Genomic DNA, 57,671 nt, shown 5'->3' with positions numbered 1-57,671 from the left:
GGGATGATTGCGAAAAGAGCGAATGTGTAAAGGTTTGTGATCGCCGGGTTGATCTTTGTTCCCATCGCGATGATATTCTCGATTCCGCCGAAAGCAACTTTTGCGTAGAACGGAAGAGTGATCGCACAGTTTACAAATACTGCACCGATAACTGCACAGAATACACCGACAACAAGAGCGATCATCGCTGTCTTTTTCGTCTTATGTCTGCGGTAGATCAGAGCTGCCGGCACGGAGAACATACAGCTTCCGATGATGTTTCCAAGCTCACCGACATAGTAAGTGCTTGTTCCGTTTAAGAGCAGTTTTAAAAGATTCTTCACGATCGCAATGAGTGCCGCCTGTGCCGGTCCCATGGCGAAACCACCGATCAGTACCGGGAGCTCTGCGAAATCCAGTTTATAAAACGGCGGTGCAAACGGAACTGCCACCTGGATCGTCTCCAATACGGCTGCGAGTGCGCTGAACATGGCGATCAGCACGATGTTTCTGACACTTAATACTTTGTTCTGGTTCATAATGATCCTCCTTGTACGTGTTGTTCTTCTGCAGAAATACCGGATAGGGACACGGTATCGTAACAAGGAATTGCTGTGCAGGAAAAAATTCATCGGAATGTGCCCCGGCACGTTCTCGTTGTTATACAAAAAAGATCCCGGACAATTAAAAAAGTCCGGGACCTGTATCTACTATTCCTGTCATACAATTTCTTCTCTCATCCAGACTATACTGTCGGTTTTGGAATTTCACCAAATCAGCTGCTCAGCGCAGGTCGCGGACTATACCGCCGGTGGGGAATTTCACCCCGCCCCGAAGAACGATATTTATTTGTTCGATAACAGAATATCACATTTTTATTTGCTATGCAATCATTTTTTATCCGTGCAAGTTCCCCCTTAGCGGAAATGTCCATAGGAATGTCCTGCTGCCATTCCGCCGCGAAGCTCCGCCATCTCGCTGACAGTCACAAGCTGGTAACCTCTCTTTGTAAGCTCCGGGATCAGCGTCTCCGCTGCGATCGCGCTCTGCTCATAGAGATCATGCATCAAAACGATATCCCCGTCTTTGACCTGGCTTAAAACGGTATCGATCGTCTTCTGGGCATTTCTCGTCTTCCAGTCCAGAGTATCTACCGACCATACGATCGACGGCATTCCTGCCTTCGCAAGAACTGCTTTGCTCGCATCATTGATCTTTCCTCCCGGCGGGCGAACTCCTTTCGGTGCATTTCCGCCTGCTGCAACGATCGCATCACGGGTCTGGTTTAAGCTCTGCAAGATCTGACCTTCGGACATATTTGTGAGATATGTATGCGCCCAGGTATGGCTGTTCGTCTCACATCCGAGATCCGCCATGCGCTTTACCGTGGATGCATAAGAAGCCACACGATTTCCAACCATAAAGAACGTTGCTCTTCCGCCATTCGCCTCCAGCGAATTCAGAATACGCTCTGTATATTTGGATGGTCCGTCATCGAAAGTCAGCGCCACCATCGGTCTTGTTGGATCAATTCCTCCATTCTTCGGTCCCTCCGGAGCTGCTGCATCTTTTTCTGTCACAGTAACCCAGATTCCATCCACGCGAAGTCCCTGTCCTTCTGTTCCGGCAGTCTCACCATTTTTTACCGGAGCTGTCCATGACCCATTCTGGAATACTGAGTAATAAACATCATAATGATCTTTTAACTGCCCTGTGAGCTCCATCCGGATCGCCTCGAGCGGCATCCCCGTCTCGATCGTTCCGGTCTCCGCCATATTTTCCTGCCAGGAAAGCCAGCCGGAACCGCTTAAATTTACCTGATAAGAAAGTGTTCCGCTCATTCCCTCCGGCTGTCCGGAAAGACTCGCCCGGATCGCCGTCACATAAGTCCCGTTTCCGGCACGTTCCGCCGTCTGGTCTCCGTGGTATGCGCTCCAGCCGACTCCATGCTCAAATATTCCGTACACAGCTCCCATATCTGCCGCATATACCGGTTTTGTGTTCATTCCTGCTGCCGTAAAGCATACAGCGACGGCCGCAGCTGCCCCACAGATTGCCCGTCTGATTTTTTTCCAATCCATTTGTTCCCCTCGTTTCTCTGGTGCTTTTCACCATATTTCCTATTTCCATATTCTAACATGAAAATACAAATAAAGGTATCTTTTCCGCGTTTTTTCTCAATCTTCATAAAATCGTCAGAATTTAACTATTCACACCGTCACAGTTACAGGAACGGGGCTATTTCGAATTGGTTTTTCGATATAGCGAACACGGCTGTCAGCTGCTGTAAAACGGTACCCGCCTGTTTCATCACTTGCGCACAGCATAGCGCAAACTTGCCTATACCGTATTTTCCCTGTATAATAAGATAGTATGACTTACAGGGGTTATTATCGAAAGGAGTAACAAAAACATGATTCAGAATCTGAACGAAGAATTATTTTCTTTTATCAAAAAGAGTCCGACTGGTTTCCATGCTGTTCATGAGCTGGCAAACTACCTGACTGAAGCAGGCTTTGAGTGCCTCGCTGAGGGAAATACCTGGAACCTTGCTGAGGGCGGCAAATATTTTGTAACCCGCAACCAGTCCGCGATCATCGCATTCAAGGTATCCCGCAAAGATTATTCAGGCTTCCATATCGCGGCAAGCCACAGCGACTCCCCGACTTTAAAGATCAAAGAGTCCTCCGAGATGAATGTTGAAAACCAGTATGTAAAATTAAATGTTGAAAAATACGGCGGAATGCTCTGCGCTCCGTGGTTTGACAGACCACTCTCCGTTGCAGGCCGTATCATCGTAAAAGATGGTAATCGTCTCACAACAAAGCTGATCAATGTTGACCGCGATCTTCTCATGATCCCGAACCTCGCGATCCACATGAACAGGGAAGTAAACGACGGTTATAAATACAACATCCAGAAGGACATGCTCCCGTTATACCGTATGAGCAATTCCGGCAAGGCATTTAAAGAAATGATCGCCGAGGAAGCCGGTGTTTCCGTTGATCAGATCAAGGGAATGGATCTTTTCCTCTACAACCGCATGGAAGGTACGATCTGGGGCTGCGACGGCGAGTTCATCTCCGCTCCGCGTCTTGACGACCTTCAGTGTGCATTCACATCCACGATGGCTCTGTTAAACAGTGAGAGCGACCGCTGCATTCCGGTCGTTGCCGTATTTGATAATGAGGAAGTTGGAAGCGGCACAAAACAGGGCGCCGGCTCCACATTCCTTTATGACATCCTTCGCCGCATTAACCGCAGCCTTGGAAGAACAGAAGAAGAGTATCTCACTTCCCTTGCTTCCAGCTTCATGGTATCTGCGGATAACGGACATGCTGTACATCCGAACTACGCGGATAAGACAGACCCGACAAACCGCACATACTTAAACGGCGGTCTTGTGATCAAACACAGTGCAAACCAGAAATACACAACAGACGCTGTTTCCGCTGCAGTTATGCGCTGCCTCTGCGAGCGCGCAGGTGTTCCGTATCAGGAGTTCTTAAATCGTTCCGATATTCTCGGCGGTTCCACTCTCGGAAACATCTCCAATGCACAGGTTTCCTTAAACACAGTGGATATCGGACTTCCGCAGTTAGCGATGCACTCTCCGTATGAGACTGCCGGTTCCAAGGATATGGCTTACATGGAAAAGGCATTTGAAGAGTTCTTCAAATCTGCGATCCGCGCCGAAGGTGACGGTACACTCGTACTCGAATAATTTTTGTAAAAATGCTCCGCCGGAAATTCTCGCATTTCCGGCGGTTTTTTATCCTTCCAATGCAGAGGCACGCCGGAAATGTTCCTTTTCATATTTTCGTCCTGATCAGTATTTCACTATTTGTGCAGTTTCCCATGATCATTTTCTGCCATTCAGATACTCCGCCACTCCCATATGGATCGTATATGCCAGCTTATCCTGATATTCCCCGCTGTTCAAAAGTCCTGCTTCCTTTCGGTTGCTCAGAAACCCGCACTCCACGATCACGATCGGACATTTCACATGCAGAAGAAGATAATAATTGCCATTTGCCTTCGGAAGTCTCCGGTTCTGTTCTCCAAGGACATAGCTGAACCTTTTCTGCAGGATTTCCGCCAGCGCTTTGCCTTTTGCTGAATCCCGGTAATAAAATACCTGGCCGCCGGACACGGATTCTTCATGATAACTGTTCTGATGGATGCTGACCACAAGATCCGCGCCGCTCTCTTCAATGATCTCGCACCTTTTTTTCATATCTGCCATTTTTTTCCGGCTATCCGTATCTGAATAAAGTCCTGTATCCGTTTCCCTTGTCATGATAACCCTGATATCATCCTGCTCTAAATATGTTTTTAACCGTTTTGCAACAGCCAGGTTGATGTCCTTCTCCAGGCTTCCGTCAACACCGACTTTCCCTGGATCTGTTCCTCCATGTCCGGCATCGATCACTACCACCGGCATCTCTTTTATGTAGGCATCGGTGCTCCCTGTCACATGAATGCTCCCATATTTTACTGCCAGGATCACTATTCCAAGCAGGCAGAAACCAAGAACCGGCTCTATCAGATTCCGCTTCATGCACTGTTCTCCCAAAGTTTTGTTTTTCATAACACTCTATTTTCTCCCTCATCGAATTATGTGTGATCCAGAGGTCCCTGTTTTCAGATTCTTTCCCTTACTTTCCTGCATTGACACATCAATATGTCATCTGTATAATAGAGTCAGACAACACGAAAGGTCAGGTTTATGACATGGCAAATGAAAAACTGAAATTTACCTGTGACTACATGGAGGGGGCTCATCCTTTGATCATGGATGCACTTCTCTCCACAAATATGATGCAGACCTCCGGATACGGTCTCGATGAGTTTTCCGCCTCCGCGAGAGATAAGATCCGCAAAGCCTGCGATGCGCCGGATGCAGGTGTCTACTTTCTCGTCGGCGGTACCCAGACAAATGCCACGGTAATCGATGCACTTCTACGTTCCTATCAGGGAGTCCTCTGCGCGGAGACCGGACATATTGCGGTCCATGAGGCCGGCGCTATCGAGTTTGGCGGACATAAGGTTCTCCCGCTGCCCCATACATACGGAAAGATCTCAGCCACACAGATCTCCTCTTATATGGATACCTTCTTATCCGATGAAAACCATGAGCACATGGTCATGCCCGGCATGGTCTATATCTCACAGCCGACTGAATACGGGACGCTGTATTCCCTGGAAGAACTGACTGCTCTCAGCGAGGCCTGCCGCAGATACCATCTTCCGCTTTATGTGGACGGTGCAAGACTGGCATATGCACTGGCTGCTCCGGAAAATACCGTTTCATTAAAAGATCTCGCAAGACTCTGCGATGTCTTCTACATCGGTGGGACAAAATGCGGTGCTCTCTTTGGCGAAGCTGTCGTGATCCCCGATCCGGCACTGATCCCGCATTTTTTTACGATCGTTAAACAGCACGGTGCCCTGTTCGCAAAAGGCCGTATCCTGGGGATCCAGTTTGATGTCCTGTTTACCGATGATCTCTATCTTCATATCGGTGAATCTGCTCTCAACTATGCAGACTCGATCAAAAACGTATTAAAAGAAAATGGTTATCAGTTTTTCCTTGAGACTCCGACAAACCAGATCTTTATCATTCTGGAGGACGAAATCCTCCACGACCTTGAAGGATCCGCAGAATTCAGTTTCTGGGAAAAATACGATGATACGCACACAGTGATCCGGATCGCCACAAGCTGGGCAACCACAAAGGAACACACCGATGCACTGATCACACTTTTAAAACAGACACGTGCTTAGCAGGAGGCATCTTCCGGCGTTCCAATACCCGGATATTTCCCACCGCGCACTATGACCGGGTTTTTCCGATATTTTACATTCAGGAACGGTTTCGCATCCCGATCTGTGACCGTTTTCCTTCAATATTACATACTCAGGAGGTATTTCCCATGACAGACAGACAACAACTGATCGTAAACAACGTAGACACTGTAAGACAGCTCATTCTCGACGCAGAGCGCTGGATCTGGGCACATCCGCAGACCGGTTACACCGAATGGCAGGCCCATGACTATCTTGTAGAAAAATATGAGGCACTTGGATACACACTTGTAAAAGCCGGGAATATTCCGGGATTCTACACCGATGTGGAGACCGGGAAACCTGGTCCGAAGGTTGCGATCTTTGGCGAACTTGATGCACTCGACATCGCCAATCATCCGGAGTCCGTAAACGGCATGACACACTGCTGCGGACACAATGCACAGTCTGCTGCCCTTTTAGGTATCGCTGCCGCATTAAGGCAGCCGCACGCGCTGGACGGTTTATGCGGATCGATCCGTCTCGTCGCTGTACCGGCCGAGGAAATGATCCAGCTGGCCTTCCGCGAGGAGCTCCGCCAGAAAGGGATCATAAAATACAACGGCGGCAAGACCGAGTTCATGTACCGCGGTCTCCTGGACGGTGTCGATATGGCAATGATGGTCCACGGAATGACAAAGGGAACCGGTGTCAATGAGGACGGAGACACGGATCTCGACTTCCACGCACAGCTCGGAATGAACGGCTGCATGGCGAAAAATATCCGTTACAAGGGAAAATCCGCTCATGCCGGCGGAGCTCCTCATATGGGAGTCAATGCAGAATATGCCGCTATGCTCGGTCTGCAGGCCTGCAATGACCTGCGCGAAACCTTCCAGGAAAAAGATACCATCCGTTTTCATCCGATCTTAATGGGTGCAAACTGTGCTGTAAACATCATCCCGGATGAGATGAAGATCGAAAGCTATGTTCGCGGAAAATCCCTGGAAGCGATCAAACGTGAAAATATCAAGATGAACCGTGCACTGACAGGTGCCGCATTAGCTATGGGCGCAGGCGTCGAGCTGAGTGACCGCCCGGGATATGCACCGGAGTATCATGATCCGGCATTTATGAAACTGGCTGAAGACTGCTGCGTGGCACTCTGCGGAAGAAAGAAGGTTGTCTTCGACTATGACGGCTGGAGCACAGGCTCCTCCGATTTCGGCGATATCACATGTGTAATGCCGGGTGTTCAGATTTCCGCAGGCGGAGGAACCGGTACTCTTCACGGCATCGATTTCCAGATCGCAGATCCGAACCGGATGTGCGTGAATGCCGCAAAAGTTGAACTCTTCCTCGCAGATGCCCTGCTCTCCGATGACGCAAAGGCAGCAAAGGAAATCATCGCAAACTATAAACCGCAGTATCCATCCATCAAGGCATACCTCGATGCGATCGACGCACTGACTCTTGATAAGGACGCAGTCAAATATGATGAAAAAGGGAACGTGACCATAGATTTCCAGAATTAGATCATTCCTGACCTCAGTGCCAGTGCACATTCCTGCACCGTGTACGATCACTTGCGATAATCTTCTTTCCGCAAATGAAACAAGAGAAAACACACTTCGCGGGTTTTCCCTTGTTATCGCGGCAGTCGCCAGGGTCTCGCACAAGCGCAGACTTTGGTTCGTTGTTCGCGTAAATAAAAATCCGTCGGAGGCATTTTTCGATGACTCCGGCGGATTTTTTCATTAACACTTTCCACTCCCTGCTCATTTTCTCTCTTATCCTTTTTTTCTCTGCAATACACAACTTTTCCCGCCAGCACACTATATAACAACTAAATCATTTTTCACAGAAAGGCATGGTAATATTATGAGAACGATCGCACTTCCCGTAAATCTTCTTTCAGAAGGATCCCGTCAGAAAATCTCCGATTTTGAGCCCTGGCTTCTTCGAAGCGGAAAAGCTTATCAGACGATCCGATCCTATCTCTATGCTGCTCGCCAGTTTCTCTCTTTGTATCCTGATGTTACCCACGATAATCTGCTTCTCTATAAGTGTTATCTGATCGAGCGTTACAAACCGCGCACCGTAAATCTGAGGATCCGGGCGATCAACTGTTTTATGGAATTTCTCGGGATCCCCGCTTCAAAACTCCTCATGGTACGGCTCCAACAGCGACCATTTCTCGAGAATGTGATCAGTCAGGCTGATTATGAATATCTGAAAAAATGCCTGATCCGCGACGGAAAGACCAATTATTACCTTGCAGTGCGGATCATGGCTGCCACCGGGGTCCGGATCAGTGAACTTGTTCAGATCCAGATAGAGGATATCCGGCGTGGTCAGCTCGACCTTTATTCAAAAGGCAACAAGATCCGACGTATTTATTTCCCCCACAGTGTACGGGAGACCTGTCTGATGTGGCTGCAAAACGAAAACAGGTCCAAAGGCAGTCTGTTCCTGAACCGCTTTGGCCGTCCTATCAGTACTAACGGGATCCGTGATCAGCTGAAAGTTTTCGCTCTGCGCTATCATCTTGATCCATCCGTTGTTCACCCGCATTCCTTCCGCCATCTGTTCGCAAAAAATTTTGTGGAACGATGCAATGATATTGCACTTCTCTCCGATATTCTGGGTCATGAAAGTATCGAGACCACCCGCATCTATCTTCACAAAAGCAGCATTGAACAGCAAAATCTCTTCAATCAGATCGTAACCTGGTAATCCACCATCAAATTCAAAGGATAAAAGCATGAAAAAACTTTCTAAAGACCAGGAAACCCTGGCAGAATCGTTCAGATCATATTTAAGAAAAAAGAACATGTCGGAAAATACCGAAAATGCGTATGGGCGGGCGATCCGTCAGTTTTTCTCTATCGAATCGTACATATCCGAAGACCAGCTCCGGAAATACCGGAGTTTTTTAATTTCCAATTATAGTCCCGCCACGATCAATCAAAGGATCTTTGCCATCAATCAGTTTCTTCTGTTTCTGGAAAAGGAGTGTCCTGCACTTGATCCGGCACTTGCCGGATTTCGTCTTCATTCAGTGAAAGCCCCCAGAGATACCTTTCAGGACTCTATCATCACAAACGAGGACTGTGAAGCTCTCCAGACGAAGCTGAAGGCAGAGCATCATGACTTCTGGTACTTTGTTGTCCGTTTTCTGGTAACCACCGGCGCCCGAGTCAGTGAACTGGTACAGATCAAAGTGGAGCATCTGGCCTGCGGGTATCTTGATCTTTATTCCAAGGGCGGAAAAATCCGCCGCATCTACATTCCAGATTTGCTCTGCCAGGAAGCAAAAACATGGTGCGAACGCCGCGGCATTGCCTCCGGCTTTCTTTTTGTTGGAAAAAATGGACGCCCCGTGACGACCAGAGGCATCCATTCCCAGTTAAAACATTATGCAATCCGGTACGGGATCGATCCCACTACCATGTACCCACATTCTTTCCGCCATCGCTTCGCGAAAAACTTTTTATCCAGAAGCGGCGATATTTCTCTGTTGGCAGATCTTCTCGGACATGAAAGCATTGAGACCACCCGTATCTACCTCACACGTTCCAGTAAAGAACAAAAACTTCTACTGGATGAGATGGTAACCTGGTAGGATCCGTGTGATCCTCCGAAAGTTTCTCAGTTCCACTGGATTGAATCCCATGCAGCGGAATCTTCAAAGCCAAGTTTCCAGCATGCGACTCCTGCCAGATCATTCTGTCGGATCACGTTCATCTTCTCTTTCAGAGACCGCTCCTCTTCCATCCAGAGGAACTGAGCTCCATCACTTGTCTGCACCTCGCCATAATACTGGGCAGTATCTGCCTGCCAGGTGAGCTCCACCTGATTATTATCCACCCATCTTTTTTCCTCTGCGATCCCCATCGCTTTGGACGTGATCGTTCCATCTCCGGCTTCCGTCCAAAGTCTCGTATAAAACGGAACTCCGCCTATCAGTTTTTCTCTCGGAACATTCTCCAGCATTCCGGCAATCCCGTTCTTCACATAATTGATAGAAGATACAGAACCTGCCTCACCTCCTGCAAAGTGCTCATCATATCCCATCATGATCACATAATCTGCCACGATCCCCTGTTCTTTCAGATCATAAAAACTGTTATATCCGGCCGGAACATAGTTATCCACCGACAGGATGATCCCTTTCTGTCTGCACGGGATCGACAATTCACGGATAAATTCAATATAATGGACACCTGCTTCTTTTTTCAGGCTTTCGAAGTCAAGATTCAGACCGTCCAGATCATATTTTTCTACATCCGCGATCAGGCTGTCGATCAGTTTTCGCCGTGTGGAAGTCGACGCCAGCAGCGTCTCTGTCTGAACATCTGCGCTGAAATTATCAATCAGTGCCCACACCTGAAGTCCTTTTGCATGGGCTTTCGCCACATAATCTTTGCTCGCAAGCGACTTGTAATTTCCATTATTATCCGTCAGGGAAAACCATGTCGGGGAGATCACGTTCATTCCTTTTGTCTTTGTCACAACGCTGTCAAAGCTATTATTTCCATCCTGGGTCGTCACCTGATGCCATCCGAGAACGATCTTCCCACTCATACTGGTACTCTTGTATACAGGTGCTTCAAAATTCCCGGAAAATTTCTGACTTTCCACATCAGACAGTCTCTTATTCTCTACATACCCGACATTTCCGTCCGTGGATGCGACCCGCGACCATTTTTCCATCGTATCGATGACCGTCACTGTATCATCCCTGCCAAGATCCGTTACGATCTTGCTCTTGACCCCGCCTTTTATCCTCAGACTGGTATTTTTCTTCACGCGGGCTACGTTTCTCGCCCCCCAGTCATTGATCAGGACTCGTTTTCCATCACCGGAATCAAAGGCCTGGATCTGCACATCCGTGTAGTTCGCGATCAGACCGAGAGTCAGGTAGACTTCTTCATCCTTCACAAGAAGCAGCGGCGCACCATTGGAGCCCTTTGTCTCCGCATCGGCATAGACAATCTGATCCGGCAATGCATATACAAGAAGATCTTCTATACTGTCCCAGTAAAAACGCTCATTGATATGGTCATTTACCCACGAGATAGGCAGGTAAGTCTGACCGTTTTCATAGATTCCTGTCTGCTCCTGCTGTTCATAATTATAAATGATCGCCGTCTCATCCCCGGATACATGATAAACTTCCGCAAGATCTGCCCGCTCTTTCGTCGGCATATACCGCTCCAGTACCCGGAATCCGACAAAGCCGGCTGCGATCAGGATGATCAGACTGACAGCGGTCAATACAGGAACTATTTTTTTCATTTGTCATCACTCTTTCCGCATGCTATTCTTCAAAGATCCGCATCTGTTTCTGCCTCTCTACGTATACATGCTGAATCGTTATTTTATTACGGATGATCCGGCAAAATACACACGGACGTATACTTTGCCGGATCTTAAGGATAGTTTTAGTATACCACAACGCGAAATGTCTGTCTGTTAACTTTTTGTAACGAATTACCGTCAGCAATCTTACGGACCATCCGGCAGAACGATCCCCTGTTTTTTGAATCTGTATTCCGTTATTCGCGTCTGTCCAGGATCCTCACCCGGAACCGGCAGTTTTTCCATCTGCGAGCGGCAACACTTTTTCTATCTTCTCGTTCTTCTTCTCCGTCCGGAATTTCTCGTCTCTGAAATATCTGCTTCGCTCAGATATACTTTATCAAACCGGATCTCCTTTAATCCACCTCCTTCTGCCTGCACATAATCCCCCATGTAGAACATTCCGTCCTCACGCACTTCAAACAGCTTTTCCCACTCTCTCTGACCGGAAAGCTTTCCATCCATGTAGATCGGGATCCCTTTTTCCGTGTACCTCTTAAGTCCGTTCAGGTAGCGAGTCATCTCCTCGGTCTTCTGCTCTTCTGATCCATACGTTCCATTTACTGTTTCCATACTCATATATACCTTTCCCTTTTTCATATCGCGCATTGATCCTGCGCATGGTCTTTCCGTCATCCCGCATCGATCTTCCCCCTGTTGTCGCTCTTCGTCTGTTCAATCCACTGTCAGTAAATTTCTGCCATTTTTGCTTTCAAGCCAATGTTTTCTTACGGTCAGCGCAGTAGATGCGCAGACCTACTAAATAATTACGTTAATCATTTAATAGATTTCTAATTATCTCTTTAGATGTTCTTATATGCCGGTATAGCCCGTTATTCCGGGCTTTTCCGGCACTTTTCATATCGGAAGAACCTCACAAATCTTTTTATTACCCCTTATGTTGTCGCTCTCAAAAGTAGTAAAAGCAGTAGTAAATTCTGCGTACTACTTATGCCGCCTTGGTTTCCTCGGCGCTTTCCGCCGCAGGCTCCGGCTTGGCCTCTGCGGTGGATTTTGCCTTGGCTTGCAGCCGTTCCATTTCCTCCTGTGCGGAATGGAAAGTAGCGTGGGCGTAATAGTTCAGCGTCATTACAATGTTGGCGTGTCCCATGATGTACTGCAATGCCTTGGGGTTCATGCCCGCGTTTGCCATTCTGGTACAGAATGTATGCCGCATGGTGTGCGGCGTCATCACATCGGGCAGCGGCTCCTTGTGGCACTTGTTGTACTTCTTGGCAAGGCACTTGAACATGGCGTCATAGTTGACGGCGGTTTTGGGCAGGCCGTCCCGGTTCAGGAACAGGAAGTCCTTATAACCGTCAACCTCAATGCACCTGCCGTCCCTGCGCTTCTTCAACACGCGCTCAAACGCTTCATAGGCGGCTGCGCTCATAGGCACTTGACGGAATCCGCTTTCTGTTTTTGGCGCTTCGGTATAGTAACCGTCCTCGGTGCTTCTCAAAAGCTGGTGGTCTACATTCACAAAGCGCTTCTCAAAATTCAGGTCGGCTGGCGTCAGGCCGCAGAGTTCGGAAATACGAAGCCCGGTTTCCAGCAGGATCACCACCTCGTCATAATACTTGGCATAGACGGGATCGTTCTGCATGAAGTCCAAAAGCTCGTTTTCCTGTGTAGGGGTAAGCGGCACCTTTGGTACGGTATCGTCGTTGATAACCTCATTGATCTGGAAGTCAAAGGGATTCTTGCGGAGGCAATCGTCCTGTACGGCCATATAAAAGATGGCTTTTAAGGAACGCTTGCTGTTGCAGATGGTGTTGTAGGCAACGCCCTTTTCCTGCATACGCAAGGCCCATTCTTTCGCGTCAGACAGCTTCACGCTGTCAATGCTGGCCGCGCCCAGCTTATCTTCGGACAGAAGTTTCATCAACTGCTGGCGGCTCTTTTGGGTTCCTTTCCGCACATTCCCGTGCTGCCGGGTGTACTTTTCATAAAGCTGGCACACGGTCATTTTCTTGCCGATGGTGTCTATCCCGTCGTCAAGGTCTTTCTGTATCTGCTTGATCTTCTCGCGCAGGGAAAGACAGGGCCGTTTCCCGGCAGGTACTTTGTCGGTAGGTACTAACTTCCATGAGTAAACAAACTGGGTTTCTCCAAAGGTGTCAATGTATTTGTAAGCGTATCTTCCATCTGATCGCTGGCTCTCTCCAGACTTCAAAAGGCGGCCTTTGTTGTCCCGTCTTTTTTCATCTCGTTCTTTTCTTGGCATTTCGTCATGCTCCTTTCCATGACGGAAAGAGCCTTGACACGCTTATAACCTATTATAACACGCGCAAGGCCCTTTTTCACTATATTGTGTCAAGGGAATCAATGATTTTTTCAAACTGCTTCCGTTTAATCTGGATGCGGTTGCCGTTCAGGATCACCCAGCCAGCGGTGGGGTTTTCCTCGGCAAGCCGACGCAGTTTGTTTTCCCCGATCCGAAAATATTTGGACGCTTCCTCAATGGTAAGCGTGTATTTTTCCCAAATAGGCACATCGTTATTACTCATAACATGGCCCCCTTTCTTTTCAAAACAAAGGTTGTTTTTTGCGAAAGTGAGCAGAAAAGAACGGACGGCTGCTGGCACAGCTCCACGGGAATCTCACCCCCGCGTGGTTCTCACGCGGCCCTGCTCGTTGCCTGCGACGCTTCAAACGCTCGGACTACGACGGCAAGGGAGTATCATTGTCCTATCTGCGCGTCGTCGCCCGCAGGCTGCCACACCTGCTTTACGGCACGGTAAAATCGCTCCGCTTACCCCAATGAGGGAAAGCCTCTTGGCGCACCTGCCGCCCGGCTCGGCACAGACAGAATGTATCCGTCTGCCCTATGACGCGCCGCCATTGTCCTGCGGGCGTATTTGTCAAGGAGCAAAGGGGCCGCCGGGAAAACAGGCAGGCGGGGAAAGGGAAAGCCGCCTGTCTATGGCCGGGGCCTTAACCGTCAGTCGCCAATGGGACTAACGATGGAATGGATCAGCTTGATTTGCAATCGGCGCTTCATATACTCGTCAATGCAGATATGAGGCTGGCCGCTGCCGTCATAGAGCGTCCGGGTACACAGCTTATTGATATAGCCGTCGTAATGCTGCAAGACACGCTCCACGGCTTCGGCGTTACCGGCGCAGGCCGCGTCGATCACAAAATCAGGCAGAGGACTTTTGCCCTTGTAACTGGATTGCTTCATCCGCGTTTAACCTCCCTCCGGCATGAACGCCATCAATTTTATACGCAAGTCTTTCAGGGTGCTTGTCCTGTGGCGCTGTACTGCGCTGCGGGACATTCCCATCAGGCGGCCGATTTCTTCGTCAGTCAAATCCAGAACAAAGCGGAGAATCAAAATACTCTGCTCGTCTTTTGGCAGGCTGGCAAACGCTTCGGCCACAAGCTCGTTGTCGATATGTAGGTCATAGCCATGCGAACTGAATGTAAAGCTGTCGCAGGAATACCGATCTACGGTCGAGAGCTTGTCCCAATCAGCCGGGGAAACAGCGTCCAGCGACACTTCACGGTCGCGGCGGCACTTCATTTCCCGCAGATAATCTATCGCCTCATGGTACAGAACCAGCTTGCAATAGCGGTCAAACTGGCTCCATTCACCGTATTTGCGGGGGATCGCTTCCATCTTCTCACCCCCTTTCTATGGGGGATGTGGTGGTTCTCTCCCTTTCCGCCAATAGAGCGAATGGAATCTCTCTGGCTGCCCGCTAAACGCCTCCTTTTTTCATTTTTTTGAAATTTCTTTTTGCGCCGGATAGCAGGCCGCAGGAAATAACAAAATTCGCCCGGCAGGTCAAAGACCCACAGGGCGAAACAAAAAGCAATATGTTCTTTTCCTACATGGTATAGTACATACTCATAGCCGCTTGTCCCCGCTGCCGGGGGACGGCTTTTTTTGACAGGCTAACCCCTGTCGGATTTTGTCGAAGTAGTTTTCGTTGCATAGCGGCTCCCTCCTAAAGCCGCCATGCCAGAACACGGTGCAGGGGTCGTCGAAGCAAACAGAAACGGCGGCCTTGATCTACTCAAAACCGCCGTATCGTCAGTGATACAGGAAAGCGCACGAAATCCTCTGCCCGTCAGCGGTTTTTTTTCTTTTCCCCGCTGTGGAGGCAGATGTTTTAATATGTAAGCTCGTTTCATTCCACAAAGAACAGAACCCGCCGGATCAGCTCCGGGATATTGCCTGGGGGGCGGTGATATAGTCATTCACGCCCTCATGCCGGTATTCATATTCCGTAGCAAGGTCGTTGTTCTCGGTGAGGATAAAGAACGGCAGAAGCCGGACAGGGGGATTCTTCATTTGGAACATCCCCGCCACCCGCCGCGGCGTATGAAACAGCTCCATTGCTGTGCCGTCCGGCAGTTCCAGATCACACAAGATCAGGTCTATTTCCTTATCCTCAAAAATCCGGCGCTTGGCCTCCCCAATCGAGGAATCCAGAATCAGGTCAAAGCCCTTTTGCAGCATAGCCGCCCGCAGCACTTCGGCGCTGGTATCTTCCGCATGGACAAAGAGCAACTTGTGAAAAGTCGGGGCCTTTTCGTCGGATAACTGCCGGTAAGCGTATTCCACCAGCTTATCTTGCAGCAATAGCCCTTTCATTTTGTCCATGCACAGCGTCGCGCCCCGGCGTATAGCCTCTTGTTCGTAGTCGTCCCTGTCATGGCAGGACGCCAGAATAAAAGGCAGCTCCTTGTCTGCGGCCCGCACCTCGTCCAGAAAGTCCATGCCGGAACCGTCCGGCAGGTCGAGATCACAGCAGACCACCAGCGGCATTTCCTCTTGGATGGCGGCCCGCGCTTCTTTCAGAGTGGAAGCCGTTTTTACCGGGTAGCCCCGGTGCTGTAAGTATTTTTGCAGACACCATGTATAGTGTCGCTGTCGTCAATCAGCAGTATCTTTTTCATGTGTCCTCACCCCCAATATTGATTTACCACAAGCATAAACTACAAATGTTACACAAATGTCCGAGGTGCCTTTGATTTCGACAAAAAAACAGGCTGAATTGTTACAAAGCTCGGACATTTCAAAAATTTTTTGAGAAATGGCGAAAAAAGCGGGGCAGCACACGCCGCCCCGCCGATCCCATACGGTTATTCCATTGCCCGCATTTGTTCAATCAGAGATTGTTTTTTCTGTCTGCGGATTGTCCATACAGACAAGATCAGCTCCATTCCGAACAATACCAGAATGAACAGCCCCATTTCCAAAACCGGGAATTGATAAGGCACTACATTTCCGGCAAAAGCACCTACACTCATTTTTCTGCAAGCAAAGATGGAAGCCGGAAGCCCAACGATCAGCGTTGCCAATGTTGCAAAGAGCGCATAGCACAGCCCCTCACAGATGTTCATTTTACATAGCTGTTTTTGTGTTAGGCCGATAGAACGCAGAATACTGTTTTCCTGCTTTCGGGCTATCTGGTTAGAGAGTGTCGTATTGATAAGGTTGATAACGCCAAAGAGAAATACCAACCATGAAAGTATCTCCATACTGCCAAACGCAAAAGAATTTGTCATTTCTTCATATTCAATCACTGTATTGATTTCATCTAAGGCAATATTACTATGGCTGGCAACAATATTTTTCAATTCAGCTCCCACATAGTCCGTTTTTTTAGGGTCATTTACAATGCTCCATGAATAGTCAAAAGAGGTGATTTCCGGGTGCAGTTCGTGGAACAACGCTTCTGGTGCAAAAAGAGTTGCCCCATCTAAGTGCATCCTGCCATGTCCTGAATATACCTTTGCAGGAGCGTATAACCCCGATATGGTAACAGAAACGGATGGCTGTTCTTCTCCCAAAGAAATCTCAACCGTTGAACCAACACCCATATCCTCATTCTGCTTTAGCACATTATAGTCAATTACAATACTACGGGAATCTGTTGGCATGGTTCCCTCTGTCAGAGCCGCTTCAACTGCCGCATAATTCTGGTCGGTCAGCATATCGCACATACCACCGGCTTGATGAATCTCTGTTTTATAAGTTGCATGGAGAGATTGCCTGCTTGGAATTATATCTGTAACGCCATCAATAGATAAGATTTCCTGCTTTAATTCCTCATTCAATGGATTTCCCGCTGCCATAACCTTTTCTTCTGTCATTTCAGAATCCAAATAAATTTTATAGTCGCCGTCTGGGAAAAACTGTCTTGCAAGCGCCTCTGGTGAGCGCAGCAAAACAATGGAGGATACCACAAGCAGGATAATTCCGCCCAAACTCAATGAGGCTACAATAGCAACGGTCTTTTTTCGGTCACGCCTAAAATTTGCAATTCCCATTGAAACAGGATTGAGCTTGATATTCTTTTTCCGGCTGCGGATGTCCTTTTGCGCCGGGGTAAAACGGACGGCTTCAATGGGGGAAATCCCTGCCGCAATTTTCACCGGCTTACGGATGGAAACAGATACCATGATCCAACTGCTTATAAGCGTTAAAATAACCGTTGCCACATAGGAAACAGCGTTAAAACCCTTGGAAAACAGGAGGAAACCGCCGCATACGCCCAGCACTGTGCCAATCAGAATCCCGATACTGCCGAGTTTGCGTCCCTCGTTCTTTACAATCCGCTTGATTTGCTTTGGTGTCGCACCAATCGTCCGAAGCTGCCCGTAGCTTTGGATTTTGTCATTGATGGAGATACGGAAGATACTCTGGATCACAATATAGCCGCCAATCAGAACAAGGGCAATCACACCTGCCATCAGTGCAAAATCAAAGGATTTAGAAGCATAGGCAAAATACTTACTGTTCATTTTGGGCATAGGAAGCTGATATTCCTCCGCAATCTCCCTGCAATAAGAGGTCATCAGTTCTTCGCCCAACTGGTCGCTGTTTTTGAAATGGACATAGGCGCGATAGCCAGTCGGGTCAAACCCTTTCCATTCTGTCAGGGCAGCGTTGGAAAGAATGATAGCGCAGGTATTCGCTTCTTTTTCATTTACGCTGTCCATAATGCCGGTAACGACATAATCACCATGAAAACTCTCTGTATCTAAGGTCACAGTGTCCCCAATTTTGGCATTGTTTCCATAGGTGGAAAGAAAGTATTCGCTTACGACAACTTCATTTGCTTTTTCAGGAACCCTCCCCTCTAACAACTCCATCTGCGCCTTGGTAATCTCCATCATTTGCGCGTCGCAATACACATAAGACGCATGATAGCCCTGTTCCGAAAGTTCCTCACCCAGCATATAGTAGCCGCCTACGCGCTCAAACTCCGGCAGTCCTTTCAGGGTTTCAATGTCGTTTTCCTCCACGCCCAGCCAGACCGCCTCATAAGTATCGACAACCTGATTGCGTTGCATTTGTGTCAGGGAAGTAGACACAATTCCCGTAAAGCAGATCAGAAACGCCGCCAGTGCAACGGCAATCACCACCATCAGATTCCGGCGCTTCTCGCTTTGCAAACTTTTCTTTGCCAGCTTCTTTGTAATGGCGCTGGTATCATTCTCAAAAGGCCATGTCATAGCCTGCCACCTCCTTACTCCACAATCTTGCCGTCCTCAATGCGGACAATCCGATCTGCAAGGCGGGCAATGTCGTTGTTGTGGGTAATCATCACAACAGTTTGCCGGAACTCTGCACTGGTGCGCTTGATAAGCCCCAGCACCTCGGCGCTGGTCTTGCTATCAAGGTTGCCGGTTGGCTCGTCGGCCAGAACAATAGCCGGTTTGGTAATCAAGGCGCGGGCGATAGCCACACGCTGCTGCTGGCCGCCGGAAAGATTGTTCGGCATATTTTTCAGTTTATCTTCCAGCCCCAGCAGGTGAACGATCTCGTCCAAAAACTTCTGATCCACCGTGTCCCCGTCCAGCTCCACCGGCAGGACGATGTTCTCATACACATTCAGGATAGGAACAAGGTTATAGTTCTGGAAGATAAAGCCGATGTTGCGGCGGCGGAAGATGGTAAGCTGTTCGTCGTTCATTTTCGACAGTTCTTTGTCCCGGACAATCACATTGCCGGAAGTAGGGGTGTCCAGCCCGCCCATCATGTGAAGCAGGGTGGACTTGCCGCTGCCGGAGGTTCCCACAACGGCCACAAATTCGCCGTCATTTACAGAGAAGTTCACGCCGTCAAGGGCGCGGGTGATATTCGGCTCTGTACCGTAATACTTTTTCAGGTCGATAGTCTGTAAAATTCTCATAAAATTCAATCCTTTCTTTGTTTGTTGTAAATGCGGAACGCTGCTGCGCCGGTGGCCGCCAACTGTACCAGAATCAGCACAGCGAACAGTCCGAAGCTCTCATAGTAGAACAGTTCATCCCAAAACAGGAGAACATCACAGAGGGTAGTCAAGGCAACCGTCCAGCGGATGTGCTGGGCCAGCCTTTGCCAGAACGCCAGCACAAGGGCAACGGGCGGGACGATCAGCAGCGCCAGATTCAAAATCATGGTCGGGGTCAGTTCCATTGCAACGCCTCCTCACTTTTGTTGATAAGGTCATTGCAAAACCCAAATGTCCGCGAAATGTTACAGCGGCCAAAAAATTTCATCGAAAATCGGAGTGAAATGTTACAACGCTCGGACATTTCAAAATTATTATTCAACTACCCTTAATCGAGCTACAATACTTGTTTTTCTAAAATAGCGAAACGAAACATGAGGAACTATAATCGCCACAACGCAAATAACAATTCCCTCTAATATCAACGGGAAAATCGTAGGCTGTATTGTAAACAGCCATAAGTCAGGTTGATTAAAGAAAGTAGGAAGAATTGTATTTGCAACAATAAGAGAGAGAGGTAAACCCATTACACAAATCAGAAATGCGTAAAACAATCCCTCCAATACGGTCAATTTGTTAATTTGTTTTTTCGTCATTCCGATGCTCTCTAATGTAGCAAATTCCCGTTGCCGGTTTATAATGCCCGTTATAATGATGTTGGAAAAATTCACAAGCCCGATACTTCCTAATAGAAACCCAATAAGGCCACCTATGATAAAAATAGTTTGTTTTAATCCGTTCATAGTTTGTGCCAATGTTTCAGACGATGCGTATTCAACGGTAGGCAAAGAATTGATGTACTCGGTCGCTGGCAAAAAGTGTTCTTTTTCCACATCAAACACATAACTCATTATGGCTGGATTGTTATACAATTCCACAAACATCTCATTACTCATATAGAAAATAGGACAATCGCCGCCAACATCAGTGTAGCCAACATTCTTACCCGGAGATTCTACCAATGAAAAATCAACCACTGCACGCGCAATTACCGAAACCGTTTTATAAGGCAATCCATCTTTGTAAATGGTAACTTCCTGATTGAGCGGACAAAGAAATTCAGGAGATTCATTTGGGTTGATCGCTGAAATTTCTATAACATAGTTTCCACTTTCCAAATATGAGGTTAGTTGCTGTATATCTGTTTCTCCCTCAATGAAATTCAATTTAGGAAGTATTGATTTTTCTACCCCGTAAATATTGCAAAGAGGTCGATAATCAACACCGAGTTTTACTGGATAAGTTCTGCCATCAACCATACCACTTCGTATAAGGTGATTATCTTCTGTGTATTCGTCTAATACTTCCGTGACCAAACTACCATAATCATAAGTAACACTGACATCATCCAAAGTGTTTTTATAAATTCGACTTCCGTTCAGCACAGGAATATTATTTTCAATATCAGATATGATTTCATTACTAACAGAATCATCTTTAAATCGAAAACCTTGCACATTAGAAAATGTGTTTGGGCTTGCCACAACAAAATCAAATGAGGTAACAGAAGATACATATTTTTTAACATCAACACTATTTCCGATTGCGATTGCACTGTTTAGGAGAATAATGCAGAGTATCATGGATAAGACGATAAATATGGTACGCTTTGAATTTCTTCTTAAATTTCTCCATGCCATTTCTGTTATTCTATTCTTAAACGAAAGACGATTCTTGTTGGCACTATGATAATTGTCTTTTTCATAGTATCTGGTTGCCTCAATGGGCGAAATCGTAGCTGCAATTTTGAATGGTTTCTTTATGCTCACCCAAACAGTAATCGCACTAAATATCCCGGCAACGACAAAAATAATAGGATTAAAACTCAAGTTCACAGAAAGATTGTGATACTCGCCTTTCATAAAATTAAGAATCCACGGAAGCATAAGTATTCCTACTATATATCCTAAAATCAACCCAATAGATATACCAATTATAGACAGCCAAAATGCTTGCTTATAAACAATTCGCTTGATTTGCTTCTCCGTTGTTCCGATTGTTCTTAATAAGCCATATTTCTTTATTTCTTGAACAACAGAAATCTCAAAAATATTGCGAATGAGCAAATAGCCCGTTATTACAAAAATCATAATAAAAAACAGGGCTGCTATTATGGCAATCCAATTTACAGATGTACCAGTGGACGGGCTGGTTCCCCTAATTTGCAAAATAGTTGTCTGTATAGACTGGATCGCTCCAACACATAAAGTCGTTACAGAAGTAAAAAGCATTGATGTTAAAACGATTGCTATTACAGCAACAATATTTCGTAATTTGTTGGCTTTGAAGCTTCTTTGCGCCAGCTTCTTTGTAATGGCGCTGGTGTCATTTTCAAAAGGCCATGTCATAGTTGTATCACCTCCATATTTGATAAGGGTATTGTAAAACCTAAATGTCCGCGAAATGTTACAGCGGCCAAAAAATTTCATTGAAAATCGAGGTGAAATGTTACAACGCTCGGACATTTCAAAAAAATTTACGGCGGGCAGCCGGAAATGGCCGTCCGCCGCGTTCTATTTTGTCGGTAGCATAATGGAAAATTCCGACCCCTTGCCCGGTTCCGAAACCACTTTGATATAGCCGCCCTGCCGCGTTACGATCTCGCGGGCCAGATACAGGCCAATCCCCACGCCCTGCTGTTCGTGTACTTCTTCCTCACGATAGAAGCGCCGGAAGATAGCGGCCTGATTGCTTTCGGAAATGCCCTTGCCGGTGTCGGTTACTTTGATCTCCACATACATTTCCCACAGCACCACCGACACAGCGATTTTTCCGCCTGCCGGGGTGTACTTCACCGCATTGTCCAGCAGATTAAAGAGGGCCTCGGATGTCCACTTGCTGTCATGGAAAACGGTCAAATCCTCCGGGCAGTCCACGGACACAGCGATTTCCTTTTTCTCCGCCGCATACACAATCCCACTCATGGCCTGCGCCACGGTATCAAAGAGGCGACCCGGTTTCTTATCCAACTGGATCACGCCCGTTTCCAGCCGTGAGGTTTTCACAAGGGCCTGAAAGAGAAAGTCCAGCTTATCCGTCTGGCTGCGGATTCCCCGGATAAAGTCGGTGCGCTCCGCCTCGGTCATGGGCTTTTCCAGCAGGGTGTCCGTCGCCATTTTCAGATTGCTTACCGGCGTTTTCACCTGATGGGAAATATCCGATACAAGGGTCTGTAACTCCTGCCGTTCCTCGTCCACCCGGCGGCGGTTCTCCTGCATGATCTGGTAAAGCCTTGCCAGCCGGTGTCCGATTCTGGCAAGCTGGGTTTCGCTGTCCTCTGGCCGCTGGGGCGCTTCATTCCCGGCGATCATGTGGTCTAAAGTCTGGCACAGGTCAGCGGTAAACTGCGACAGCCGCTTTCCAAAAACCTGCGTCAGTACAAAAATCCCCACAAGGGCGCACAGCAGCAGCGCCCCGCCCGTCAGCAGCACCGCCGTCTGTTTTGTCACAAGAAACAGGGCTATGGTGATCCCGGACATGGAGAGGACAAGCCCCAGTGCCACCCGGCCAAACAGCCGCTTTACTGATAGGTTTTGAAACTTCATTTTGCCTCGCCTCCCGTCCATTGATAGCCCATGCCGTAAACAGTCTTGATGTAGGGTGCGCCGCCGTCGGATTCGATCTTGCTGCGAATCCGGCTGATAGAAGTTGTCAGGGTGTGTTCGTCCACAAACCTCTCGTCTATATCCCACAGCTTTTCCAAAAGCTGCCCACGGGTCAGCACTTGCCGGGGATTTTTACGAAACAGGTTCAGCATTTTGTACTCCATCGGGGATAGGGTCAGGGGCTTGCCGTTTAGGGAAGCCGTCTGCTCCGAGAAGTCCAGAAACAGCCGCCCGTCGTCGTAAATGTCCTTGGCCGGTTTGTGGTGTTCCAGCATGGCAAACATGGCTTTGATTTTCCGCTGCAAGGCCCCGATCACAAAGGGCTTTGTGATGTAGTCCACCGCGCCCACCTCATAGCCCCGTATCTGGTCGCTCTCCTGATCGTTGGCGGTCAGGAATATTACGATGGTGTCCGGGTGCTGGGGCTTTATCAGCTTGCATAGCTCAAAACCGTTGCCGTCCGGCAGGTTGATGTCCAGCAGCACTAAATCAAATTCCCGCTGGCGGATGGCTTCGGCTGCGGTTCTGGCATTTAGGGCAGAAGTCACGCCGTAGCCGTCTGCGGTCAGGTTATAGTCTAACATCTTATTCAAAAAACTGTCGTCCTCGACAATTAAAATCTGCTTCATATCCTCACTTCCTTTGCTTTTTGCAGATAGTATAACAGGCAAATGTCCGCGAAATGTTACAGCGGACAGATTTTTTCAAAAAAGTGCTTCTCCTTTATTATAGGATAGCCCGCTTTTCCGTACAAGGCAGAAAATATGAATTATAAAGTTTAATCTTCCTGCATATAGCAACATTCCATTGAGAAAATATGAAATATACAATGTAGATGGGTGGTGCTATATGGCAAATATCAAAGATTGTCCCGGCTTTGAAACTTTCGGTGCGGATGTAAAAGAGGCGCGGAAAGTCAAGCAGTTATCGCGTAAGACGCTGGCGGAACAGGTCAATATCGACTGGCGCTATCTTGCCAACATCGAAAATGACGGCACGATTCCCAGCCTGCCGGTTATCATACAGCTTATCAAAATCTGCGGGCTTCCCGTGGAACGGTATTTTAACCCGGAGGTCATGCGGGAGGAAAGCGCACAGCGGCAGCGGGTCAGCCACAAGCTGAAACTCTGCCCGGAAGAATTTCTGCCGATCATCGAGGGCGCGATTGACGGGGCCATTCAAATTCAACAGAAGAATGACGAAACGGAGGGTGCATGACAACCCTCTGTTTTGTTTTTGGGAGGACGCAATCTGCGCCCTCTCTTTTTTTGTACGGTTTTCGGAAAAACCGGGATTTTGCGGGTATTTCCTTGGGGTCAGAACGCTTTTTAAGGGAAGAAGAACAAAGACAGCAAGCATAGGGAGTGTAGCCACACTCCCGGCAAACGGCTTCCCGTTTGTATCTTGGGGAAGTCCCCAAACCCCTGAATGAATGGAGGTGAGAAAGTGGCAAACCGAAAACGGAAGTTTGTGCTGCGCGTCCCGGTGACGCCGGAGGAACGGGTGCTGATCCAGCAGAAGATGGCCCAGCTTGGCACAAAGAACTTTTCTGCCTACGCCCGGAAAATGCTGATTGACGGCTATATTGTCCACATCGACACCGGCCCCGTCCGGGCGCAGACCGCAGAGCTGCAAAAGATCGGCGTCAACATCAACCAGATTGCAAGGCGTATCAACAGTACCGGGACTGTGTACGCGCAGGACTTGGAGGACATCAAGGGGGCGCTGGCACAGATATGGCAGTTACAAAGATCCATCCTATCAAGTCAACGCTGAAAAAGGCGCTGGACTACATCGAGAACCCGGACAAGACCGATGAAAAGCTGTTCGTTTCTTCCTATGGCTGTTCCTATGAAACGGCGGATATTGAATTTCAAATGCTGTTAGATCAGGCGTACCAAAAGGGCAACAATCTGGCCCACCACCTGATACAAGCCTTTGAACCGGGGGAAACCACAGCAGAGCAGGCCCATGAGATCGGGCGGCGGCTTGCCGATGAAGTGCTGCAAGGTAAATACCCCTATGTGATAACCACCCACATCGACAAGGGCCACCTGCATAACCACATCATTTTCTGCGCCGTGGATATGGCGAACCAGCGCAAGTACATTTCCAACCGCCAGAGCTACGCCTTTATCCGGCGCACCAGCGACCGGCTGTGCAAGGAACACGGCCTGTCTGTGGTAAAGCCCGGCAAGGACAAGGGCAAGACCTATGCCGAGTGGGACGCACAGAAAAAGGGCAAGAGCTGGAAAGCAAAACTGAAAATTGCTATCGACGCGGCCATTCCGCAGGCCAAAGACTTTGACGGTTTTCTGCGGCTCATGGAGGCGCAGGGCTATGAAGTCAAACAGGGCAAGTTTATTTCATTCCGCGCGCTGGCAGACGGCCTCCGTCCCGGGCAGGAACGCTTCACCCGCTGCAAGACCTTGGGGGAGGATTACACCGAGGAACGGATCGCCCAGCGGATCAAGGGCATTGCCATCGACCGGGGGCCGCGCAGAAGAAGCACCGGGGAAATCTCCCTGCGGATCGCCTTGGAGGACAGTATCAAAGCCCAGCAGTCGGCGGGCTATGCGCGGTGGGCGAAGCTGCACAACTTGAAGCAGGCCGCCAATTCCTTAAACTTCATCACAGAACACCAGATCGACAGCTACGAGGGCTTGGAAAGCAGGCTGGCCGAGATCAGCGCTGCAAACGACGCGGCGGCCTCCGCCCTGAAAGACGCGGAACGCCGCCTTGGGGATATGGCGCTGCTGATAAAAAACCTCTCCGCCTACAAGCAGCTCCGGCCTGTGGCACTGGAACTGCGAAACGCCAAAGACAAGGCCGCGTTCCGGCGGCAGCATGAAAGCCAACTGATCTTGTATGAGGCGTCGGCAAAGGCGCTCAAAGAGGCCGGGATCGCAAAGCTCCCCAACCTGTACGCCCTCAAAACCGAGTATAAAAAACTGGACATAGAACGGGAACGGCTGTCCGCACAGTACAGCGAAGCGAAACAGAAATTGAAAGAATACGGCATTGTCAAACAGAATGTAGACAGCATTTTGCGGACAGCGCCGGGAAAGGAGCATACGCAGGAACGATGAACATAACGAGAATGAGTTACCCCCAATACCGCAAGGCCCGCAGGCTCACCCATGAGTGCTGCAACTACTGTAACGGAAACTGCCTCCTGCTGGACGATGGGGAGGAATGTGTCTGTGTGCAGAGTATTTCCTATTCGCTGCTGTGCCGGTGGTTCAAGGTGGCCGTCCTGCCGCTGGACGCTGCCCTGTGCGCCGAGATCACCAAAGGCCGGGGCGAAATCAAACGCTGCGCCGTCTGCGGGGCGGCGTTTACGCCCAACTCCAACCGGGCCAAATACTGCCCGGATTGTGCGGTGCAGGTACGCCGGAAGAAAGAGGCGGAACGCCAGCGGAAAAGATACCTCCTGTCTACGCATTTAGGGCGGTAAAAGTCCACGGAAATCAAGGGTTTTTCCGCATGGTCGGCAGGCAGGTGGATAAAGTTATCCTGTTCTCCCGAAAACAGGGTTCTAAATGCGGGAAAATGGACAAAAAAGAAGCGCCGGGACAAAGATAACTTTTCAGTTCTTTGTCCCGGCTGAATTTTGGCATGGACACTGATTTTGTGCAGTGCTATAATTCGAGTAAATAAACGAGATCGGGGTGATTATCCATGAATGAAAGAGAAAAGATTATCCAGCGTTGGTTTGATATGTGGTTGGAGCAACAGGATTTTGGAATAGATGAAATTTTTACAGAGGATGTTCTATATACAGAAAGTTGGAGTCCCCAATATTGCAATCGAAAAACTGTGAAGCACTGGTTTCAGGAATGGAATACCCGTGGAAAAGTCGTTACTTGGGAAATTAAACAATTCTTCCACAAGGAAAATCAGACAATCGTTGAGTGGTATTTCAAAAACGAAATGGACAATGGGAGCATAGAAGAATTTGACGGAATCTCTTTGATTGAGTGGACAGACGAGAACAAAATTAAGTCATTAAAAGAATTTGGGTGCAATCTGAATCATTATAATCCCTATGAGCATAGTGATACGCCCCAGTTTAGAAATGAAAAGGCAAGCTGGTTTTGATTATGCTTTGTTGCAAAAAAAGAAATGCCGGACGCAGAGGCTTTGACAGCCCCCGCGCCCGGCGTTTTGCTTATTCGTCTGTGAAGTGGAACCGCTGCGCCGCAAAGTCGGCGTCACTCATGGCGTCCAGCTTATCGGCGGTCTGGCAGGCCAGCGCCGCCATTTCCCTGTCCATGTCCGGCAAAGCTGCCCGGAGATTTGCCGCCGTCCTGCGGCGGTCGGTGTTGTGATACAGACAGATCAGGTTTTCTTCTTCCACGGTGAAATACATTCCTCATACCTCCATTTCTTTTGATTTTTCCCGCGCCGGGGGCTTCTTTTTCTGTTCCTCCTTGGCGGCGGCAAGCTGCGCCCGGATGGACGGTTTCTTTTGTTTCTGCGTCGTCTTTCGGGTCTGCTTGGGCTTTTTGGCCTCCGCCTTGGCTGCCTCGGCCACATCCAAAAGGGAAATCTGTTCCCCGGCTTTTGCCCTTGCTTCCAGTTCCTCCATAGACGGGGCGTTGTTCATCATGCCGTCGATCATGTTGTAGTTCTGTTCGGTGGACATTTCCGCCGTCTTGATATGACTTTCTGGCTGGGCGGGGATGGCAAAGGCCCTTGTGCCGTTTGCCATAATGAGATACCTTCCGTCCTCCGACTGGTGGTGGAATCCATACCCGGCGGCCTCCATCTGTTCCCGGCTCCTGTCGGTCAGATAGAAACGGCCTCTCGGCGTCTGGATTTGTTCGCCGGTCATGCACTCGTCCGGCGTGAGCTGCTTTTCCGGCTGGGCGAAGAACTCCGGCACCTGCCGGTAGTCGGCCCCCTCGTCCACATAATAGGCGGTCTGTTTCCCATCCTGCCGGAACACCACAATATCCCCCGTAGAGAGGGAATGTCCCTTGTAATCGGCGGGATGTTCTATATTGAAGCGGCGGTAAATCTCGTCCAGTGTGGTGTCCTTGTCCAGCGGCGCGGTGTAGACAAGCTGGTAATTCTTCCTGTCCACCGAAAGCCCATCTGCCTGCAAGTCCTCATAGGAACGGTAGCGGAAGTCGCGCCCCTCCGGGCCGGGCGGCACTTGGTAGATGGAAAAGTTGGGCTGCGCCGGGGCCTCATAATCAGAGGCAACATATTCCTCCACCGTCAGCCCGGCAGCGGCGGCCTCCTGTTCCAGCTCTGCCTCGATCTGTTTTTTGTAGTCCTGCAAACTCTGGTCGAAGTCGGCAAGCTGCGGCGGCTCCGGCAAATGGTACTGGCCTTGATTGAGAAGCGGGCGGCACTCCTTTACATAGTCCAAAACCGCATTGAAATAAGCGGTCTGTTCCGGCGTCAGGGTTTCCCCGGATCGCAGCGGACGCCGGGCCTCCTGCTCCATAGCGGCCAGATTGCAATGCAGCTCCATATACGGGATGAACTCATGCAGCAGCATATCCCGCTGGGCCTTGTCCGCCTCCCATGCCTCCGGCCCCTCATGGTGCAGCACATGGTTTTTCCAGCTTTCATCCTGCGCGTAGTATTCGTGATAGCCCCGGATATGCTGGATCAGGGAACCGTCCCCGTCGCCAAAGTCCTGCCGCCCCTCGTAGCTGTCCGGCTGGCCCTGCATGGTAAAGTCAATGCGGAACTTGGTCTTGTCGTACCAATGGCCCGTATAGCCCGGCTGCTCCCGGTCATGGCGTCTGGCGCTGTCCAGCTCCTTGAAAACGGCCTCAGCTTCATGCAGCGGCATTTGCTGGCCGTCTTTCAAATGGGGGCTTTCACTCCAAAGGATCGTGACAACCGGCTCCGCTGCCGGATTCTGTGCGATCTGCCGCTGGGCGTTGGCAACGGCAATCTCACTTTCGATCTCGCTTTTCACAAAGGAATCCATCTGGCCCTTTTGCAGCTCGTAGCCCTGTTCGCACAGGCGGTTGATAAGCCCGATCACCTTGTCGGTATCGCCCACGGATTCGGCATAGGCCACGATCAACTGCCGTTCCTCGCTGCCCAAACGCGGGGCGTTTTTCTCCGCCAGCTCAATCAGGGCGGCGGCTCGGTCAGCCGGGGACGCCTCCGGAATGAACGGCTTTCCATTCAAAAGGCCGTCGATCCCGTTCCACGCCTGCGGCTGGGGAATGGCGTTGGCCTGTTCGGTTGCTTCCAGAAAATCATCCAGCCCGTCGCCGGTCAGGGGTTCCATCGTCCCAGCCGGTCGCTCATGGATGGCAAGGATTTCTTTTCCGGCTTCCGCAAGGGACAGGTCGGGATTGTCAAGCTGGCCTCCGTCCAGTTCCTTGTAGTCGGGGCCGTACAGCGTGTAATCATAGCCGGTTTCCGATGTCTGGATATACAGGTAATCGCTGCTTTCCAGACGGTAGGCGGCCTCCTGCGGGGCTTCTGCCTGTTCCAGCGTTCCGTCCCCGGCAATGGTAAAGCCCTGTGCCTGCGCCGCCTCCTTGGTTTCCTGCGACACTTCGCCGGTGGATTTCAAATCCGCGTCAATGAGGGTTTGCAGCATGGCCTTTACGCTGTCGGTCATTTCCTGCTGTTGCTCCGGGGGCAGCTTGGAAAATACGCTGTCCGGGTCTGGCTGCTCGGCGGCCTGTTCCATCGGCGCGGCCTGCGGCTGCTCCTGCTGGGCCTGCCGTTCTTTCTGAAGCTGGGCAAGGTGGCCGTCAATGGTGGTAATCAGTTCATGGGCGGTGGCCCGGATGGTTTCAAGGGAGGCTTTCAGCTCTTTCAAGTCCTTGCCGGAACTCCAACCGGCCACATAGCCAAAGGAATAGTCGGAGGTGTCCAGCCCGTAGTGCTGGCAGACGGCATAGGCCACGCTTTCGGCCTGCACCTCGCGGGTGCGGCTGTCGGGGCGGTCGGCCTGCTCAATGGCCGGGGCTTCCGGGTCGATGGCGTGGAGCTTGGAATGGGCGATCTCATGGATGGCCGTCTTTAGGGTCTGTAATTCGCTCATGCCCTCCTGAATGGCGATCCGCTTTTCCGTCAGGTGGTAGTAGCCGTGGGAACCGCCCGGAATATCCTCAAAACCAATGGGAACCGGGGAGGTCTGTTCCAGCGCCTTGAAAAATTCCCCGTAGCGTTCCACGCTGCCGGTCAGTTCTTCCACGCCGATAGAGGGCAGCGGTTCCCCCTCGGTCTGGCTCACATCAAAGACGGAAACGATCTTAAAGGCCGGAACCTGTATTTCCTGTACTTCGGTAACAGGCTTTCCGTCCTTACCCATCACCGGCCTGCCCTGTGCGTCCAGCTTTTGCACTTCCTTTTTCGCCTTGAACGGGGCCGGGGCCAGTATCTTGATGGCCTTTTCGCCTTTCTTTACATTGCGGTGAAAATCGTCCCGCCACTTGTTGTAGCCCGCCACAAGCTGTCCGCCCTGCATGGCGATCAGGAGGGTGTTGTTGAAGCTGTAACTGTGGAACTTGGACATGGTGGTGAGATAGGCTTTGTAGCGTTCACTCTCGAAAAGCTCCTGTATGCCGGTTTCCAGCCGGTCGGTGATCTCTTTCATGCGCTCGGCGCTGTTCTGGCCGTTTAAGAGAATGGGGGTGACAGGCTGCGGGGCCTTTGTAGGCGCTGCCGCCTCCGGCTGCACCTTGCTTTCCTCCCGCAGAATTTCCGGCGCGGGATAGGCCATCACCCGGTATGGTTCCGGCACCGGCTGTCCCTCATGGACGCGCTGCCATTCGTCGCTGGTTCGCAGGATATAACCGTAATCGGTAAAGGTTCCCTGTTCCTCGTTGGCGATAAAGCTCCCCAGCCGGTCGGTGTCAATGGCCGGTTTCCACGGGTCGGGAACGACAAACAGCCCGGAATCATTCAGATAATATTCCCCCAGACTGCGGTTGTCCTTGGCGTTGATTAAGACAAAACAATCGGTGTTTTCGGCGTAGTCCAAAAGCTGCCCGATGGTCTGCATTTTCGCCGGGGACTGCATGGCGGCGTTCAGCTCCGCAAGCTCCACGGCGTCCAGCCTTTGAAGCTGGGCAGCAAGGAAGTTCAGTTCGTCCACGCTGGCGGCTTTTATCAAATCCTCCGGCAGTTCCAGCGGTTTTCCCTCCGGGGCAGAAAAGCCGTCAATAAACAAGTCCTGCTGGTTGTCGGCGGTGATATGGATTTCCTTTAGGGCTTCCTGCACATGTTCGGCGGTAGTCGGCAAGGAAAGCCAGTACCCATGCGGCCCGCCGGTCTGCGCCTCGGCGCGGCTATCAAGAAAAATGGAAAATACTTCGTTCACGGGTTCCCTCCTTTCCGGGTTGGCTGTGGTCTGCTGCGGCTGCGCGGTTTCTTCCTGCGCGGGAAGTGCTGCGGCTTTTGCCGGTTCCTCCCCCTCGATGGTATAGCCGGGGAGCAGGCAGCCATTGACCTTAAAACAGTCGGCGTATTCCTTGGGGATGGCCGGGGAAATTTCGGTAAAGTAATGGTCGTGGGCTTTGATCCGGCCATTCAGGTACTTGTCCAGTTCTTCCCGGCTGGCAAAGACTTTCCGATCCTGTCCGGCGATCTTGGCCTGCCGGTAGCTGCCCGGCGCGTTGGTGCGGAGGCTCCAGCGGAGCGTCCACGAGTAGGGAACGGATTTTTGGGCGGCGCTGTCGTACCGGGTGTTCTCGGAAATGGAATAATCCATCTGGTAAACCATGTTGCTGCGGATATGGCGGTATTCGTCCGGGGCCTCCCACTGGTTTGCGGTGTGGGTGACGGGAAGCGTCCGGGCATATTCAAGAGCTTTATCCAGAAACAGGGTTCTTCCAGCCTGTTCCTCCCATGCGGCGGCCTGTTCTTTCAGGCGGTCAAACACTTCCTGTTCTGCGGCGGCGCTTTCCGCCCGCAGGGAAAGAAGCTCTGCAAGGGGCAGCTTTACCGCTTCGGAAAGATCGGCCTTGCCGCTTTCAAAGTAAATCCGGCGCTCGATCCGCATAGTGCTGGCCGGTTCTAAATCGTCATGGTCGTAGGAGCTGTAAGACATTTGGGGTTCACATCCTTTCTATGGTGGTGATCTGATACAAGGGGTTTGGGGCTTCCCCAAAGAGAAAATCCCCGGCCCGGCAGGTGCGCCGGGTCAGGGATTTTGCCGGGAGTGTGGCTACACTCCCTATGCTTGCTGTTTTTAGTTCTTGCTGTTTTTAGTTCTTGCTGTTTTTAGTTCTTGCCCCTCTGTTCCACGCGGTAGTTTACATACTTGCCGCCGGTATCGGCCAAAAGCACCGTCCCGTCATAGGTCTTGCCGGTTTTCATGGAGCGCAGGCCCTTTACCTTTGCTTTTCCATCTTTAAGGAGCGCGGCGGCGATCTTCGGGGTGAACGCCTTGCCCCGTTCCTCAAAAAATCGGTCATTCTTCCACATGACAAACTGGCAGCTTCGGTTTCCGCAGTAGTAGTTCTTTTTGCCCTCGTAGACGCTTTCCCCGCAGCGCGGACATTTGCCGATAACCACACGCTCGGTCTGAAACAACTTCTGCGCGTCCTCGCTGATCTGGGAGTAGTTTGCGATCAGGCCCCTTGTCATTTCTGCAATGCCAGCCATGAAGCCCTCCGGGTCGGCCTGCCCCTTGGCAATGGCCGTCAGCTCCGTTTCCCACTGTGCCGTAAGCTGGGGAGAGGTCAGCGCCTCCGGCAGCACACAGGCAAGGTTATGGCCGTCCTTGGTGGGAAGTAGCTGTTTGCCCCTGCGCTCCACAAAGCCCATCTGCACCAGCTTTTCTAAGATGGAGGCGCGGGTGGCCGGGGTTCCCAATCCCTGCCGCTCGGCGTCCTCCGGCAGATCGTCCGCACCGGCGCGCTCCATAGCGGAAAGCAGGGTATCTTCCGTGTAGGATTTTGGCGGTGTTGTGAAATGTTCGGTGACGGCGGCAGTTACCTTGTCAAAGGTCTGTCCCTCGGTAATTTTGGGAAGTTCCTGCGCAGGCTCCGGGGCGGTGTCGTCGGCGTCTGTTTTGAACGACGCCTTAAAGCGGCGGTCAAGCTCTTTCCAGCCGGGGGTCAGGATGGTCTTTCCCTTGGCGGTAAAGGTGTTCCCGGCACAGGTGAATGTAGCGGTGACAGCTTCGTACACATGGGGCGCGGCCACGGCGCACAGCAGCTTGCAGCACACAAGGGACAGCAGTTTCTTTTCGCCCTCGGTCAGCCCGTCAAAGCCTTTCTGCACAAATTCCATTGTCGGGACAATGGCGTGGTGGTCGCTCACCTTTTTGCTGTTCAGCACCCGGCCAAACTGCGAGGACAGGTCAAGCCCCGCCACAAAGGGAAGCAGCGGCCACAGACCGGACACAAGGTTTTCCGCCGTTGGCAGCATATCATCGGTCAAATACTGGCTGTCGGTGCGGGGATAGGTCAGCAGCTTCTTTTCGTAAAGCTGCTGGGCATAGTCAAGGGTCTGCTTGGCGGTAAATCCAAACAGGCGGTTTGCCTCCCGCTGCAAGGTGGTGAGGTCATAGAGGCGGGGCGGCTGCTCCGTCTTTTTCTCCCGTGTCACTGACACACAAACGGCCTGCGCCGTTTCACAGGCGGCTTTCAGGGCCTTGGCGTCGGCAGCGTTTCCCATGCGTTCACTGGCCGCCTCCATGCCGCCCGCCGCGATCTGGACGATGTGGTATTTCTCTTTCTGAAAGCTGCTGATCTTGGCCTCCCGGTCAACCAGCATTTTCAGGGTCGGCGTCTGGACACGGCCCACGGTCAGGGGCTTGTGGTAGAGGATGGAGAACAGCCGGGTCGCGTTGATCCCCACCAGCCAATCCGCCTGCGCCCGGCAAAGGGCCGACTGATACAGGTTATCATAATCGGCTCCCGGTTTCAGGTGGGCAAAGCCGTCTTTAATGGCCGCATCCTCCATGCTGGAAATCCAAAGGCGCTGAAACGGTTTCTTGCAGCCCGCCATCTGGTAGACGAAACGGAAAATCAATTCCCCCTCGCGCCCGGCGTCGGTGGCGCACACAAGGCCGGTGACATCGGGGCGCTCCATCAAAGAACGCAGGGTGTCAAACTGCTTTTTCTTATCGTCGGGAATGATGTACTGCCATTCCTGCGGCAGAATCGGCAGGTCGTCATAGCGCCATTTTTTGAAACGCTCGTCATAAGTCCCAGCGTCGGCAAGGGAAACAAGGTGGCCGATACACCAGCTCACCAGATAGCCGTTCCCCTCCATATAACCGTCCTGTTTCTTGTCCGCGCCGATCACACCCGCAATGCTGCGGGCTACGCTTGGTTTCTCTGCAATTACTAACTGATAGCTCATACTTCGTCCTCCTTATTTCCATCTTCGTCTGTCATATCCTCGTCCGGCTCCGGGGCTTCGTCCTCGTCGTCCTCGTCCTCTCCAAAGTCATACTCGGCCAGATCGTCATTTCCTGTGGTGTCAGCTTTTTCCTTTTTGAATTTCAGGAAGTAGAGGGCTGCGCCGCCGCCCAGCAGCACTATCACAAAGAACACCACAAGGCCGCCCATGCCGCTTGGCTTTTCCTCCTGCGGCTTTTCTTCCTCCGGCTGGGGGGGCTTCGGCTCCGGCCCGTTGCAGGCGGTCAGGTTGTTTTTACAGACCGGGCAGGCCGTATTGACGGCCCCGGCTTGACATTTGGCCGTACAGGTGCAGACCTCCGGCTCTTTTTTCCCGCCCTCCAACAAGGCTTGCAGGTCGGCGTCGTCCACTTGGTTGAGAAAATGCACCGCCGTTTCCTTATCCTCGTTAGCCCGGTCGATCAGGATGTAAAAATAATTCCCGGCCTTGGTGGTAACGGTGATAAGCTGTTTATCCCCGAAAAAATCATCCACCAGCGTAGCGTTGCCCTGCGGGGTAACGGGTACGCCCTCCGGCTCCATGCCGCCGGTGGTGGGTTCTTCGGTTTCCTCCGGCACTTCTGCGGGGGCCTCGGTGGTTTCCGGCAGCGGCACAGGGTCAGGGTCAGCGCCCCCGGCGTAGGCGGTAACGGTCGTGGTCGCCATGCAGAGCGCAGCGGCCACGGCCAGCGTCAAGGTGCGGAACAGTTTAGATTTCTTCATGGGCGCTGTCCTCCTGTTCAAAGTCCGGGATCGGGGCCGGGGCCGCCTGCAACGCACCGCCGCGCACAAAGGCGGCGAACTCCTGCGGGGTCATGTTGAGGCCGCGCACAAGCTGGACGATCTGCAAGTTTTCCTGTTCGGTCTTGGCCGCTTCCAGCTCCCGAAGCTGCTTTTGCAGCTCCGCGATCTTGCCCTTGGTTTTCTCAATATCCTTTTCAATGCGTTCCAATTTGTTCATTGCCATAGTCAAAAACTCCTTTCTGGCGTTTAAGGCAAACGCCCGTAACAATAAAAATGCTGCTGCCAGTAGCTTGAATTGAGGTTCGTGTAGGAAATGGGGTCGCCGCAGTGCAGCATGACCGAATTTCCCACATACAGCCCCACATGGGACATCCCGACAGTGTCGTAAGTGCCGACGAAAAATACAAGGTCGCCGGGCTTGGCCTGCTCCGGGGAAACGGGGGTGCAGATGTTGTAAAGCCCCTGCGCCGTCTGGCGTCCCACATTCCAGCCGGAATGATTGATAACCCAGCTAATGAAGCCGGAACAATCAAAGCTGGTGCTTGGGGAGCTGCCGCCCCACACATAGGGATAGCCCACATACTTTTCCGCCTCCGCGATCATGGCGGCAAAGGCTTCGTCCTTTAGCGCCTCCGGGGGGATTTCATAGTAGGTCGGCTCTTTCGGGGTGGAGGCGTGGGGATAGCTGCCGTTGGGAAACAGGTCTGGCCGGTTGCCCAAAGTCTGCATATAGGCAGCATAAAAGCCCATCTGTTCCTCGGTGAGAATGTAGATGGGCAGGTGGGACAGGTCAAAGTTTTCCAGCTTCACATTGCAGATGTAATAGGTGTAGGGAACTTCCACGGTATAGGTGTTTCCCTCGCTGTCCGTCCTCGTTTCGGTGCGGTAGCGGGTTTCCGTTTCGATGGTCTGGGTCAGGATGTACTGCTTTTCAAAGAGCATGGCAAGGTCGCCCTGTACCTCCCCCAAAGTGAACACGCCGTTATGCAGCGCGGAGAGGATGGAGGTCAGCACATAGGGGTCATGTTTGATCTCGTCCAGATCGAAACGGTATTCGTCATAGCCAGGGTGCAGGCTTTCGTAGTTGTCAAGTTCGTGCTGCAAGTCTGCTTCCAGCGCGGCATAGGCGGCTTCGGCTCCCAGCATATCACTGTTCTCGGAGAGATAGGAGGTGGCGGCAAGGCCCGTCCCGGTGCTGCCAAACATGGCGGTGCAGGATTGCAGGCCGCCCATCACCAGCAGGAGCATGAGGCCCACGCCGCCGACGATCAGCGCCCCTTTCCAGTGCCGGGCGGCAAAGGATGCGGCCTGTCTGCTTTTTTCTGCGGCTTTCTTGGCTGCGGCACCCGTGGTCTTGGCGGTGCCTGCGGCCCCCTGTGCGGTCTGACCCGCCGCCCTTGCTGCCTTGGCATATTCCCGCTTGATGTGCTGTTTCTGCCAGAAGCGGGAAACGGGGTTCTTGACCGCCTGCGCCAGCTCCGGGTTGTCCCGCAGGGATTTTTGATACGCAAACTCGGCGTTGGCAGCGATGGACTTTCGCTCGGCCTTGGCTGCGGCCCGGTAGGGTTTGAGCTTGTGGCGGTGGACGCCGCTGCGGATCATGCGGCCCACCTGCCGTTCCGCCAGTTCCTCCCCCTTGTGGCCGCCCTCCACGCCCACATTTTCGTGTTCTACCTCGTGGATTTTTCCGTGGAGATAAAGCCCGGCTTCCTGTATGGGGCGGCTGGCCGGGTTTGGTTTGAGCTGGGGAGGGGATTTCTCCACCTTGTCAAAATACAGCCTGCTTTTAGCCTTGCCCTTGGCCTCGTCATAAACAGTTTCCTTGGTGACGACGCGCTTTTTCGGCAGGGCTTCTTTGGCCGCTTCCAGCTGATCCGCCCGTTTTTCTGCCTTTTTGATATACGGGGCCAGCTCCGGGGAGGCCCGTTCCTCGGCGGTAAACTGCAACCGGGAAACGGGGCCGGTGGCCTGCGCCACGGTTTTTCCGGCGTCCTTGGCCGCTTTCCTTGCCTTGTGGCGGTCGTGCAGTTCGTCCGCCCGTTCCAGTATTTTTTCCGCCGCGCCCTCCGGCTGGGCGGTGTATTCCTGCTCGGCCTCCCGGCTGGACACATTGACGCTTTCGCCGGTGGTCTGGTTATCCAACGTCAGGCCGTCGCGGGTCATGTGCTGCGTTACCTTGTCGCGGGGTTTTAAGGGTTCCATATCCGATCACCTCCTTGCTGTCTGTTCCGGCAGCGCCCGGTTTCAATCTCTGCAATATAGCGCAGGATGGGGTACACCTGCGGGGGAACAACTGCGTTTCCCAAAGTCTTTAACCGCTTTGCCACATTCGCCGGCGGGTCACTGATTAAGTACGGGATTTGCGCCGGTTCTTTGGCCCACATGGAATGTCCGTCCATCTCCGGGGGAATCCCATCAGCCATTCCACCCAGTCGGGGTTCAGTTTCACATCCCCCGGCGGGCTGCCCAGCAGTTTGTAAACCGCCCATGACAGCCGCGCCGTCCATACGGTTCCGCTGGGATTGTATTTTCGGAAGCTCCCGGTCGGGGTCATCCGCACATCGACAGTTTTCCCCACATCCCCCGTGTCGCTGGCAAGGGGCGTGGGAAGCAGCATGGCCGATGATGAAAGTTCTTTTGCGCTCATGCCATGCGCCGACGGCGACAGCAGGAAGTACGAAAACCCTAACGGCGTAGCCTGCCTGCTCCAAGTCAAAAACCGTCTTGTCGAGCCCCAGATGGATGAAGCCAGCAACATTTTCTCCAAGCACCCAAGAGGGGTGCAGTTCCCGGATAATGCGGAGCATTTCGGGCCATAAATACCGTTCGTCCTCAAATCCCCGTTGTTTCCCGGCGCTGGAAAAGGGCTGGCAGGGGAATCCCCCGGAAATAAGTGTGGTCGTTTCTCGTCCTGTTTTTTCAAAAAATGCCTCCTTTGTCACTGTGGTAATGTCCCGGAATTTTGGTACCTGCGGCCAGTGCTTTTTCAAAACTTCCATCGGGAAATCCGCCCATTCGCACTGGCATACGGTGGTAAACCCTGCGGCTTCCGCCGCAAGGTCGATCCCTCCGATCCCGGAAAACAGGCTGAAATGTGTTAGGGCGCTCATACCGTCGCCCCCTCGCCTAACCGGGTCGTCATGATCTGGTAGAGCTGGGTGTTTTTCGGGATGGGGTTCTTAAAGGGCAGGATCACATTTTCGTAAATGAGAAGCCCCTCGCCGGGTTCGGAATTGTCCACATACCGTAATTGCTGGGGCGAAATGTTCAGCCGTTCCGCAAGGATTTTGCGGTCGCCGCTGGCCTGATTGAGCAGGCAGATAAAGTCGCTGTTTTCCAAAATGTTCTCAATTTCCGGGGAGGAAAGCAGGTCTTTCACATTCTGCGTCGCACCTGTGGGAATCCCGCCCCACTTACGGAAACGCTTCCAAATCTCGCAGGAAAAGGCCGCCGTCTGTTCCTCACGCAAAAGCAGGTGGAACTCATCACAGAAATACCATGTCGCCTTGCCCTTACTGCGGTTTTGGGTGACGCGCCCCCAAATCTGGTCTTGGACAATGAGCATACCGATTTTCTTTAGTTGCTTGCCCAGCTCCTTGATGTCAAAGGCCACAATGCGGTTTTTGATGTCGATGTTGGTTCTGTGGTTGAACACATTTAAGCTACCGGACACATACAGGTCAAGGGCCTGCGCCACCCGGTCAGCCTCCGGGATATGCTGGTCTAACAGGGCTTTGTGCAGGTCTGCAAGGATGGGCATATTTTCCGGCTTGGGGTCTGCCAGATAAGGCCGGTAGATCACCTGTACCGCCCGGTCGATCACCGTCTTTTCAATGGCTTCCAGCCCGTTCTTGCCGCCCATGACAAGCTCACAGAACGACAGCACAAAGTCGGATTTCAAGGCCAGCGGGTTTTCGTCCTCGGAGTAATTCAGGTTGATGTCCAGCGGGTTCACATAGTTTTTGCTGGTAGGCGACAGCTTCACCACCTGCCCATGCAGCCGCTTCACAAGGGGGTAATACTCGGCCTCTGGATCACAGATATACACATCGTCCGGGGTGCAGAGGAACACGCTCAAAATTTCTGATTTACAGCTCATACTTTTGCCGCTTCCCGGTGTCCCCAGCTTTAGCCCGTTGGGACACCTCGCCCGTTTGCGGTCGAGCATAATCATGTTGCCGGTCTTGGCGTTGATCCCGTAATACATGGCGTCGCCGCCCTGAAAAAGCTCCTGCGTTACAAAGGGGACGAACACGGCCACGCTGGAAGTCGTCAGGGAGCGTTCAATCTGGATGTGGCTGGTCCCCAGCGGCAGGCTGCTCATAAGCCCCTGTTCCTGCTGGTAGTCCAGCCGTACAAGGGAACAGTTGTATTTCTGGGCGATCCCGGCAGCCCAGAACACATCGTTTTCCAGCTTTTGCCGGGTGTCTGCGGTGTTCAGCACCAAAAAGGTAAGCTGAAACATTCGTTCATTCCGGCTCTGCAAGGTCTTTAGCAGCTCCTTGGCGTCCTGCCCGTAGGTGGCAAGGTCGCTGGGAAGTATATCCATGTCGTAACCGCTTCTTACCGCCCGTTTCTGTTCCTGAATCTTCATGGCGTCAAGGTCGGTGATCTTGCGCTTGACCGTCTTAATGGCGTCGCTCTGGTCGATGGCCTGCACATGGAGGTTCACCACAATGCCGTTTTCCGTGTTGAGAAAGTCGGCCAGCATTTCATCCGACAGCTCCGGGGAGAGGATTTGCAGGAAGCTCACCGCCCCGTATTTGCCGCCCAGCCCGAACATCCGGGCATTGCCGAAGCGGAACGAGGACGGGGCGATAAAGTCCTTGGTAGAAAGCCCCGACGGGGCAAGCCACTTCCAGTCAAAGGAGAACGGTTCCCCGTCCGGGTGGAAAATGCTGTGCATGACTTCCAGCCGTTCCTTGGCGTCCAGTCCCCACGCGGAGGCCCCCATGCTCTTGAAATATCCCAAAAGGTCGGTTTCGATCCGGCGCAGTCTGGCGCGGGCCATTTTCAGGCTGTCCGCCTCAATGGTGTAGGTCATAAATTTCCGCTTCATCAGGCCGTTGTTCCCGTTCACAAGCTGGTCTTGCAAAATGTCGGAATACTCGCTGCGGATGTCGTCGAAGTCGTCCCCCTGCGCCCGGATTTCAAAGCTCTTGGCGTACTGCTTGGGGTCAATCTTGCGGTTGATAAAGGAAAACTGCACATGAATGGAGGCGTCCAGATAGTTGTAGAGGTCGCACAGGTTTTCAAAGATGGCGGTCTTGGTGTCCGCCTGCGCCAGTTGGTAGCTGATGTCCGTAAACTCAATGCACTTGGAAAAGGTGCGGGGCGTCACCCGGCATACGCCGTCCTGATACATGGCCTCATAGGGAATACTGGTCTGCGCCGAATGGGGCTTGCCGTCGCCCTTATACTTTCGGATGACAGCCTGAATTTCTTTCTTTTCGGCGCGGGTGAGCTTGACCGGCGCTTTTGCGCTCGTTTCGTTCTTTTGCTTTTTGGACAATGGCGTTGACCTCCTTTTCCATTTGGGATTGCCGCACAAGGGCGGTATAAGCGTTGTTGGTCTGGTAGGGGCGTTCCTTGGGCTGGATGAAGCAGCACTCGACGATCTGGCGCGCCACCACTTCAAGGGGCTGGCCGTGTTTTTCGTAAAGCGCCAGCAGAAAGCCCGGCAGCATGGCGAACACCATAATGAGCGCCGCCGCGCTGGTCGGGACGCGGCCCCGGATCAAAAAGAAAAGCGGGATGCCTACAAGCAGCGCACCGCCAAAACAAATGAGCTGGCGTTTCGTCAGCCCGAATACTACCTTGGATTTGACCTTGGTTAAATCCTTGGGGACAGTTACATAAGCCATAAAAAGTCACCTCGTTTCTGGTACGGACAGGGAAAAATCGCTGTCCACTTCGTTGCCCCACGCATCCCAGCCGGGGATTTTCTGTCTGGCAAACAGTTCTGCGCGGGGCAGGTCGCCCGCAAGCTCTATGATTTTCTCGCGGGTAATGTCTGGTTTCTTGCTGTGTTCCTCCACCGGGGAAATGATAAACTGATGGACGCTTTTGGAGTAACGCTTGGGATGGCCCCGCTTGGCAAGCAGGCAGATTTCCGCGTTTCCTCTCGTCCAGTAGCCCAGCCCGTAAAACCATGTGGGGCTTTTGCGGTTCAATTTCAGCCAGATAAAGGCCACGGTCTTAAAGGTGAAGCCCCACGCCTTAATCAGACGCAGCGCCTCCGGGAGCTGGGGGAAAGTTGCCCACAAAAATAAGAGGCAGTCTTTTTCCGCCAGCGTTTCCACCGGCAGGGCGCACAGCTCGTCAATGCTCATGGTGGGATAGTGATGTTCCGCCGCCCCTGTCCGCTTGCACTCATATCGCCACGGCGGGTCGGCGTAAAGGATGTTGTAGGTTTTCTTTTGTGTTTCCTCGATAGCTGGTATTCCTCCTGTCTGTTAATGTGCGGTAAATACGGCTTTCGATATGCTGCCGGTCTTGAACAGACAGAAGCAAAGCAAAACGGTATAGCCCATACAGCCCCAGATCGCGCCGGATATGTCGTCGGCGGTTCCGATCTGCTGGATCAGCACCGCATAAATCCCGACAACCACCATGATTAAAAAGGCTTGGAAGCCCAGCGCAAGCAGGGATTTCAAGTAGTTCTGGCCCATGCCGCGCCACTCTGCATTGCCCAGCGTGGCAAGGGGGATCGGCCCCAATGCGGTCACGGCGTAAATTTCAATCATTCTTCCATAGGTCACAAGGAAAATGCAGATGGAAAGAATGTTCATCGTCAGCCCCACAACAAGGGTCTGGAACCACAGGCCCAGCAGCGGCCCGATGTCCATTGCTTCAAGGCGGCTTTCCAGATCGGGGAGCAGCGTGTCAAAATCAATGCTGGTATCTCCGATAATCACCCCGGCGCTCTGGTTGACGACCTGTTGGGTGGCGTCAAATACGCCCATGACGATATTCCATGTGTTCGTCACAATGAGGATGGCAAAGGCGCTTTTGAAAATCCAGCGGAAGAACATGGAGCTGTCGAAGTCGTGCATATTGTTCTTTTCCACAATCATGTCGATCAGCTCATAGCACATCACGAGGGCGAGAATGGCCGCCGCAATGGGGACGATAACCGTTTCGGACAGGTTTTGCAGCATGGAGAAAATGCCGCCGTTCCAGTCCTGCGGGGTACTGCCCACATCCGACGCGATTTCCCCGACTTTGGTATTGACTGTGTTAAACAGGCCGGACAGGTTGCCCATGATACCGTCGATCAGGATTCCTTTGATCCATTCCCCGATTAAATCACCGATCATGTGGGGACACCTCCTTTCCCGCGCCCTCCCAGATCAGAGAGGGCGCGGAGGGTTTTCTAACACACATGGGGTTATCCCAGCAGCCCGGACAGCAGAGGAACAAGTGTCATGCCGATCAGGGCAACACCACCTCCGGCGACAAGCTGCTTGATTCCCTGGCTCTTGCTCGCCGGGTTGTCCGCCCCGTATCCCTCCAAAAGATTGACGCCGCCCCATACGCAAAGCGCGCCGCCGAGGCCCACAACAATGGTCTGCAAAGTATCAACTGCACTATTGAAAAATTCCATAAATTTACCTCCATAAATTCAGATCGTGATGGTGTTTGGGTACAAAAAAGCCGCCATACATAGCGGCAGCCTCACAATCCGCAGACGGCCCGGAGTTACTGGCCGTCCCGCCATTTCAGCACAGCCAGCGAAAAAATCTCGCCCCATGCTTCACACAGTCTGCGGTCTATTTCCCTTACAAGTTCTTCGGCTTCCCCGTCCGTGGGCGGGGTATCATGTTCCGCAATCCACTGGCACAGAACCGCAGCGGAAATGATCGCCCGGTAGATTTCTTTCTCATACCTGAAATAATCCGCAAATGTCCATTCGTCCGAGTGTCCCATCGGTCACGCTCCTTTCTCTATGGCCGCTTTATTCTACGGCAAAATCTTCATCCGACAGCTCAATGTCGTAGAGGTCAAAGGGTTCGTCCTCCGTTATCACGCGCCGCTTTTTCCGGCGCAGGGACGACAGGTAGCTGTCCACATCAAAGGTGTTCTTTTTGTCGGCGTCCGAGAGGTATTGATAGCGGGGGTGGCGGGTGATGTCGTATTTCTCACTGAAAAACGGCCTCACGCCGCGCACCTGCAAAATACACTTGCCTCCGTCCATCGTTGCAATTTCGTCTTGGCTCATCAGCTCCTTTCCGAGTTTTTGGTAATTCAGTCCGTGGGAGGTCTGCGCGCCCCGGCTCTCGCTCTGGTTGTAGCTGTCAATGGTTTCCTTGCCCAGCACCTCCGCAATCTCCTTGGCGTTCTTGCCCCGGCCACTAAGGAACAGCGTACAGTCGCAGTTGTCGGAAATGATTTCCGCCGCGTCCTTGTAAATGGCCTTTAGCTGCGACTGGCTCTGCAAAATAATAGAAGCCGAGATTTCCCGGCTTCGTATGGTGGCAATCAGCTTGTCAAAGTTTGGAATCTGGCCGATGTTGGCGAACTCGTCCAGAATCAGCCGCACATGGACGGGCAGCCGCCCGCCGTATTTGTCGTCGGCCCGGTCGCACAAAAGGTTGATAAGCTGGCTTTGCACCATTGCCAGAATGAAATTAAAGGTCGTGTCCGTGTCCGACATAATCAGGAACAGGGCCGTTTTTTTATCCCCGATGGTATCAAGTTCCAGTTCGTCGTCCTCCATCAGCTCCCGCACCTCCCTGATGTCAAAAGGCGCTAATCTGGCTCCGCAGCTTATCAAGATGGAGCTGCGGGTCTTGCCTGCCGACAGCAGGAATTTACGGTACTGGCGCACCGCAAAATGTTCCGGGTCTTTTTCTTCCAGCCGTTCAAACATCTGGTCTACCGGGGATTGAAATTCTGGGTCGTCCTCGCGGGCTTCACTGGCATTTATCATTTCAAGCAGCGTAGTGAAATTCATTTCATCGTCCGGCGCTTCGTACCAGATATAGCCAATGAGGGCCGAATACAGCAGGCGTTCCGATTTGATCCAAAAATCTTCGGCGCTCTTTTCGCCCTCGCCCTTGGTGTTGCAGATCAGCGTGTTTACCAGCTTCAAAATGTCCTTTTCCGAATGGATGTAGCGAAACGGGTTATAGCGCATACTCTTGGAAAAGTTAATGGTATTCAGCACTTTTACCCGGTAGCCGCACCGCACAAGGAGCTGGCCCACTTCGCCGATCAGACTTCCTTTCGGGTCAGTAATCACGAATGAGGTCGGGTAGTCCTTGGACACGCACTGCATAAGGTTAGGCTTCACAAAGAACCGGGTCTTGCCGCTGCCGGAACCGCCGATCACCAGCACATTTTTGTTCCGGGCGGTCTTGGGGTCTTTGGGCCGGTTGTTCATGGTGAGGCGTTCCGTCTGGGTCAGGAGAATGTTGTTGTCAAACACCGGGTCGATGTACGGGGCTATATCTTTGGGGCCTCCCCAACGGGCGCTGCCGTACTCGACGCCCCGGCGGTATTTCTTGGCGTTCTTGCTCTTGCAGTACACCATCAGCCGCAGTGCCACCGCACCGGCCACGCCCACCGCCAGATCGAACAGGTGGAAGCTGGGGGCGGCGCTTTCAAAGGCAAGGGAAAAGCCGTCCGCAAGGTGCAATAGCTTTTCCGACAAGTCCGCCCCAGCCGCCAGCCGGTAGGTCTGTCCCAGCTTGCCGAACAGGTAAACAAACAGCAGGTAGGGCAGGTTTGCGATTATCAGCTTTTTCATTTCCGGCTTCATCGTGACAGCCCCCTTTCCTTGATTTTCTCCTTGGCCTGCTGGCTGCTTCTGGCAGCTGCCTTTTCTTTCAGGACGGCAAGGGCCTTTCGGATGGAGGGGCGTTCCTGCTGTTTGAGCTTCTTGGCTGTAAACTCCTTAAACGCCTGTTCCAGATTGTCCACCTGCTTGGATTTGAAAATCACGATATACCGGGGCGGATGGGTAGTGCGGTCTTTCCGCAGAGTAAAATCAATGTCGTATTTCTTGGCGCAGGGCTTAAACAGGCCGATGTTGGCGTCGGTGATCTCAATGTTGGACAGGGCGGAACCGTCCTTTTTGAGCTGCCGTAAGCTCTGCTGGCCGTGATGGGCCTTGCCCGTCCCTTTCTGCCGGGCGGCCAGATATTTTCGGATGGCCGCTTGCAGCACTTGGGCGGTGAGCTTGCCCGTCTTAACCGCTAACGCTATGGTTTTCTGGTCTACTTCTTCCTGCAACTGCTATCCCTCCTTTGGAAAGTCAGCAGGCAGGCGGATGGCTTAAATCCGCACCCGCAGGCCAGAGAGGTCGTCGGCATGGATTCCCACCAGATACCAGTTCTCGGCCATTTCAATGCGGGTCGGCCTCCATCTGCCGCCCACCATCACATCAAAAGTTTCTCCGCAGTGCAGGCCGCCGTAATAGTCTGCAAGGTCAAAGCGGATGTCGTAGCGGTCTGTCTGCTCGTCAAAAATCAAAGCACCCTGTTTCATAGGGTCGTCCTCCTTTCAGATTTTGCCTGTGTTCATGTCGTGGGCCACCAGCGCCGTGTAATAGCCGTTGATGGTGCTTGGGGCGTTGAACAGAACCGCCAGCAGGTATTTTTTGATGTTCCGTATTTCCGTGGTGTTTTTGCTGATACAGTCAAAGACAAACTCAATGTGAGAACTGTCCAGTTTCATCAGCTTGGATTTCACCAGCTCGGCGGGGTAATCGTCCCCGGCAATGCGGATAGTCTTTCGGGCGCTGCATACGGTTTCCACCAGCAAGTCCACAATCTCGTCCAGCATATCCCGGTCAATCCCCTTGGCGTACTGGCAAAGGTGTTCATACTCGATGTTGTCCTTGATGATCTCCCGATAAATCTCTACGGCGCTCTGTGATTTCGCTCCCGTTCCTTTCCGTTCCGGCGGCGCAGCCGCTTCTTCCCCCAAAGGAGAGGGAGGGGAAAGGATAGGAATGGAATCGGTATTTGATCCATCTGTCATTGATTTCTCTTTACTTGATCTATCTTTATTTAATTGCGTTGGTTTTTCCTGCGTAGGGGTTTCCTGCGTTGGATTATCCAATGTTGGATTTTCCAATGTAGGTGAATCCGGCACAGGCTGGGGCTGTTCGTAAATGATGTAATCCGCCCCGCGCAGGCGGCCTTGGCTGTCACGCTCACGGGAACGCACGATATAGCCCGCCTTTTCCAGCTCCCGGACAGCCGCCCGGATCGCGTCGATCTGCTCCCGGTTGATAAGGGACAAGCCTTTCAGCGTAAAGTCCCAATCCTCCGGCAAGGACAGCATTTGCGACAGCAGGCCCTTGGCTTTCAGGGACAAGTCCTTGTTCCGCAGGTGGTGGTTGGACATCACCGTGTAGCCCCGGTTTTTCTCCACTCGAAAAACTGCCATCTCGTCGTCCACTCCTTTCACTTGAAATTTCACCGCACCGTCAAGGGCGGTGAGCTTGCCCGGCTGGTAGGGACATTCCTCATACACACAAAACTGGTACTTCCAGTGCGGGCGGTAGAAACGGCAGGTGCCGCAGTCCTCCGGCGATCCGGCCTCGCCGTTGTCAAAATGATCTGCGCCCGGCCTCGTCTGCATGAGCTGTTCAAAGGCCCGGTCGCTGCCGGAAGTAAAGTACATAGGCGGTCGCCTCCTTTCTGGTTTTGGGCGCAAAAAAAGCGGCGTCCTGATCTCCCCAAAGGGGAAAAGAGAACGCCGCCGTCTGCGGTGTCGTATTTGATTTTCGATGTGTCACTATTTGGGCGGTGGGCTTCACGGGAAAGTAGAAGCGTGTCAAAGCTCAATCCGAAAGTAGTAAATCGGTAGTAAATTCAGTTCTTATATCCCGTGAAATGCCCGTATTTCCGGGCTTTTTGGAGATAATCAGAGTTGTTACGTTAAATGCATCTGAATTCAGGTCAGATCTGCGCCCGGCAGAAGAAGGTATTTTCTGTGACATGTTTCTCCCCAATACTGCGTCATTGACTGATCAGATCTCATTTATCATGTTGCTTTGTAAGCATTCAGCAAGCCTGTTTATTTCCATCTTCCCATCACAGGATCCGTTTAAAAAATTCTCCGCATTCCTCCGTGACCGAGAAAGCATCCGCTGAAAACGGAATCCGTTCTGCATTGATCCGATATCTTCTTGAGAATTCTCTTCTGGTCTCCTCGCTCCCAAATACCGCGAGACTCTGCCAGCTCTTTTTCTGCTTCGCTCTTTTCTCCATCTCGAATTCCCGGAAACTTTCCTGCTGCCACTCTGTAAGGGAACCCACCAGAAATTTCTTATCACATCTCCAGTATGATTCATGTTCACCGTCTTTGACCGATCCAAAATCGATCAGGATATCGTCATATCCTTCCAACAGCACCTCCTTTATATTCTCCGGCCCTGCATGTTTATAATAATCCGCATCCAGGATCCTGTATGGATTTTTCCGTCCCGTCTGTCCCGTACAGACCTGCTCGAGTCTTTCAAAGTCTCCTGACTCATTAAATTCCAGCAATATTGCTTTTCTCCTGAGATAACCCGTGAGATAGTTTGCCAGCATGATTGAAAAATGTGTGCATCCCACTCCGACATTGCTGCCCGCGATCCCAATCATCCTGCATCGTTTCTCCTGTATCCCGCCAATAATTTTTTTCTTTTCCATCTGGTCCCCCCTGTACCATCATTCCACAATTCCCGGTAACAGGTGTTGGCAGCTTTATCTTCTTTAAATGGATTCGAAAAGAACGGAAGAAAGAAATAATGAATATCAGATAAAACTTTTGGAAGTTTCAGACGTGCTTTTTTCTCCATATGGTTGAAGAGCAGGATCACCTTTCCACGGCTTTTCAGCATTTTTGCCGCATTTACAGCCCTGTCGATCTCCCACCATTTTCCCCCGCATACAAGAACATAAAAATCTGCTCCCGGAAGTTCCCGTCCTGACCGGATCACTCCCGCGTCCTTTATGATTACTGGAAAATAAAGATATGGCAGCTTCACAGCTTCGCCATAATAAGGCCGGATGTTTCCGCATCCGATTTGATATACGCCGTTCCGGTCCGCCTTGAGCCCCATATTTTTCGCAAGGGTGCGGACCGTATCCGTATCGTATTCTTCCTGATATAAAGCCGGACACCCGTTTCGGGTCAGAAAGTAAGACATTCCGAGAGCTGCATGGGTCGTTCCGATCCCCGCCCCAGCTCCGGTAAAAACAACGATTCGAGATTCTATTGCCTGCTCTTTTATCTGGTTTTGCAGTTCCTGCAGCGTCCTCTGCAGTTCTTCCGCGCTCTGGTACCGCTCCTCTTTCTCCGCTTTCATGCACCCGCGGATGATCCGGTCAAGTTTTCTGTATTCCGGTTCGTTTATAACTTCCAAAGTACTCCCGGGAACGTCTCCATGACTCATAAAGTAAAGCAGCGCACCGATCGCGTATACATCCGTTCTGCAGTCTAAAGGTTCTCCTTTATACTGTTCCGGTGCAGCAAAACCAATTGTCCCATACCGTTCTCCAAATGCGGCGGCATCTGACGCGTATTGTGCGTGATCAAAATCCGTTAGCCGAAGGATTCCGTTGCATACCAGCAGATTTTTTGGCTGCAAGTCTAAATATAAAATAGGGTTTTCTGCTGAATTCATGAACTGAATGATACGGCAGATCTGTATTCCAAGATTCACTGCCGTCTTAACCGACAAGCTGCCCAGGCGTTTCACCAGAGCATATAAAGATTCGCCTTCCAGATATTCTTCGATCAGATAACTGTATCCGGTATCTTCTTCCACATCATAGACGATTGGGATTCCCGGATGTCTCAATGTTTTCAGAAAAAGTGCTTCTTTTCTAAAAGTATCATAATCCGCTATGGACTTGGGAACGACTTTTACTGCCCGATACTCTTCCAGCTCTACGTGGTACGCCAGATACACGGTACCGGACCGTCCATTTCCCAATTCTCCGCACAACCGATATTTGCCAAACAGAACGCGTTCGATAAATCTTCACACCTCCTTTCGGCAATACAACCTCTTGTGACTATTCTAATATAGATACTCCCATTTTAAATCATCTTGTAGATGTCAAAACTGATTAAATTTTAATAAATTCTCCTCATATGATTGCAAAAGCCGAATAGGATATAGTATATTATAGATGTAAAAATGCGGTCTTTTGCCCTTTTACCAGAAACCGATCGACCGCAATGATCTTTAATTAGTAATAAGACAGGAAGTGATCCTATGAAAATAGAACGTATCAACGAAAACCAGATCCGCTGCACACTCAGCAACTTTGATCTGAGCGTCCGCAATATGAACCTCGGTGAACTGGCTTATGGAAGCGAAAAGGCGCGCAGCCTTTTCCGCGAAATGATCCAGCGCGCAGCAAACGAGGTCGGCTTTGAAGCGGAAGATATCCCACTTATGGTCGAAGCGATCCCTATGGCGAACGAAAGTGTTATGCTGATCATCACGAAAATGGAAGATCCCGAAGAACTCGACACCCGTTTTTCCAAGTTCTCACCGGCAGACGATGAGGATGAGAATGGATGGGGAAATCTCACTGCGGAGGTACTGGAAGGCGCTGACGGTCTGATCAATATCCTGACCCAGAGCGGGATCCTGAAACCGAAAGACGCGAACACTCCGGCACCATCCTCTGCATCTGCAACTGATCCGCAGAAAAACCCGGAACCGGCAAATCCGGCACAGTTTACGAGGATCTACCAGTTCTCTTCCCTTGACCTAGTCTGCGAGGCAGCAAGACAAACCGGTGCTGTTTTTAACGGAAGCAGTGTTCTCTACAAGAATCCGGAAAATGGCGTTTTTTATCTGATCCTCAGGAAGGAAGATGACGATGAGCTGTCCTTCAGCCGGGTCTGCAATACCCTCTCCGAATACGGAACAAGATTAAAAGGCGATGCGGCAGCATCCGGCGCCTACTATGCGGAGCATTACGATGTGATCGTAAAAAAAGATGCACTGAAGGTACTTCAGAACTTATGATCTCCGTGAAATATTTTATGTATATCTCCGCGCGAGTGCGCATCTTAGGCACTCAATGCCTTTTTGATTAACAGGAAGTTCCATCGGAATTTCCTGTTGATCAAAAAAAGGCTGTGACACCGGGAAGATCTCCCCGGTGTCACAGTCTTTTTTCATTTCTCTGATATTTTCCAAAGTCAGCAGACCGATCGTTTTCGATCAGTTACACATTACTGCTGCTTCTGAGCCAGATATTCGTTGATCACACTTACAAGTTTCTCTACCGGAATTCCGTGAACCATGCAAGCCTCTTCCAGAGACTCCATCTGAGAAGACGGGCATCCGATGCAGTGCATTCCAGCGCCCATTAAGATCTGAGCCATATTTTCATCAACCTGAAGAAGCTCACCGATGAGCATTTCTTTTGAAATCTGCATGATAAATCCTCCTTTCACCTTCGAAATCTGCCGAGGGCAATTTTCTACGATTGTTTCCGGCATAACAAGCGTACCGCCATATATGCCAGCATATCGAGAGTATAATACTTTTTTCGTTTCTTGGCAAGGAGGTTTTGCAAAACTAACCGCAGTTATCTCTGTCTAACCGCATATTTACTGGTTTTTTGTTCCTCATTAGGTACATTTTTTTCATGATTTACCCCTTGAATAATTTGACTGTTTATTATAGAATGAAAGAAATAAACAAAGGAGGTATTTTGTCATGGCATATGTAATTAGCGATAGCTGCGTTAGCTGCGGTACTTGTGCTGGTGAATGTCCGGTAAACGCTATTTCTCAGGGAGATGGACAGTACGTAATCGACGCTGATACTTGCATCAGCTGCGGTACTTGTGCTGGTGTCTGTCCGACAGGCGCAATCAACGAGGGTTGATCACAAACGCAAACCAATACATAAAAGCCGTTGTTCCCAAAGGAGCAGCGGCTTTTTTGATCTATGCAGATCTTCCTCATCACAATTTATTTGCATTGCGTCCAAACTTTTTCTTTCTGAAGAGTGATGGCAGAAACGGCGCCTTTGCCGCCGCAGCTTCCGCCCGCCCCCTGCTCTCCTTCTGGTAGAGTCTTATCGTCTCGTCCAGCTGGCGAAACCGCTCTTCGTCCCGCTCATCCGCTACCCTCATCAGATAATCGATCTCCTTCAGCACCTTATCATTCACCATCCTGCTGATATCCTGACTCAGCTTTTCATTGTTCTCTTCGATGGCCTGTCCAATCATCTGGGTGAGGAAATCCTTAAACTGTTCCGCCTTCTCCCGGTTCATGAGCTCCGTGATCTCCCCGGGATCCATCTTCTCCAGATTCTTCTTCTCCTGTTCCGCACATTCTCTCAATGCCGACGCAACATCCTCCTCTAAAATATCTGTAGGTGCCACCGATTCTCCCTCCGCATCCAGGGTTTTCGCAAGTGCCGCCTTGATCGCCTTGAGCTGATACCCTTTTTCCTTCAATTCCTTGATCTGCTTAAAAAGACGAATATGAAAATCCGTATAATACCGATGTCCCATCTCGTTGCGCGGGATATTCATCTCCAGTTCTTCCTCCCAGTAGCGAAGTACATGAGATTCCACGTCAACCTTTTTCGAGGCATCAGAGATCAGATAATGTGTTTCTGACATGGCTGTTCTCTTCCTTTCACATGATTTCCCATTACAGCATCATACAGAATTTTCTGCTGATCAGATTTCTGTCCGCAAACTGTAACGATTTCTCAACTCTGTTCCTTCTGATTCTGCAGCATATCTCAGACCGCCCTCTGCACGCAAACCAGTTACCAGATCGTTAATAATATATGTGAAGGCATGTCCCAATATGACAAAAGCGCCCGTTTTCATCTGAAGATCAGTTGAAAACGGGCGCTCAAACAGCAATCTGTTACTGCTGCTCTTTTGCAATATTCACAAACCGGGTCAGCTCCGGTTTCCATCCAAGATATACCGTTCCGATCGGGCCGTTACGCTGTTTAGCGATAATGACTTCCGCCGTATTCGGATTATCCGTATCTTTATTATAGTAATCATCACGGTACAGGAACATGACTACATCGGCATCCTGCTCAATAGCTCCGGACTCTCGAAGGTCCGAAAGCATCGGACGATGGTCTGTTCTCGTCTCACAGGCACGCGACAGCTGGGACAGGGCGATGACCGGAACACTCAGCTCCCTGGCGATCGCCTTCAGGGATCTGGAAATCTCGGAGATCTCCTGCTGGCGGTTGTCACCGTTCTTTCCGCTTCCCGACATTAACTGCAGATAGTCGATCATGACAAGATCGAGACCATGTTCCAGTTTGACCTTCCGGCATTTGGAACGCAGCTCCATGATGGAGATACCAGGTGTATCATCAATGACAAGTTTGGAACTTCCGATCGTCCCGATTCCCTCCACGACAGCATCCCAGTCAGCATCCGTCAGAGTACCGGTACGGAGTTTCTGGGAATCCACATTGGACTCCATGGAAAGCATACGGTTTACCAGCTGTTCCTTCGACATCTCCAGGCTGAAGATCAGGCAGGTCTTCTGTCTGCGGACCGCGATATAATCCGTAATGTTTAACACGAATGCAGTCTTACCCATAGACGGTCGGGCCGCAATCAGGATCAGATCCGACGGCTGAAGTCCGGACATCCGGTAATCCAGATCGATAAATCCGGTCGGAAGACCCGTTACCGTGGATTTTGACCGGGTTGCCTGCTCGATCTTGTCGAGAACATTTAACGCAACCTGGCGGATCGGCACAAAATCTCCGGACGCACGGCTCTCCAGAAGATTAAAGATCTGTTTTTCCGTGTCGGCCAGGATCGTCTCCAGGCTGTCCTTTCCTGCATAGCAGTTGTTCGCAATCTCCTCGTTGATCCTGATCAGACGGCGGAGAACTGCTTTTTCATGAACGATCGTCGCATAGGACCGGACATTTACCGAGGTCGGAACAGTCGCAAGAATATCGCGGACAAAGTCCAGACTGCATACCTCCGGCGGAACATCCTTCTCCTTCAGTCTGTCCTGAAGTGTGACCAGGTCTACCGGTTTTCCTTCATTGAACAGCTCCACCATGGTATCGAACATGATCCCGTACTGTTTCTGATAAAAATCATCCGCAACCACGATCTCCGACGCCGCGATGATCGCATCCCGGTCCATTAACATTGAACCGATCACCGACTGTTCCGCCTCAATACTGTGCGGCAGGACTCTCTTTACTAACGCTTCTTCCATCTTTTTTTACGCTTCAACGACTTTCACGCTGAGTCTCGCTGTTACTTCTTTGTGAAGTTTGATCGGGACCTCAAAGCTTCCGATGCTCTTGATCGGCTCCGGAAGTACCATCTTCTTCTTGTCGATATCGAGCTTTAACTGATCTTTCGCCGCTTTAGCGATTTCTTTCGTGGAAACAGAGCCAAACGCACGTCCGCCTTCACCGGCTTTGATCGATACGGTAACGGACATCTTGTCGATCTCCTCCGCAAGCTTCTTAGCCTCCGCAAGCTGCTCTGCCGCAACCTTTTCCGCGTTTGCTTTCTGGAGTTTTAAGTCATTTAAATTCTTGGATGTAGCCTCAACACCAAGTTTTTTCGGAAGGATAAAGTTTCTCGCATATCCGTCATTTACCTTTACAACCTGGCCTTTTTTGCCAAGTGCCTTCACATCCTCTAATAATACAACTTCCATCTTAAATTTCTCCTTTCTCCAGCATCATATCGATGACGCCTTTTACCTTCTCCTTGGCCTCCTCAACGGTAGCGCCCGGGAGCTGCGCGCCTGCGATCGTTCTGTGTCCGCCGCCGCCCAGCTTTTCCATCATGACCTGGACATTGACTTCGTCGATCGATCTCGCACTGATATAAATCTTGCCTTCATATGGGGTAAGAACGACAGATGCCTTCATTCCCACAATGTCAAGAAGCTCGTTTGCAGCCTGTGCGCCTACTACTGTCGGGCTCTCTACGCCCTCTGCCGGGCACACGCTGATGGCAAAGTATTTCTTATAGACCTCTGCCTGACGGACTGCCTCGGCTCTCGCCTTGTAGTCCTCCATACTGTCACGGAACAGCTTCCGGACTCTCGTCACGTCCGCTCCGTTTCTTCTAAGGAACGCCGCCGCCTCAAAGGTGCGGACGCCCGCCTGATTTGTAAAGTTGTTCGTATCGATCACGATTCCCGCGTACATAGCGTCCGCCTCCGGGGATTTGATCCGGATGCTGTCCGCGACGTACTGTAAGATCTCCGCAACCAGCTCACAGGCAGACGATGCATACGGCTCCACATAGGACAGCGTCGCGTTCGTGATGATCTCGCTGGACTGACGGTGATGGTCGATGACGACGATCGTTTTCACAAGTTTTAAGAGATCCGGCTCTTCCGTGATACTCGGGCGGTTGACGTCCACAACGACAAGCGCTGTGTTGTTATCCACGATATCTGCGGCTTCACTTCCGGTCAGGAACAGATCTTTCGGATAGTCACCCGTCTCAAAGCGTTCCATCATCGGGCGCACCGAAGATGTCACCTCATTGATCACGATGTGGGCTTTTTTATTCAGCGCCGATGCGATCCGGTACATACCGATCGCCGCACCGAAGCAGTCGATATCTCCGATCTTATGTCCCATAATCAGAAGGCAGTCCTTTGTCTCAAGAAGCTCCCTGAGGGCATGGGCTTTGACGCGGGCCTTGACACGGGTCGTCTTCTCTAACTGCTGGGCCTTTCCGCCGTAATACTGGATCTTCTGGCCGCATTTTACTACCGCCTGATCACCGCCACGGCCGAGGGCCATATCGATTGCTGTACGGGCATAATCATAGTTCTGGCTGTAGGTATCGCCGTTCATTCCGATACCGATACTTAAGGTCACCGCCATCTCGTTTCCGATATTGACGGTCTTTACCTCCTCAAGCAGTCCAAACCGCTCTTTTTCCAGGCGCGGCATATAGCACTGCTTGATCGCAAAGAAATATTTGTCCTTCTCCAGTTTCTTTACGATACCATTGACCGCTGAAATGTACTTGTTGATCTTTCGGTCGATCAGGGCCGTTAAGAGCGATCTGCGGACTTCCTCGACACTCTCTAACGCCTCATCATAGTTGTCCAGATAGATCAGGCCCGCGACCATCTTCTGGTCTGTGATCGCCTGCTTGTAGTTATAGAGCTCTGTCTCATCATAGAGATACACCGCAAGAATCTGCTGCTCCGTCTGCTTCTCCGGGATTCCGGAGGCAAGCTCATCCGGGCGGATCGTCACGCGTTTCATACTCACGCGGTATTTCGATTCCCCATAGATCACATGGACTTCCATCGCATTTTCCATCTTCTCGAGGGATTCCACTGTGATCTCCTTGAAGAGCATTGTCAGGCTTTTCCCTGCGCTCTTCTCTTCTTTGGTCACCGCCTCAAAGGCGCGGTTCATCCAAAGGATCTTACCATCCGTGTCCGCGATCGCGTAGGGCAGCTCCAGGGACGCCATAAGCTGTTTCTGACTCCAGCTGTACGCCGACGCAAAGGACACCAGACTGCCGAGAGCCCGCTTCTTTCCGTACATATACAGGGTTCCGGCACACGCCGCGTAGATCACCGTAAATGCAAGCATCACGAGTCCCGCCTTGCGTGAGATCAGGTTGACCGCAGCTCCCGCAAGAATTACCAGTGCCGTTAAAAATACCGGCCACTGAAGGTAAAGCTGCAGAATATGGCTGACCTTTTTATCATCTTTCATTCTTATCTCCTATCCGCCGCCCGGTAAAATGGGCATAGCAAGACCATAAAAAGAATGTGCCTTGGCACATTCTCGCGCCGAGCGCAGTCGCTTGCGATAGACTCCTCTTGCGCGAGTGTGCATTTGGCACGTTAGTGCCTTTTTATGCATGGAGAAATTCAGGCAGAATTTCTCCATGTATCAGAACCGACTTTGGGGATAGTATACCATAGATACAGGCATTTGTCCATGATCCGCTTGGGGCGGACATGGCTGGCTGCTGAGTGTTTATCATATTTATACTGTATACAAAATATCCTGTGTCTTTTCGCTTTTGTTTACTGAGAAATTAAAAAGTATGATATAATGGCTTAAATACAGATAGATCGTATGAGCACAAGTCACCAATTCCAAAATTTTGTGTATGAAAGGACATATGTTTATGAAAGCAACCGTACTCAGCGACAACATCCCCGCCGAAAATCTCGGCTGTGAATGGGGATTATCAATTTTTATTGAATATCATGGGAAACATATCCTTCTAGATGCCGGGGCATCCGGACTTTTTCTGAAGAATGCTGATGTGCTTGGACTGAACATGAAAGACGTAGATTTCGGAGTTCTCTCCCACGCGCACTACGACCATGCAGACGGAATTCCGGAATTTTTCAGGGTAAATTCGTCCGCACCGTTCTATTTTAAGGAAACTACCGGAGAAAACTGCTGCAAAGGTGTCTGGAATTACAAGAAATACATCGGTATTCCAAAGGGCATGTTAAAAAAGTATCCGGACCGGATCAAACTCGTCTCCGGGGACTTTTCCCCATGTGACGGGGTTTATCTGATCCCGCATAAAACTCCGGGACTGGAGAAAAAAGGCATCCGGGAGCACATGTACCTGAAGGAAAAACGGCGTTGGAAGCCGGATTCCTTCTCCCACGAACAGAGTCTCGTCTTCGACACACCGGACGGCCTTGTGATCTTCAACAGCTGTTCCCACGGCGGCGCCGATACCATTATCCGTGAGGTCACCGCGACTTTCCCGGATAAAAAAGTAAAAGCCCTGATCGGCGGCTTCCACCTCTACAATAAGACCGACGCAGAGATCCTTGCCCTCGCCGAAGGGATTCGCTCCACCGGTATTTCTGAAATCTACACCGGCCACTGTACCGGAGATCATGCCTTTGATCTCCTGAAAGAGACGTTAGGAGAATCCGTTCACAAGCTACATGCGGGGCTTGTGATGGAGTTTTAGTATGTACCGGTCTGCAAACGCAATGCAAGCGCTAACCTTGTGATCGCGAATTGAACAAGAAAATCTAACTGAAGAATTTGCAAACAAAAACGGCACCGTTCTAACCAGTGCCGTTTTTGCTTATTTTGTTATAAGCCAGACGTTTTCAGCCAAACTTTCGTGTGGTTTGATTTCTCGCCTATTTACACTGCGAGGAAAGACTCTGCCCACATTTTTATCCGGCCTACGACAAACATTGCTCCTCGGTTTCTGAAACAACATCCGTTTTTCTCAACGCATTGGATGCGGTTTCCGGATTCACCGGTGCTCTGCGCATCACTTTTTTTGCACCATCGGTCTCAGCTTTATAATGGTAACTATATATCGTCTGACCTTTTTTACATTCACTAACTTCTATTCTTTTCTCCGGATCCTCATACCAAATACCGCTTGGAAATACGAGTCCATTACCTACAAATGTTGGTGACATACTCCCACCACTTAGCTCACGCTTGAAGTGGGGGCTTCTCGTTCGATTGCCCCGTTGGGCAAAGCATTCACGAGCGATCCCCGTGTGTCCCACGGTTCTTTTGGACTGATATCTTTTTATGATGCTTTTTCGCTCTTTTCTAATATGATCCCGGACATTCTCAGACCTTCCCTGCAGATGTTGACTGCCGCATTTTCATCACGGTCCATCCGGTT

Annotated in this window: 53 protein-coding genes, 1 pseudogene and 1 riboswitch (1 of these 55 running past the window's edge); of the genes and pseudogenes, 13 read left to right on the top strand and 41 right to left on the bottom strand. The window is 51.2% G+C overall.

Annotated elements, in window-relative coordinates; translation table 11 throughout:
• Both GPK90_RS16255 and GPK90_RS16250 read right to left on the bottom strand, forming a co-directional pair.
• A protein-coding gene (locus GPK90_RS16255; RefSeq protein WP_118533411.1) for an ECF transporter S component crosses the window boundary here: on the bottom strand, positions 1-518 show its 5' portion. Its footprint begins 118 nt before the window's first position; the window shows 518 of its 636 coding nt (coding positions 1-518); the start codon lies at positions 516-518; its stop codon lies beyond the left edge, outside the window.
• A gap of 185 nt (positions 519-703) precedes the next feature.
• Positions 704-822: riboswitch (FMN riboswitch) on the bottom strand.
• A 74-nt stretch (positions 823-896) separates the two neighbouring features.
• A complete protein-coding gene (locus GPK90_RS16250; RefSeq protein ID WP_215703451.1) occupies positions 897-2,060 on the bottom strand; it encodes a polysaccharide deacetylase family protein in 1,164 nt (387 codons plus the stop codon).
• Between the two features lie 332 nt (positions 2,061-2,392).
• On the opposite strand from GPK90_RS16250, the gene GPK90_RS16245 reads away from it, so the two are divergent.
• A complete protein-coding gene (locus GPK90_RS16245; RefSeq protein ID WP_118297297.1) occupies positions 2,393-3,703 on the top strand; it encodes a M18 family aminopeptidase in 1,311 nt (436 codons plus the stop codon).
• 138 nt (positions 3,704-3,841) lie between these two features.
• Here GPK90_RS16245 and GPK90_RS16240 read toward each other — a convergent pair whose 3' ends face one another.
• Positions 3,842-4,570, bottom strand: coding sequence for an N-acetylmuramoyl-L-alanine amidase (locus GPK90_RS16240; protein WP_346011283.1), 729 nt, complete (start codon positions 4,568-4,570; stop codon positions 3,842-3,844).
• A gap of 143 nt (positions 4,571-4,713) precedes the next feature.
• Between GPK90_RS16240 and GPK90_RS16235 the strand changes: the two genes are divergently transcribed.
• From GPK90_RS16235 to GPK90_RS16220, 4 genes are all read left to right on the top strand, one after another.
• The gene (locus GPK90_RS16235; RefSeq protein WP_118533407.1) at positions 4,714-5,766 is read left to right on the top strand and encodes a threonine aldolase family protein; all 1,053 of its coding nucleotides are present in this window, start codon (positions 4,714-4,716) and stop codon (positions 5,764-5,766) included.
• Between the two features lie 149 nt (positions 5,767-5,915).
• Positions 5,916-7,301 (top strand): amidohydrolase, encoded by a 1,386-nt coding sequence (locus GPK90_RS16230; RefSeq protein WP_215703450.1) that lies wholly within the window; start codon positions 5,916-5,918, stop codon positions 7,299-7,301.
• Between the two features lie 346 nt (positions 7,302-7,647).
• Positions 7,648-8,502 (top strand): tyrosine-type recombinase/integrase, encoded by an 855-nt coding sequence (locus tag GPK90_RS16225; protein WP_118533403.1) that lies wholly within the window; start codon positions 7,648-7,650, stop codon positions 8,500-8,502.
• Positions 8,503-8,530: 28 nt separating this feature from the next.
• Positions 8,531-9,391 (top strand): tyrosine-type recombinase/integrase, encoded by an 861-nt coding sequence (locus GPK90_RS16220; RefSeq protein WP_118533401.1) that lies wholly within the window; start codon positions 8,531-8,533, stop codon positions 9,389-9,391.
• A gap of 26 nt (positions 9,392-9,417) precedes the next feature.
• On the opposite strand, the gene GPK90_RS16215 is transcribed toward GPK90_RS16220, so the two are convergent.
• The 13 genes and pseudogenes from GPK90_RS16215 to GPK90_RS16155 all read right to left on the bottom strand — a co-directional run bounded on the left by GPK90_RS16215 (position 9,418) and on the right by GPK90_RS16155 (position 23,601).
• Positions 9,418-11,067 carry a glycosyl hydrolase family 18 protein gene (locus GPK90_RS16215; protein ID WP_118533399.1) on the bottom strand — a complete coding sequence of 550 codons (1,650 nt, stop codon included), beginning with the start codon at positions 11,065-11,067 and terminating at the stop codon, positions 9,418-9,420.
• 330 nt (positions 11,068-11,397) lie between these two features.
• Positions 11,398-11,709 carry a hypothetical protein gene (locus tag GPK90_RS16210; protein WP_346011282.1) on the bottom strand — a complete coding sequence of 104 codons (312 nt, stop codon included), beginning with the start codon at positions 11,707-11,709 and terminating at the stop codon, positions 11,398-11,400.
• A gap of 370 nt (positions 11,710-12,079) precedes the next feature.
• On the bottom strand, positions 12,080-13,357 hold the full coding sequence (locus GPK90_RS16205; protein WP_215691662.1) for a tyrosine-type recombinase/integrase: 1,278 nt from the start codon (positions 13,355-13,357) through the stop codon (positions 12,080-12,082).
• Between the two features lie 79 nt (positions 13,358-13,436).
• The gene (locus tag GPK90_RS16200; protein WP_009296579.1) at positions 13,437-13,640 is read right to left on the bottom strand and encodes an excisionase; all 204 of its coding nucleotides are present in this window, start codon (positions 13,638-13,640) and stop codon (positions 13,437-13,439) included.
• Between the two features lie 434 nt (positions 13,641-14,074).
• A complete protein-coding gene (locus GPK90_RS16195; RefSeq protein WP_004611627.1) occupies positions 14,075-14,317 on the bottom strand; it encodes a helix-turn-helix domain-containing protein in 243 nt (80 codons plus the stop codon).
• A gap of 6 nt (positions 14,318-14,323) precedes the next feature.
• Positions 14,324-14,755, bottom strand: coding sequence for a sigma-70 family RNA polymerase sigma factor (locus tag GPK90_RS16190; RefSeq protein ID WP_055201460.1), 432 nt, complete (start codon positions 14,753-14,755; stop codon positions 14,324-14,326).
• A 514-nt stretch (positions 14,756-15,269) separates the two neighbouring features.
• Positions 15,270-16,041, bottom strand: a pseudogene (locus tag GPK90_RS16185) (response regulator).
• A gap of 186 nt (positions 16,042-16,227) precedes the next feature.
• Positions 16,228-18,606: an ABC transporter permease gene (locus tag GPK90_RS16180; protein ID WP_215703449.1), complete on the bottom strand. Its 2,379-nt coding sequence runs from the start codon at positions 18,604-18,606 to the stop codon at positions 16,228-16,230.
• Positions 18,607-18,620: 14 nt separating this feature from the next.
• The gene (locus GPK90_RS16175; RefSeq protein WP_005927557.1) at positions 18,621-19,286 is read right to left on the bottom strand and encodes an ABC transporter ATP-binding protein; all 666 of its coding nucleotides are present in this window, start codon (positions 19,284-19,286) and stop codon (positions 18,621-18,623) included.
• Positions 19,287-19,291: 5 nt separating this feature from the next.
• Complete coding sequence (locus GPK90_RS16170) at positions 19,292-19,552, bottom strand: hypothetical protein (protein ID WP_155177826.1); 261 nt, start codon at positions 19,550-19,552, stop codon at positions 19,292-19,294.
• Positions 19,553-19,681: 129 nt separating this feature from the next.
• A complete protein-coding gene (locus tag GPK90_RS16165) occupies positions 19,682-21,715 on the bottom strand; it encodes an ABC transporter permease (protein ID WP_055201191.1) in 2,034 nt (677 codons plus the stop codon).
• Between the two features lie 165 nt (positions 21,716-21,880).
• Positions 21,881-22,912, bottom strand: a complete 1,032-nt coding sequence (locus GPK90_RS16160) for a sensor histidine kinase (protein ID WP_215703448.1) — start codon at positions 22,910-22,912, stop codon at positions 21,881-21,883.
• A complete protein-coding gene (locus GPK90_RS16155; protein WP_005947319.1) occupies positions 22,909-23,601 on the bottom strand; it encodes a response regulator transcription factor in 693 nt (230 codons plus the stop codon). Before GPK90_RS16155 ends, GPK90_RS16160 begins: the two co-directional genes overlap by 4 nt.
• 220 nt (positions 23,602-23,821) lie before the next feature.
• Between GPK90_RS16155 and GPK90_RS16150 the strand changes: the two genes are divergently transcribed.
• From GPK90_RS16150 to GPK90_RS16130, 5 genes are all read left to right on the top strand, one after another.
• Entirely contained in the window at positions 23,822-24,190 is a 369-nt protein-coding gene (locus tag GPK90_RS16150; RefSeq protein ID WP_215693583.1) for a helix-turn-helix domain-containing protein, read from the top strand.
• A gap of 228 nt (positions 24,191-24,418) precedes the next feature.
• Positions 24,419-24,748, top strand: coding sequence for a plasmid mobilization protein (locus GPK90_RS16145; RefSeq protein ID WP_215693585.1), 330 nt, complete (start codon positions 24,419-24,421; stop codon positions 24,746-24,748).
• Positions 24,709-26,061: a relaxase/mobilization nuclease domain-containing protein gene (locus GPK90_RS16140; RefSeq protein WP_215693587.1), complete on the top strand. Its 1,353-nt coding sequence runs from the start codon at positions 24,709-24,711 to the stop codon at positions 26,059-26,061. Before GPK90_RS16145 ends, GPK90_RS16140 begins: the two co-directional genes overlap by 40 nt.
• The gene (locus GPK90_RS16135; RefSeq protein WP_215693589.1) at positions 26,058-26,429 is read left to right on the top strand and encodes a cysteine-rich VLP domain-containing protein; all 372 of its coding nucleotides are present in this window, start codon (positions 26,058-26,060) and stop codon (positions 26,427-26,429) included. The genes GPK90_RS16140 and GPK90_RS16135 overlap by 4 nt, the downstream gene beginning before the upstream one ends.
• Positions 26,430-26,653: 224 nt before the next feature.
• On the top strand, positions 26,654-27,073 hold the full coding sequence (locus tag GPK90_RS16130; protein WP_215693591.1) for a nuclear transport factor 2 family protein: 420 nt from the start codon (positions 26,654-26,656) through the stop codon (positions 27,071-27,073).
• 70 nt (positions 27,074-27,143) lie between these two features.
• Here the strand turns inward: GPK90_RS16130 and GPK90_RS16125 are convergent, their stop codons facing one another.
• The 19 genes from GPK90_RS16125 to GPK90_RS16035 form a co-directional block, all read right to left on the bottom strand.
• Positions 27,144-27,344, bottom strand: a complete 201-nt coding sequence (locus GPK90_RS16125) for a transposon-transfer assisting family protein (RefSeq protein ID WP_215693593.1) — start codon at positions 27,342-27,344, stop codon at positions 27,144-27,146.
• Between the two features lie 3 nt (positions 27,345-27,347).
• A complete protein-coding gene (locus GPK90_RS16120; RefSeq protein ID WP_215703447.1) occupies positions 27,348-32,012 on the bottom strand; it encodes an LPD25 domain-containing protein in 4,665 nt (1,554 codons plus the stop codon).
• A gap of 173 nt (positions 32,013-32,185) precedes the next feature.
• The gene (locus GPK90_RS16115) at positions 32,186-34,276 is read right to left on the bottom strand and encodes a DNA topoisomerase 3 (RefSeq protein ID WP_215703446.1); all 2,091 of its coding nucleotides are present in this window, start codon (positions 34,274-34,276) and stop codon (positions 32,186-32,188) included.
• The gene (locus GPK90_RS16110) at positions 34,273-35,037 is read right to left on the bottom strand and encodes a DUF4366 domain-containing protein (protein WP_215693598.1); all 765 of its coding nucleotides are present in this window, start codon (positions 35,035-35,037) and stop codon (positions 34,273-34,275) included. The genes GPK90_RS16115 and GPK90_RS16110 overlap by 4 nt, the downstream gene beginning before the upstream one ends.
• Positions 35,024-35,281, bottom strand: a complete 258-nt coding sequence (locus GPK90_RS16105; RefSeq protein ID WP_003509287.1) for a DUF4315 family protein — start codon at positions 35,279-35,281, stop codon at positions 35,024-35,026. Before GPK90_RS16105 ends, GPK90_RS16110 begins: the two co-directional genes overlap by 14 nt.
• Before the next feature lie 23 nt (positions 35,282-35,304).
• Positions 35,305-37,260: a C40 family peptidase gene (locus GPK90_RS16100; protein ID WP_215693600.1), complete on the bottom strand. Its 1,956-nt coding sequence runs from the start codon at positions 37,258-37,260 to the stop codon at positions 35,305-35,307.
• Positions 37,248-38,168, bottom strand: coding sequence for a DNA cytosine methyltransferase (locus tag GPK90_RS16095; RefSeq protein WP_215693602.1), 921 nt, complete (start codon positions 38,166-38,168; stop codon positions 37,248-37,250). The genes GPK90_RS16100 and GPK90_RS16095 overlap by 13 nt, the downstream gene beginning before the upstream one ends.
• Positions 38,165-40,570: a VirB4-like conjugal transfer ATPase, CD1110 family gene (locus tag GPK90_RS16090; RefSeq protein WP_215703445.1), complete on the bottom strand. Its 2,406-nt coding sequence runs from the start codon at positions 40,568-40,570 to the stop codon at positions 38,165-38,167. The genes GPK90_RS16095 and GPK90_RS16090 overlap by 4 nt, the downstream gene beginning before the upstream one ends.
• Positions 40,473-40,922, bottom strand: coding sequence for a PrgI family protein (locus GPK90_RS16085; RefSeq protein ID WP_097777316.1), 450 nt, complete (start codon positions 40,920-40,922; stop codon positions 40,473-40,475). The genes GPK90_RS16090 and GPK90_RS16085 overlap by 98 nt, the downstream gene beginning before the upstream one ends.
• Positions 40,923-40,928: 6 nt before the next feature.
• Positions 40,929-41,462: an MT-A70 family methyltransferase gene (locus tag GPK90_RS16080; protein WP_430750607.1), complete on the bottom strand. Its 534-nt coding sequence runs from the start codon at positions 41,460-41,462 to the stop codon at positions 40,929-40,931.
• A gap of 51 nt (positions 41,463-41,513) precedes the next feature.
• Positions 41,514-42,377, bottom strand: a complete 864-nt coding sequence (locus GPK90_RS16075; protein ID WP_005946756.1) for a VirB6/TrbL-like conjugal transfer protein, CD1112 family — start codon at positions 42,375-42,377, stop codon at positions 41,514-41,516.
• Positions 42,378-42,448: 71 nt separating this feature from the next.
• The gene (locus GPK90_RS16070; protein ID WP_002566673.1) at positions 42,449-42,664 is read right to left on the bottom strand and encodes a Maff2 family mobile element protein; all 216 of its coding nucleotides are present in this window, start codon (positions 42,662-42,664) and stop codon (positions 42,449-42,451) included.
• A 95-nt stretch (positions 42,665-42,759) separates the two neighbouring features.
• Entirely contained in the window at positions 42,760-42,987 is a 228-nt protein-coding gene (locus tag GPK90_RS16065) for a hypothetical protein (protein ID WP_022381109.1), read from the bottom strand.
• Positions 42,988-43,015: 28 nt separating this feature from the next.
• A complete protein-coding gene (locus GPK90_RS16060; protein WP_215703444.1) occupies positions 43,016-44,821 on the bottom strand; it encodes a VirD4-like conjugal transfer protein, CD1115 family in 1,806 nt (601 codons plus the stop codon).
• Positions 44,818-45,294 (bottom strand): PcfB family protein, encoded by a 477-nt coding sequence (locus tag GPK90_RS16055; protein WP_215693608.1) that lies wholly within the window; start codon positions 45,292-45,294, stop codon positions 44,818-44,820. The genes GPK90_RS16060 and GPK90_RS16055 overlap by 4 nt, the downstream gene beginning before the upstream one ends.
• Before the next feature lie 42 nt (positions 45,295-45,336).
• A complete protein-coding gene (locus GPK90_RS16050) occupies positions 45,337-45,549 on the bottom strand; it encodes a DUF5348 domain-containing protein (protein ID WP_003819042.1) in 213 nt (70 codons plus the stop codon).
• A 15-nt stretch (positions 45,550-45,564) separates the two neighbouring features.
• Entirely contained in the window at positions 45,565-46,692 is a 1,128-nt protein-coding gene (locus tag GPK90_RS16045) for a DUF6017 domain-containing protein (protein WP_195488165.1), read from the bottom strand.
• Between the two features lie 413 nt (positions 46,693-47,105).
• Positions 47,106-47,708 carry a hypothetical protein gene (locus GPK90_RS16040; RefSeq protein WP_147352752.1) on the bottom strand — a complete coding sequence of 201 codons (603 nt, stop codon included), beginning with the start codon at positions 47,706-47,708 and terminating at the stop codon, positions 47,106-47,108.
• On the bottom strand, positions 47,657-49,009 hold the full coding sequence (locus GPK90_RS16035) for a protein kinase domain-containing protein (RefSeq protein WP_346011281.1): 1,353 nt from the start codon (positions 49,007-49,009) through the stop codon (positions 47,657-47,659). The genes GPK90_RS16040 and GPK90_RS16035 overlap by 52 nt, the downstream gene beginning before the upstream one ends.
• 273 nt (positions 49,010-49,282) lie before the next feature.
• Here GPK90_RS16035 and GPK90_RS16030 point away from each other — a divergent pair, with 273 nt between their 5' ends.
• Positions 49,283-50,047, top strand: a complete 765-nt coding sequence (locus GPK90_RS16030; protein WP_118533393.1) for an adaptor protein MecA — start codon at positions 49,283-49,285, stop codon at positions 50,045-50,047.
• Positions 50,048-50,256: 209 nt separating this feature from the next.
• On the opposite strand, the gene GPK90_RS16025 is transcribed toward GPK90_RS16030, so the two are convergent.
• Positions 50,257-50,463, bottom strand: a complete 207-nt coding sequence (locus tag GPK90_RS16025; RefSeq protein WP_015552988.1) for a DUF1858 domain-containing protein — start codon at positions 50,461-50,463, stop codon at positions 50,257-50,259.
• A gap of 283 nt (positions 50,464-50,746) precedes the next feature.
• On the opposite strand from GPK90_RS16025, the gene GPK90_RS16020 reads away from it, so the two are divergent.
• Complete coding sequence (locus tag GPK90_RS16020; RefSeq protein WP_021905155.1) at positions 50,747-50,917, top strand: DUF362 domain-containing protein; 171 nt, start codon at positions 50,747-50,749, stop codon at positions 50,915-50,917.
• A 79-nt stretch (positions 50,918-50,996) separates the two neighbouring features.
• Here GPK90_RS16020 and GPK90_RS16015 read toward each other — a convergent pair whose 3' ends face one another.
• The 4 genes from GPK90_RS16015 to GPK90_RS16000 form a co-directional block, all read right to left on the bottom strand.
• A complete protein-coding gene (locus GPK90_RS16015; protein WP_118297307.1) occupies positions 50,997-51,662 on the bottom strand; it encodes a helix-turn-helix domain-containing protein in 666 nt (221 codons plus the stop codon).
• 256 nt (positions 51,663-51,918) lie between these two features.
• Positions 51,919-53,259: a replicative DNA helicase gene (gene dnaB, locus GPK90_RS16010; RefSeq protein WP_118297308.1), complete on the bottom strand. Its 1,341-nt coding sequence runs from the start codon at positions 53,257-53,259 to the stop codon at positions 51,919-51,921.
• A 6-nt stretch (positions 53,260-53,265) separates the two neighbouring features.
• On the bottom strand, positions 53,266-53,712 hold the full coding sequence (rplI, locus tag GPK90_RS16005; protein ID WP_015552983.1) for a 50S ribosomal protein L9: 447 nt from the start codon (positions 53,710-53,712) through the stop codon (positions 53,266-53,268).
• Between the two features lies 1 nt (position 53,713).
• Positions 53,714-55,753 (bottom strand): DHH family phosphoesterase, encoded by a 2,040-nt coding sequence (locus GPK90_RS16000; RefSeq protein WP_118533391.1) that lies wholly within the window; start codon positions 55,751-55,753, stop codon positions 53,714-53,716.
• 421 nt (positions 55,754-56,174) lie between these two features.
• On the opposite strand from GPK90_RS16000, the gene GPK90_RS15995 reads away from it, so the two are divergent.
• Positions 56,175-56,987: an MBL fold metallo-hydrolase gene (locus GPK90_RS15995; RefSeq protein ID WP_118533389.1), complete on the top strand. Its 813-nt coding sequence runs from the start codon at positions 56,175-56,177 to the stop codon at positions 56,985-56,987.
• Positions 56,988-57,210: 223 nt separating this feature from the next.
• Here GPK90_RS15995 and GPK90_RS15990 read toward each other — a convergent pair whose 3' ends face one another.
• Positions 57,211-57,456, bottom strand: a complete 246-nt coding sequence (locus GPK90_RS15990) for a hypothetical protein (RefSeq protein WP_147352751.1) — start codon at positions 57,454-57,456, stop codon at positions 57,211-57,213.
• Between the last annotated feature and the right edge of the window lie 215 nt (positions 57,457-57,671).

It is taken from the genome of Clostridium sp. MCC344 (genome assembly GCF_018785365.1).
Taxonomy (GTDB): Bacteria; Bacillota; Clostridia; order Lachnospirales; family Lachnospiraceae; genus Pilosibacter.
The sequence above is the reverse complement of the archived record's forward strand: the minus strand, read 5'-3'. Positions and strand labels throughout refer to the sequence as shown.

Bases quoted from the DNA above. Each gene is read 5' to 3' on its own strand.
- GPK90_RS16250 (WP_215703451.1), bottom strand. From the start codon at position 2,060: ATGGATTGGAAAAAAATCAGACGGGCAATCTGTGGGGCAGCTGCGGCC.
- GPK90_RS16245 (WP_118297297.1), top strand. From the start codon at position 2,393: ATGATTCAGAATCTGAACGAAGAATTATTTTCTTTTATCAAAAAGAGT.
- GPK90_RS16240 (WP_346011283.1), bottom strand. From the start codon at position 4,570: ATGAAAAACAAAACTTTGGGAGAACAGTGCATGAAGCGGAATCTGATA.
- GPK90_RS16235 (WP_118533407.1), top strand. From the start codon at position 4,714: ATGGCAAATGAAAAACTGAAATTTACCTGTGACTACATGGAGGGGGCT.
- GPK90_RS16230 (WP_215703450.1), top strand. From the start codon at position 5,916: ATGACAGACAGACAACAACTGATCGTAAACAACGTAGACACTGTAAGA.
- GPK90_RS16225 (WP_118533403.1), top strand. From the start codon at position 7,648: ATGAGAACGATCGCACTTCCCGTAAATCTTCTTTCAGAAGGATCCCGT.
- GPK90_RS16220 (WP_118533401.1), top strand. From the start codon at position 8,531: ATGAAAAAACTTTCTAAAGACCAGGAAACCCTGGCAGAATCGTTCAGA.
- GPK90_RS16215 (WP_118533399.1), bottom strand. From the start codon at position 11,067: ATGAAAAAAATAGTTCCTGTATTGACCGCTGTCAGTCTGATCATCCTG.
- GPK90_RS16210 (WP_346011282.1), bottom strand. From the start codon at position 11,709: ATGAGTATGGAAACAGTAAATGGAACGTATGGATCAGAAGAGCAGAAG.
- GPK90_RS16205 (WP_215691662.1), bottom strand. From the start codon at position 13,357: ATGCCAAGAAAAGAACGAGATGAAAAAAGACGGGACAACAAAGGCCGC.
- GPK90_RS16200 (WP_009296579.1), bottom strand. From the start codon at position 13,640: ATGAGTAATAACGATGTGCCTATTTGGGAAAAATACACGCTTACCATT.
- GPK90_RS16195 (WP_004611627.1), bottom strand. From the start codon at position 14,317: ATGAAGCAATCCAGTTACAAGGGCAAAAGTCCTCTGCCTGATTTTGTG.
- GPK90_RS16190 (WP_055201460.1), bottom strand. From the start codon at position 14,755: ATGGAAGCGATCCCCCGCAAATACGGTGAATGGAGCCAGTTTGACCGC.
- GPK90_RS16180 (WP_215703449.1), bottom strand. From the start codon at position 18,606: ATGACATGGCCTTTTGAGAATGATACCAGCGCCATTACAAAGAAGCTG.
- GPK90_RS16175 (WP_005927557.1), bottom strand. From the start codon at position 19,286: ATGAGAATTTTACAGACTATCGACCTGAAAAAGTATTACGGTACAGAG.
- GPK90_RS16170 (WP_155177826.1), bottom strand. From the start codon at position 19,552: ATGGAACTGACCCCGACCATGATTTTGAATCTGGCGCTGCTGATCGTC.
- GPK90_RS16165 (WP_055201191.1), bottom strand. From the start codon at position 21,715: ATGACATGGCCTTTTGAAAATGACACCAGCGCCATTACAAAGAAGCTG.
- GPK90_RS16160 (WP_215703448.1), bottom strand. From the start codon at position 22,912: ATGAAGTTTCAAAACCTATCAGTAAAGCGGCTGTTTGGCCGGGTGGCA.
- GPK90_RS16155 (WP_005947319.1), bottom strand. From the start codon at position 23,601: ATGAAGCAGATTTTAATTGTCGAGGACGACAGTTTTTTGAATAAGATG.
- GPK90_RS16150 (WP_215693583.1), top strand. From the start codon at position 23,822: ATGGCAAATATCAAAGATTGTCCCGGCTTTGAAACTTTCGGTGCGGAT.
- GPK90_RS16140 (WP_215693587.1), top strand. From the start codon at position 24,709: ATGGCAGTTACAAAGATCCATCCTATCAAGTCAACGCTGAAAAAGGCG.
- GPK90_RS16135 (WP_215693589.1), top strand. From the start codon at position 26,058: ATGAACATAACGAGAATGAGTTACCCCCAATACCGCAAGGCCCGCAGG.
- GPK90_RS16130 (WP_215693591.1), top strand. From the start codon at position 26,654: ATGAATGAAAGAGAAAAGATTATCCAGCGTTGGTTTGATATGTGGTTG.
- GPK90_RS16125 (WP_215693593.1), bottom strand. From the start codon at position 27,344: ATGTATTTCACCGTGGAAGAAGAAAACCTGATCTGTCTGTATCACAAC.
- GPK90_RS16120 (WP_215703447.1), bottom strand. From the start codon at position 32,012: ATGTCTTACAGCTCCTACGACCATGACGATTTAGAACCGGCCAGCACT.
- GPK90_RS16115 (WP_215703446.1), bottom strand. From the start codon at position 34,276: ATGAGCTATCAGTTAGTAATTGCAGAGAAACCAAGCGTAGCCCGCAGC.
- GPK90_RS16110 (WP_215693598.1), bottom strand. From the start codon at position 35,037: ATGAAGAAATCTAAACTGTTCCGCACCTTGACGCTGGCCGTGGCCGCT.
- GPK90_RS16105 (WP_003509287.1), bottom strand. From the start codon at position 35,281: ATGGCAATGAACAAATTGGAACGCATTGAAAAGGATATTGAGAAAACC.
- GPK90_RS16100 (WP_215693600.1), bottom strand. From the start codon at position 37,260: ATGGAACCCTTAAAACCCCGCGACAAGGTAACGCAGCACATGACCCGC.
- GPK90_RS16095 (WP_215693602.1), bottom strand. From the start codon at position 38,168: ATGAGCGCCCTAACACATTTCAGCCTGTTTTCCGGGATCGGAGGGATC.
- GPK90_RS16085 (WP_097777316.1), bottom strand. From the start codon at position 40,922: ATGGCTTATGTAACTGTCCCCAAGGATTTAACCAAGGTCAAATCCAAG.
- GPK90_RS16075 (WP_005946756.1), bottom strand. From the start codon at position 42,377: ATGATCGGTGATTTAATCGGGGAATGGATCAAAGGAATCCTGATCGAC.
- GPK90_RS16070 (WP_002566673.1), bottom strand. From the start codon at position 42,664: ATGGAATTTTTCAATAGTGCAGTTGATACTTTGCAGACCATTGTTGTG.
- GPK90_RS16065 (WP_022381109.1), bottom strand. From the start codon at position 42,987: ATGGGACACTCGGACGAATGGACATTTGCGGATTATTTCAGGTATGAG.
- GPK90_RS16060 (WP_215703444.1), bottom strand. From the start codon at position 44,821: ATGAAGCCGGAAATGAAAAAGCTGATAATCGCAAACCTGCCCTACCTG.
- GPK90_RS16050 (WP_003819042.1), bottom strand. From the start codon at position 45,549: ATGAAACAGGGTGCTTTGATTTTTGACGAGCAGACAGACCGCTACGAC.
- GPK90_RS16045 (WP_195488165.1), bottom strand. From the start codon at position 46,692: ATGTACTTTACTTCCGGCAGCGACCGGGCCTTTGAACAGCTCATGCAG.
- GPK90_RS16040 (WP_147352752.1), bottom strand. From the start codon at position 47,708: ATGGAAAAGAAAAAAATTATTGGCGGGATACAGGAGAAACGATGCAGG.
- GPK90_RS16030 (WP_118533393.1), top strand. From the start codon at position 49,283: ATGAAAATAGAACGTATCAACGAAAACCAGATCCGCTGCACACTCAGC.
- GPK90_RS16025 (WP_015552988.1), bottom strand. From the start codon at position 50,463: ATGCAGATTTCAAAAGAAATGCTCATCGGTGAGCTTCTTCAGGTTGAT.
- GPK90_RS16020 (WP_021905155.1), top strand. From the start codon at position 50,747: ATGGCATATGTAATTAGCGATAGCTGCGTTAGCTGCGGTACTTGTGCT.
- GPK90_RS16015 (WP_118297307.1), bottom strand. From the start codon at position 51,662: ATGTCAGAAACACATTATCTGATCTCTGATGCCTCGAAAAAGGTTGAC.
- dnaB (WP_118297308.1), bottom strand. From the start codon at position 53,259: ATGGAAGAAGCGTTAGTAAAGAGAGTCCTGCCGCACAGTATTGAGGCG.
- rplI (WP_015552983.1), bottom strand. From the start codon at position 53,712: ATGGAAGTTGTATTATTAGAGGATGTGAAGGCACTTGGCAAAAAAGGC.
- GPK90_RS16000 (WP_118533391.1), bottom strand. From the start codon at position 55,753: ATGAAAGATGATAAAAAGGTCAGCCATATTCTGCAGCTTTACCTTCAG.
- GPK90_RS15995 (WP_118533389.1), top strand. From the start codon at position 56,175: ATGAAAGCAACCGTACTCAGCGACAACATCCCCGCCGAAAATCTCGGC.
- GPK90_RS15990 (WP_147352751.1), bottom strand. From the start codon at position 57,456: ATGTCACCAACATTTGTAGGTAATGGACTCGTATTTCCAAGCGGTATT.